The organism is Bacillus sp. Hm123, from assembly GCF_051842975.2.
Lineage (GTDB): Bacteria > Bacillota > Bacilli > Bacillales > Domibacillaceae > Bacillus_CE.
On record NZ_CM200277.1, the window covers coordinates 415172 to 471300 of the forward strand.

Sequence of the window (56129 nt, forward strand, 5' to 3'; positions counted from 1 at the left end):
CGCGAATCGGGCGTGAAAAGTGTCGAATTGAGCGAGGAAAGCGTCGAACCGGGCACGAACGCCCCATAATCGGTCATCCATTCAAAAAGTTAACAAAGCCCCCTTGTAAAAGCACAATCTAGCTTTTACAAGAGGGCCCTCTAATGATTAAGCGGTAAAACGTAGTCCAGTAACACCTAGTACGATAAAGAGTAATGAAAATACTTGCAGTTTGTTTAATTTTTCTTTAAACCAAAACAGACTGACGAGCGTGATTCCAATCGTACCAATTGCTGTCCACACTGCATAGGCGACACCTGCTGGTAGTTCGATCATAGCTTTGGATAAGCAGTAGAATGAGAAGAAAAAACCAACTACCATCACAATAATCGGCCATTTCTTTTTCTTACCGTCAATGTATTTCATAGCGATTGTCGCAATGACTTCTTCAATTCCGGATAATATTAAAAAGGCCCAACTCATGCTGATTCTCCTCCTGGTTGTTCTTCTTTCGTTTTAGTGCCCATTTTCATTCCGATAACTCCTAGTAGTAGCATCGATAAAAAGATTAGTTGCGTGATGGAGAACGGTTCTCCTAAATAAATACCGACAAAATACGTGCCGACCGTTCCGATTCCGACGAAAACGGTGTAAGCTGCTGCGAGCGGAATCGTTTTGTACGAGTGGATCAGCATAATAAAGCTAATGGCAATAAGCGCTCCGACGATGATCCAATCAAGCGTAGAATCTGCATACTTCAGACCTGAAGCCCAAACAACCTCCAAAATACCTGCAGCAACAACAATTAACCAATTCAATGTTAACACTCCTATTATTTAATGAATGAATATCATTCATATTTGTTTAAAAAAGATAGAGCCGCTTATTTGCTGCTCTTTCACTAAGTCAATGATCGTTTTAAAAAGAAGTAAGTTTCTTCTTTAAAAGCGTCTAACTTACTTTCATCTTCTGAACTATAAAATCTCTCAGCGGCGCTCTCAATTAAGTTAATAATGATTTTCGCTGTCCAATCAATGTTGATTTGTCCGAAAATCTCTTCGGATGCAATTGCTTTTTCTAAAATCGCTTCAAGCCAGCGGTAATAAGGCTGATAAATTGCCTCCCATTTTTCCATCGAATGCTCGATTGCTAAGCCCGAATAACAAAGAACGATCACTTCTTTATGTGACTTTGTTAGCTTAAAAGTTTCATCGATCATAATCCGAATAATTTCCCAAAAGTCTTGCTTATTTTCCGTCACCGTTTTAATTTCGTTCAAAGTAATCGTTAATAGGTTTTCAGCAATAGCTGGTATTAACGCTTTTTTGGACGGAAAATATAAATAAAAGGTTCCTTGGGCAACGCCTGCAACTTTAACAATATCGGATATTGAGGTTTTATCAAGTCCTTTTTGGGAAATGGTGCTAATTGCGGCTTGAAGAATTTTATTATACTTACCGTCTTTTACTTCTGACATCCTCATTTCCCTCCTTATTTTCATGACTGACTGTCATTCATTTTAGCACAAGATACTTTTGTTCGCAAGTTAGTCAAATTTTACATAGAAAATATAAAAATATGGTTGAAGTTCCCTGTTAAATCATTATAATAGGATGCTGTGGGTAAACTTTAAGTAACTTAATAGTAAACTTTATTAACTGTAAGTTTACTAATTATAAACAGAGCAAGAGGTTATGAAATGGATATTGGGAAAAAAATAAAAAATTTACGCTTAAAAAAGGGGTTAACGCAAGAAGAACTTGGGGAGCGGACGGATTTAAGCAAAGGATATATTTCTCAGCTTGAGCGGGATTTAAGCTCGCCGTCCATTGAAACATTTTTTCACATTCTTGAAGTGCTTGGTTGTTCACCGAAGGAGTTTTTTGATGAGCAAGCAAGAGAACAAAAAGTGGTGTATACCGAAGAAGATCAAACGGATTATCACGATGAAGAAAAAGGCTATAAAATTCAGTGGTTAGTCCCTGAATCGAATGAGAAAGAAATGGAGCCTGTGAAACTAGTTCTAGAAAAAGGCGGGGAATTCAAAGAGTTTGAACCGTCTTTAGCCGAAACATTTGGTTATGTGCTTAGAGGAAGTGTTGCGATCCAATTAGGAAAGAGAACGTATTTTGCCAAAGCAGGTGAGGCGATTTATTTTCATTCTTCGGAGACGCATCAAATTATTAATGATTCCGATGGGCCATCGGAGTTGATTTTAACTGTAACAGAATCTTATTTGTAAACAATAGGGAGGTACACTATGAATGAAAATGTAATTATTCGCTTTGATCAAGTGACAAAGCAGTATGACAACGATACAGTTGTTCTGGATAATGTTAGCTTTGAAATTGAGAGAGGAAAGTTCTATACGCTTCTCGGCCCTTCTGGATGTGGAAAGACAACGATTTTACGCTTAATTGCTGGCTTTACTGAGGCGTCCGAAGGAGATATTTTCTTTAACGGAAATCGGATTAACCATGTTCCAGCGAATAAACGCCAAGTGAATACCGTGTTTCAAGATTATGCGCTGTTCCCTCATTTAAATGTGTATGAAAACGTGGCCTTTGGCTTACGCATTAAAAAAATGAGTAAGGCTAATATTGATCAAAAAGTAAAAGAAGCATTGCGTTTTGTGAACTTAGCAGGCTACGAGAACCGTGAAATTACGGAAATGTCCGGGGGGCAACGTCAGCGTGTAGCGATTGCCCGAGCGATTGTGAATGAGCCGGAAGTGATTTTATTAGATGAACCGTTATCCGCTCTCGATTTAAAATTGCGTACGGAAATGCAATATGAGCTTCGTGATTTACAGCAGCGACTAGGCATCACATTTATTTTTGTGACGCATGATCAAGAGGAAGCGTTGGCGATGTCGGATGAGATCTTCGTATTAAATGAAGGGAAAATTCAGCAGAGTGGGACACCAACAGATATTTACGATGAACCGATTAATCGATTTGTAGCTGATTTTATCGGGGAGTCTAACATTGTGTCAGGTAAAATGATTAGAGATTTTGAAGTGGAATTTGCGGGAAAGACGTTTGAATGTGTCGATCAGGGGTTAAATGCCAATGAACCTATCGAAATTGTGATTCGACCAGAGGATTTAGAAATTACGACTTGGGAGCGAGGGAAGATTCAAGCGAGAGTCGTATCGCAGCTTTTCCGTGGTGTTCATTATGAAATGCTTTGCTATGATGATGAACAAAATGAATGGTTAGTTCATTCAACGAAGAAAGCAACGGTCGGTGATGAGATCGGCTTAGATTTTGACTCGGAAGCGATTCATGTTATGCGCCTTGGAGAAACAGAAGAAGAATTTGATAAACGACTAGAGTCTTATGACGAGGTTAGCTATGAGAAATAAGACACGTAGTTTATATCTGTTTCCATATATGCTTTGGATTATCTTGTTTGTCGTGGCTCCGATTCTGTTAGTTGTGTACTATTCTTTCTTTGATATAGATGGAAACCTCACTTTAGGAAACTATGAGAAGTTTTTCACTCCAGTTTATTTGAAAATGGTCGCGAGTTCTTTCTGGTACGCCTTTTTAATTACGGCCTTTTGTTTGCTCGTTGCTTACCCAACTGCTTACATTATTACGAAGTCAAAGCATAAGCAATTGCTATTATTGTTAATTATTTTACCTTCGTGGATTAATTTGCTGTTAAAGGCGTATGCTTTTCTTGGTATTTTCGGTACGTATGGGGCAGCTAATAATTTCTTAGAATTGATTGGGATTGGTACACAACAAATTTTATTTACAGATTTTAGCTTTATTTTTGTGTCTGTTTATATTTTTATTCCATTTATGATTTTACCGATTTTTAATGCGTTAGATAAAATGAATCCCACGTTAATAGCTGCTTCACGTGATCTTGGGGCTTCTGCTTGGACAACATTTCGTAAAGTCGTGTTTCCGTTGACGCTCGACGGAGTGAAGTCGGGAGTACAAGCTGTGTTTATTCCGGCTTTATCACTCTTTATGATCACTCGTTTGATCGCTGGGAACCGTGTGATTACACTTGGAACGGCGATCGAGCAGCATTTTCTTGTCACGCAAGATTGGGGAATGGGCTCAGCCATTGCAGTATTCTTAATTATTACGATGGTGGTTATCATGCTGATGACTAGCACGAGAAAGCGGGGGACTCTGTAAGATGAAAAAAAATACCGCTTGGTCAAAAGCTTATTTAATCTTTATGTTTGTCGTTCTTTACGCGCCGATTTTCTATTTAATGTTCTACTCGTTCAATAGTGGTGGGACGATGAATGATTTTGAAAGCTTTACATTAGATTGGTATAAGGAATTGTTTCAAGATACTCGTTTGTTGATTATCGTGTTAAATACGATGATTATTGCTCTTTTATCGGCAGCTATTTCGACAATTATTGGAGTGCTCGGTGCGATCGCAATTGTCTATATGAGAAAGCGGATCATTCAAAATACGTTACTTTCATTTAATAATGTGTTAATCGTTAGTCCTGACGTCATTATCGGTGCTTCGTTTTTAATTTTATTTACGATGCTCGGTATTAAGCTTGGCTTTATGTCGGTGTTATTATCGCATATTGCCTTTTCGATTCCGATTGTCGTCATCATGGTATTGCCAAAGCTACAAGAGATGAGCACATCGTTAATTGATGCAGCTCGTGACTTAGGGGCTAGCCAATGGGATGTATTTTCAAAGGTCATCTTGCCGTACATCTCACCAGGAATTTTCGCAGGATTCTTTTTGGCGTTAACGTATTCGTTAGATGATTTTGCGGTAACATTTTTCGTAACAGGCAATGGATTTAGTACTTTGTCGGTTGAAATTTATTCACTTGCTCGTCAAGGAATTTCTTTAAATATTAATGCGTTATCGACATTATTATTCTTGTTTACGGTAATTCTTGTCATTGGTTATTACTTTATTACGAAAAAGAACAACCGATCAACTGGATGGGAGGCACGAAAATGAATAAATTGTTTCGGGGGCTAATTGCTGTTTTTGCGCTTGCCTTTCTCCTAATGTATATCGTTTCTCAACTGAATGCTTCTACTGGGCAAACAGCAGGTAATGTGTTGACCGTCTACAATTGGGGAGATTATATTGACCCCGATTTAATCACGCAATTTGAAAAAGAAACTGGTATTAAAGTGGTCTATGAAACGTTTGATTCGAACGAAGCGATGATGACGAAAATTGAACAAGGTGGAACAGCTTACGACATCGCCGTTCCATCCGAGTATGCCATTGATAAAATGAAAAAAAATGATTTGCTCATCCCAGTAGACCACAATCAATTGCCCAATTTGAAAAATATTGATCCTCGCTTTATGGATTTAGCATTTGATGAAGGAAATAAATATTCTATTCCCTATTTTTGGGGGACAGTCGGGATTATTTATAATAAAGAGTTAATGAATGGAAAGAAAATTACTGTTTGGAATGATTTATGGGATGATAGCTATAAAAATGATGTGTTTTTAGTAGACGGCGCTCGTGAGGTCATCGGTATGGGCTTAAATACATTAGGCTATTCGCTAAATGACACGAATGAAGAGCATTTAATGGAAGCAAAGGAAAAGCTAGAGGAGCTGACTCCTAATGTAAAAGCGATTGTTGGAGATGAAATTCAGTTGCTGATGATCAATAATGAAGCAAAAATCGGGGTCGTTTGGTCTGGTACAGCTGCCGATATTATGTCTGAAAAGGACAATTTGGAATACGTCGTACCAGAAGAAGGATCGAATCTTTGGTTTGATAATATGGTCATTCCAAAAACATCGAAAAATGTCGAAGCGGCTCATCAATTTATTAATTTCATGCTCGATCCGAAAGTGGCTGCACAAAATGCCGATTATGTCGGCTACTCCACACCAAATAAAAAGGCGCTTGAGCATATGCCTGAAGACGTTGTCAATGATCAACGCTTTTATCCTTCAACTGAATTAACTGAAAGACTTGAAGTATACGAAAACCTTGGTCCACATATGCTTGCCTATTATAATGAACTGTTTTTAGAATTTAAAATGCATAGGAAATAGTAGAAAGTGTCCCGCTTTGGGGCACTTTTTTTGTGGAGATCGCATCGTGATGCAGACTGTCCCTGATATCCACTCAGTCTTAAGTCTGAGTGGAAATTACATCTATGGATTGTTATGGTAATGGCTTTGTCGGAGTAACGTAATAAATAGATTATGATCAAAAGAGGAGAGAGAAAGCAATGAATAACGCAATGTTTTTTCATGTTGTCGGAGTCGCATTATTAATGGTCATCTCGAATCTTGGAACATTACTCGGCTTAATCATGTCAGCCATTATCATTTATATTGCTTGGGAACAATTTCAGGAGCCATCTTCTAATGGAAAGAAAATATTTTGGATCGTCATTGCTTTTTGGGGAGCGATAGGTATTTAAGGTTAACCTCAAAAATGGAATGAGTCGAGCAAGGATGAATCCTCTACATTGATAGGGGGTTTTTATTTATAGCTGCGGATCATTCCAGTCCATACGCCGCTAAACGGGTCCTTCCGCTTTTCTCTTGTCCAGCTCCGCTTCCTAGACACTCGAGTCAAATGCTAGCCTGACTGCATGGCTGAAAAACGCCATTTCGTCATTCTGTCATTTGCTTGTCGTGTCTGAACAGTCGGCTCCGCTTTTCTTGTCCAGCTCCAGTCCCCAGCGGCTAGTGGACTTCCATGCTCCTCCTTGCGATAAGTCAACATCGATTCACTACGTTCATCGTGTTTCCTTTATCTCGTGCGTATCATTCCAGTCCATACACCGCTAAACGGGTCCTTCCGCTTTTCTCTTGTCCAGCTCCGCCTCCTAGACACTCGAGTCAAATGCTAGCCTGACTGCATGGCTGAAGTACGCCATTTCGTCATTCTATCATTTGCTTGTCGTGTCTGAACAGTCGGCTCCGCTTTTCTTGTCCAGCTCCAGTCCCCAGCGGCTAGTGGACTTCCATGCTCCTCCTTGCGATAAGTCAACATCGATTCACTACGTTCATCGTGTTTCCTTTATCTCGTGCGTATCATTCCAGTCCATACACCGCTAAACGGGTCCTTCCGCTTTTCTCGGTCTCAAGTCTGAGTGGAAGTTCCATCCCTGGCTCGTTATGAAAAGGGTGAATCGACGGTAAGATATAAATAAGATCACGAAAGGAGAGGAAATAGTAAATGAAAAAGGTGATGTTGTTTTGTGTAGGTGGACTAGCTGCCATCATCGCAGCTGCCAGTCTAGGACCTGTCATTGCCCTAGCGATCTGTGCGGGGATTATGTATGTTGCATGGACACAGCTTCAAAAGCCGTCTTCCAAATTGATAAAAGGATTCTGGGGACTGGCTGGAATCACAGCATTTTTTGTAGCTGTTGGGAATGTTCCTGCTCTTCTAGGTATCGGTGCCCTAGCTGTTCTGTACTTAGTTTATAAAAAATGGAACGAAGATGGTGAAGAGGTAGTAGCGGTACAGGAAGAGAATGATCCATTTGTTAACTTTGAAAGAGAATGGAAGCAGCTAACAAAATAATTGATATAGAAGGAGAGAATGAAATGACAAATATTTTTACTAAATTAAGAAGAACGGTAGAAGCGACATTGTTTGAATTTGTGGATGAGAAAGAGAAGAAGAATCCAATTGTTATGCTTAATCAATACTTACGTGAGGCACAAAAAGAAACAGAGAAAGTCGTTAAGCTGTTAGAACGCCAACAATTATTGAAGCAGGAGCTTGAACGTGAACTGCGAAATGCTCGCCATTTAGAAGAAAGAAGAAGCAAACAAGCGACTGTTGCTGGACAAGCTGGTGAAGTAGAGTTAGAGGCATTTGCCAAACGCGAAGCGGAAGTGTACAAGGAACGTGTAGCGCATTTAGAGGAATCGCTTGATCTTGTACAACAACAGCTAATTACTCTTGAGAGCAAGGCGGAAGAGATGAAGCATAAGTTGAAAGATATGAATGTTCGTCGCTTAGAATTGATGGGTCGCGAAAATGTAGCTAGAGCTCATCATAGTATGAACAAGCTACTAGATGAGACGAATGATGTGAATCGCCCATTTGGCCGCTTTGAAGAGCTTGAGATTTATATAGATAACTTAGAACATAAGGTGAATCGCCGCTATGAAACGTCTATGATGGATGTTCGCTTAGCAGAACTTGAACGCCAAGCGCGTCAAGTAGAAAAGAACGCACAGTTAGATCAAAATGTGCTATGATTTATTACTGAAGAAGGTAAAACAAACTCGCATTGGCGGGTTTGTTTTACTTAATAAACTCTCGGGTTTCGAGAAAGGAGGAAAAGTATGTCGTCACTCAAACGGACAGATATGCTGACGGTATTTTTACTTTCAGCTTTACTAATGATTTTAATTGAGGCAACCTTTTTTAATATAGAAATTGTCTTTTCCCTCTTTTTCGGAATAGCGATGCTTTACTTCGGTAGAAGGTGGAGAAAAAACTGGTTTGGCCGATTGTTGTTTTGGTTTGGAATCTTCTTAATGTTTATGTTGATCATAAATATGAGTAGTTTACGAATGTTGGTGATTGCGGCAGTCGTTTATATGCTGTACCGTGTCATTCAATCGAAAAAACATCCGGCAGAAATCACGCTTACTTCTGAAAGCATTCCGTCTATAGAGATGGAATCCGGCCAATCGGTGAATCATCCATTTATGAAAAGCCGCTTATTTTCTGTTCAATCTACACCAGAACAACCTTATGAATGGAAAGATATTCATATTCAAGGTGGGCTTGGTGACATTCATATTGATGTAAGTAATACGGTATTACCTAAAGGAACAGCTGTTATCTCAATTAGACAGGCTATGGGTAAAGTGAAAATTGATGTGCCTTATGAAACACCAATTCGCATTCGTTATGCAGCTTTAGCTGGAAAGGCTTGCTTGTTTCAGCGTTTTCCAACCTCAGTTTGGAATGATACTTTTTACTATGAAGATCAACGCCAAGTAGAGCAAGAAGGAGCAGAGAATGTCGTTGTAATTCTTGTATCTACGCTGTTTGGGGACCTGGAGGTGAACCGGGTATGAATATATTTGCCAAGCAATTTAGGCAAGTTTTTTTCGTCACCTTGGTCATCTCGGCCATCCTTCTTTTCACTTTTGGTGTTAGCTTTCCGCAGCCAAATTGGGAAGTGTATATTGAGAAAAAAATATTTGACTTGCCTTTTGCTATTTTTCTTGTTGTGGCTATGGTTAGTAGCGCTTTTTTCTTCAGTTTGCTGTATGGATGGTTACAGTGGTCAGCTGTTAAAAAGCTAGAGGAGCGGATTGATCTGCTAGTAACAGGTAAGGATGCCGGGAGTGAGGAAACAAAGCTAACAGCTGAATTTATGAGTATCGAACAAAAATTTCAGCAATTAGAGCAGACGATAGCAGAGCAAAAGCTGGCCGCTCGGCGACTCGTATTAGAGAAAACGGAAAGTCAAGAAAGCCTTATCGAAGAAATGGTTTCTCAAGAAAGACAGCGCCTCGCGCGTGAACTGCATGATTCCGTTTCTCAACAGTTGTTCGCCGCTTCAATGATGATGTCGGCGGTGAACGAGAACAGGCAAGAAGATAATCCGATAGAGACGAAGCAGTTGGCGATGGTAGAAGAAATGATTCAGCAATCCCAATTAGAAATGAGAGCATTACTTCTACATTTACGGCCTGTTCCTCTAAATGGAAAATCGCTCAAGGAAGGTATTGATGAGCTGTTAGTGGAGCTCTCTCAAAAAGTGCCTCTTTCTATTCATTGGACGGTAGAAGAAATTGACATGGATCGAGGGATGGAAGACCACTTATTTCGCGTTATTCAAGAATCTATATCGAACACATTGCGTCATGCGAAAGCGAGTCGTTTAGATGTATTGAACGTTTGGCGCGATGGTTTTGTTATTTTACGCATCAGTGATGACGGTGTTGGTTTTGACGTTAAAACAGATAAAGCAGGCTCTTACGGTTTGCAAAACATGCATGAACGAGCAGTTGAAATTGGTGGAACATTGAAAATTATTTCACTGCCGTCAAAGGGGACAAAACTAGAAGTAAAAGTCCCGCTTAAGCAAATAGAGGATGAGGAGGGGAGTCATGGATGATCAAAGTGCTTCTCGTAGATGATCATGAAATGGTTCGTATCGGTGTATCAGCGTATTTAATGGCTCAGCCTGATATAGAAGTAGTGGCGGAAGCGGAAAATGGAGAGGTTGCTGTAGAAAAAGCGCTACAGTTCAAGCCGGATATTATTTTAATGGATCTTGTCATGCCAAAGGTAGATGGGATTGAAGCAACGAAACAAATCACCAAACAATGGCCAGAAGCAAGGATCATTATTGTTACGAGCTTTTTGGACGATGAAAAAGTATATCCAGCGTTAGAAGCAGGTGCGATCAGCTATCTGTTAAAGACATCGAAAGCAAACGTTATTGCTGAGGCCATTCGTAAAACATATGAGGGAGAGCCTGTGCTTGAGCCAGAAGTGACAGGGAAGATGATGAAGCGGATGCGCCAAGGGCAAAAAGTACCCCTCCATGAAGAACTGACAGAACGAGAGCGGGAAGTGCTTCTACTCGTTGCTCAAGGAAAAGCCAATCAGGACATTGCAGATGAGCTCTTTATTTCATTGAAAACCGTAAAGACGCACGTCAGCAACATTTTATCGAAGCTTGAGGTTCAAGATAGAACGCAAGCGGTCATCTACGCCTTTCAAAATGGACTTGTAAAATAATTATTTTTAATCATAGTAAAAAGGGATCGTCTCATAAGTGATTGAGACGGTCCCCTTTTTCGTTTAGCTAAAAAATTTTAATCTTTTTTGATTCTTCCTGCATCGGATAGTGCTTTTTTTAGAAGCAATTCGATTTGCGAATTGACGCTACGAAATTCATCAGCTGACCATTTTTCTAATGCATCATATAGTTTGGGATCGATGCGGAGTAAAAAACGTTTTTTTTCAGCCACTCTATCACAACCTTAATAAATGGTGCCCGTATTGACGATTGGTTGATTTCCCTTTTCGGATACTAAAGCAACCATCAAATTATTTACCATTTGGGCTTTCTTTTCCTCATCAAGCTCGACAACATTTTCCTCATTTAATTGATCAATTGCTGATTTTACCATTAAAACGGCTCCATCGACAATGATTTTACGAGCAGCTAATACGGCTTTTGCTTGTTGACGTTGTAGCATGGAAGAAGCGATTTCACTGGAGTAAGCAAGGTGCATAATTCTCGCCTCTATCACTTCCACACCGGCAAGCATTAATCTTTCTTGAAGGTCGTTAGTTAATTCATTTCCGATTTCATCAGAATGCTGTCTAAGTGAGACCTCAAAATCATTATTAAAGTTGTCGTACGGGTATTGGCTAGCAATATGTCTCAGGCCGGCTTCACTTTGAGTATGGACAAATTGATGATACTTTTCTACATCAAACACAGCCTTTGCAGAGTTAACCACTTTATAGACGACAACTGCCGCAATCTCAATCGGATTTCCTTCTAAATCATTAACTTTTAACCGATCACTATTGAAATTAATTACGCGAAGGGACACTTTCTTTTTTAAAGTTAACGGGACAGTGAGCCAAAATCCTTCTTGTTTTATGACCCCTAAATAAGTTCCAAACAGCGTGCATACCTTGGCTTGATTTGGTTGAACGACTGTAAAGCCAGTGGCAGTCACACCAACGAGTAGCAATAATATAGCAGCGATCATTAACATTATTATATTATCAGAAATAACAAACTCTCTAAAGGAAAAAATCGCTATAGCAGCTACAATCACGGCAATGATTACTCCCACAAACCCATTCAATTTGAGAATATTTTTTTCTTGCATAGTTCAGCCTCCTAATAATATTTATTTGTTATCATTATGATATCACTTTAGTATCACAATAACAAATTTTTCTAAAAATTATTTCGTATAGATGTTTTGTGGAAAATAAACAGATTTACTACGATTAATAGACAGAATTTTTGTGCAATAAATCCATGGTTTATGAGAAGAAAAGCCGATAAAGTTAAAGTATGAAAACGGTGACCCTAATCTTGAATGGATGATTTCCAATAACGGAAGGGAGATTTTTTATATGAAAAACGAAATGATGACTGAAAATATTGAAAGTGGAATGAAAGTGAAGCAGTATGTCAATTTTATCGCTGGTGAGTGGGTGGCATCAGAATCAGGACAGTTTAAACAAAATACGAATCCAGTGAATGGAGAAGTGCTTGGTGAAGTGGCTCAATCTACGAAAGCGGATGTGAATCAAGCGGTAGCGGCAGCGAAACGGGCACAAAAGGAATGGCGGAATGTGCCGGCTCCTGAACGTGCAGATGTATTGTATAAAGTCGCTTTTTTATTGAAAGAACGGAAAGAAGAGCTCGCACAGATCTTGACGAAAGAAATGGGTAAAGTGATTGCTGAGGCGCGCGGCGAGGTTCAGGAAGCGATTGACATGGCTTATTATATGGCGGGAGAAGGTCGTCGTTTATTTGGTGATACGGTTCCATCAGAGCTTCGTAATAAGTTTGCGATGAGTATTCGCGTGCCTGTCGGTGTGGCTGGCCTGATTACGCCGTGGAATTTCCCAATTGCGATTGCGGCATGGAAGTCACTCCCAGCACTCGTATCTGGAAATGCTGTCGTTTGGAAACCAGCATCAGAAACGCCGATATTAGCCGGCGAGTTTGTCAAAATCTATGAAGAAGCGGGTCTCCCGAAAGGACTGGTGAATCTCGTTCATGGGTCTGGTAGTGTCGTAGGGAATGCGATGGTTGATCATCCTGAGATTGATCTTATCTCTTTCACCGGTTCAAATGAAGTAGGGAAGACGATTAATGCCCGTGCTGGTGGGATGTTAAAGCGGACTTCTCTTGAAATGGGCGGGAAAAATGCCGTCACCGTTCTTGAAGATGCCGATTTAGATTTAGCGGTTGACGGGATTGTTTGGAGTGCATTTGGAACGAGTGGACAGCGCTGCACAGCTTGTAGCCGGATTATCGTTCATGAAGCGGTGAAAGAAGAATTAGAAAAGAAATTGCTAGAGAAGATCGCAACATTACAGCTTGGTGATGGCCTTGATGAATCCGTTGATGTTGGTCCAGTCATTAATCGTTCTTCTCTTGAAAAAATTGATGAATATGTCCAAATTGGCAAGAAAGAAGGAGCGAAATTACTTTGTGGTGGGGAAGTGGTTACAAAGGATGGCCTTGATAAAGGAAACTTCTACGCTCCTACATTGTTTACCGATGTCCAATCGGATATGAGAATTGCTCAAGAAGAAATTTTTGGGCCAGTCGCCTCCATTATTGCAGTGAAAAGCTTAGAGGAAGCGATTGAAGTGAATAACAGTGTCGAATTTGGTTTATCTAGTTCGATCTTTACGGCTAATGTCAATCGAGCTTTTCAAGCGATGAGAGATTTAGATACAGGAATTGTGTATATTAATGCTGGCACGACTGGAGCAGAAATTCATTTGCCGTTCGGAGGAACGAAAGGAACAGGAAATGGACATCGGGATTCAGGTGTTGCCTCCTTAGATGTATACACAGAATGGAAGTCTGTCTATGTAGATTACAGTGGCAAAATTCAAAGAGCTCAAATTGATAACTATTAACGATAGAAAACAGCCCTCGCCAAAACAGAGCAAGGGCTGTTCTATATAACTTCATTTTTTGTATGCTCATAGCAAGAAATGGCAAGGTGAAGCAGCATACAATCATTAAAATGACTCGTATTCAATTGGGTTAGTTCTGTAATTTTTTCTAATCTGTAAATAATGGTGTTGCGATGAACATAGAGCTTCCTCGCTGTTTCGCTTAAATTCAAATTGTATTGGCAATATTTAATGAAAGTAGAGGACAGCGTATCGTAGTGATCATGTTCGCTTAAAGGCTGTATTAACGCAAGCAAAGTTTGTTGAAGTTCAGGTGTGATTTCTTTAGGCAGCAACTCAAATGTGGTGTTTTTTTCATTATAAATATAAATCCCAGATTGCAGCGCTTTATTTCGACCTAACTCCATCGCTTTTTCCGCTTGACGGAAGGAGTGAGAAATACCACTCATTCCTTGGTGGGTATCTCCAACGGCTAGAGAGGCGGATAAATCATATTTAGTCGATAAGAAATTTGTTAACTTATCAAGCTTTTGTTGTAAAGAAGAAATCAAGGTAGAGTAAGCTTCTTGTGTCCCTACTGGTTTCACAACGATTAATTTCTCCATGTTGATAAAGGAGATAATATCCTCCTTAGATTCGTGAAAAATTAATTGAATATAATCGAGTACATCTCGCTGAAAGTAAGGGAAGGAGTAGGGTGTGTTTCGTATCGGCTGTTTGGAAACGGGGTGATGAATATCAATTAATATGCAGCAACGGTTGATATCTGGATGATAGCCAAGAGTTTTGGCGTATTGAATGACACGCTCTTGCTGTTCATCTGTATCATAATGAATCAATTGCTGGATGAAGACTTCAATCATTTTTGATTCTAATTCTTTCATTTCTTTTCTGAAGGCTTCTTGACACATCATTTCGACTTGATTTTTGACGAGATGAACGTATTTCTCCACTTCTTGTGGATCTCCTACGATGCCGAGGACACCAATCGTTTTATTGTTAAAAACAATCGGAACGGATACGCCGGGAAGAATTTGTTTAACGATCTCGTTTTTGCAATTAATCAACCCTTTTTTGCGAATCACTTCTAGTGAAGGTTGATGAAAGATTCCTAATCTATTTCTGTCAGTGGAGCCGATAATATAGCCTTCATTATCTGTGATGCTAATCGGATAGTTTAAAATAGCGCTCGTTTTTTCAGCTATATCTTGAGCAATATGTTCTAAGATCTTCATATATTTCAATCACTCCTTCTGTTTTAGAACATAGAAAAGCTTAGACAAAGAAGAAAAATAGTTAGCCAAATTATAACATAAGTTTAAAAATAATTAACTAATTATTAGCAATATTTTCATAATCGTTTTTTTAGAAAGAGGGGAATAGGAGATGGGTATTTTATCAGGGGGGCAAGCAATTGTTGAAGTGCTAGAAAAGGAAGGGGTTACGAAAGCCTTTTGTGTGCCAGGGGAAAGTTATTTAGGAGTCATTGATGCTCTTTATGAGCATAAGGAGATTCAATTGATTTCTACACGTCATGAAAGCGGGGCCTCATTTATGGCTGAAGCGTATGCGAAAGCATCTGGTAAGGTGGGGGTTTGTATGGCAACGAGAGGACCAGGAGCGACCAACCTTTCCATCGGTTTGCACACCGCGATGCAGGATTCCACACCAGTGGTGGCATTAATTGGCCAAGTGGAGCGACCATTTAAAGGGCGTGAAGCCTTTCAAGAGGTTGAGTTCACTTCTTTTTTCAGCCATTTATGTAAGTGGACCGTCGAAATCGAGACGGTGGAGCGGATTCCAGAACTGCTTCATCGCGCTTTTTATATGGCGAGATCAGGAAGGCCGGGGCCGGTTGTTGTTTCTTTGCCACATGATATGCTAGAAGATACTGCCGAATACATGGAGCGTTCTATCTATAAAGAAAGTGTACCTCTCCCAGATGAAAGAGTAGTTGCGGAAGCATTATCAAAAATCAAAGCAGCCAAACGGCCAGTGCTCATTGCTGGAGGGGGAGTAACGAGGACGAAATCGGCTCAATTACTGACGGAGTTTGCGGAAGCGTTACACCTTCCTGTTGTAACAGCCTTTCGACGCTTTGATGCGTTTCCGAATAGTCATCCGTGCTATGCTGGCTGGCTTGGCTTTGGCTCTTCACCGGATTTGCTACAATATATTAAACAAGCAGATGTCGTTATAGCATTAGGAACACGCTTTTCACAGGTGACGACTCAAGATTATTCATTGCTTGGAGATCATACAGAACTGGTTCACATTGATATTTCAGCTGATGAGATCGGAAAGGTATACGCTCCAAGTATTGGCATAGTAGCTGATGCTAAACAGTTTTTGTTGTCGGCATTTAATCAATTAGAGCGAATCGTTCATCCTGAGCGAGAACAAATGGTCAAAGAGTTGCACGCGAAGTACATTGAATTTTCTGCTGTTGCTAAAGAATACGCGACAGAGTATGTCGATATGGATGGCATGATGTATGATGTCATTCAGCGGTTACTGAAAGACACGGTCATTACGAGTGATGCAGGCAACTTTTTTGGATGGTTATCGCGATACTATCGCTTTGAGCGAGAAACGACGTATATCGGACCGACTTCTGGAGCAATGGGATATGGGCTTCCGGCGGCGATTGGTTCAAAGGTAGCTTTGCCTCAGCAAACGGTCGTTTCTTTCTCAGGAGATGGTGGATTTATGATGACGATGCAGGAGCTTGAGACGGCCGTGCGTTATAATATCGCAATCATTGCGATTGTCGTCAATAACAATATGTATGGAACGATTCGGATGCATCAAGAAAAAAATTTTCCTGACCGAGTCATTGCGACTGAATTGTCCAATGCCAATTTTGCTGAGATGGCGAAATTGTTTGGTTGTTACGGTGAACAAGTGGCGAAAAATGAAGACTTTTTACCAGCCTTAGACAGGGCTATGGCTAGTGGTCGGCCGGCTGTCATTGAAGTGTTAACGAATCCAGAAATTTTGTCTGTGAGTCAATCAAAGACTGTTAACAGACATCTGTTAACGAGCGAACCAACGCACGAATAACTTTAACAAACATTCGGAGCGGCCAAATGAGTAATTCCCAAAGACCAAAATCTAATATCGTGGCACCGACTTCGGTTGCCACTTCTTGACGTTCTTTTTTCTTGTTTGCCTTTTTCTTGTCCACGTTTTATCACTCCTTCAAAAGGGGTTATCTTCTTATACGGATAGAATAGGTAAAAAGTTTCTTAAAGTGTATTGGAATTTTCCTATTTCACTCTATAATTATGACAAAATGTTACACGTGAAACATGTCGAATATTCGCTTTTTGAAAGTTTATCCCGCATTAACGGGCTGTAAGACCCTACTGATATGTAGAATAAATAAAAGAAGCGCCTTCCATAGAGGAAGAACGCTTTCTTGCTGTTTAGATGATATTTAACAATTCTTGCAGTCGATTAATTGTATAAGTAGGTTTAGCACCATCTACTTGTTTGCCATCTCCATGGTCAATCCAAACGGAATCCATTTCGACTCGTGTTGCTCCTAAAATATCAGTGCTTAAATTATCGCCGACCATTAATGCTTCTTGTGGTGACAGCTCCATTAATCTTAACGCATGTTCAAAAATCACAGGGTCAGGCTTACCGAAGCCGACATTTCCAGAGATAACAATGTGTTCAAAATAAGGAACAAGTTCAGGAGTCATCGTTAACTTTTCTAATTGTAAAGATGGGGCACCGTTTGTTAACAGTAAGAGACGGTAGCCTTTCTCCTTTAATTCATCAAGTACTTGAAAGGTCTCGTCATACACAAAAGGGGACTCGCGACGAACTTCACGGAAGCGTTCTTTTGCCCAAGCCGCAGCCGTTTCAATGCCTACTTTCTTTAAGCCATTTTCCCATGATTTCAGTTGGTAATCGCTAATTTGTTCTCCCATACGGCGAAATTGATAATGATGGACATCACCGAAATCTCCCCATAGACCTTCAAATGGATTGATACCAATGTGAACAGTGATTGGGAAAAAAGAATACGTTTCGTATTGTTCGCGGGCCGCTGCTCTTACATGCTCTTCAATCGTTTTCGCTTCGATCCCGTATTTTTCCGCTAACTCTTGGCAAGTAACATCAAAAGCGGTTTGAATACTTTTGCGATCGTTTAATAATGTGTCGTCTAAATCAAAAAAAATGGCTTTCTTCATTCGATAAACTCCCTCATTTAATAGTGATGAGGAATGTATTCGACAAAACTAAACAAAATCCTTCTGAAAATAGATTGGAAAGTAATGAGAGACCATTAATTAAAAGAAGCTGCGTTCTTTTTTCGCTTAAACAAGGAGAAGAAAGATGAAAGGTGGTAAACGGGTATGTCTCGTTTCACTTGCTTATTTTGCATACTAGCTAACAATAAACGATCTCGAATTTCGATATTTTTATGTTCCATGCTTTCGATTTTTTCCTGCATCCATCGTTGATATTGAGCTAGCTCTTTGACTAATTGTTTGTTGACATCAATTAACGTTTGCTGCTGTTCTTCAAGGTGAGCAATTTTTGCAGACAACGGTTCACTATGTGCGGTCGGTTCTTCGTTCACTTGTGTAGGAAAGGCTTCTTGTTGCTGCTTGACAGCTAGTTCCACTGCTACATCAATAGACATATTTTGCTCTTGCACAGCATTAAACACTCGTTGCATCGTAATAATATCCTTTTGATAAAACACGCGGGAGTTATTGATGCCCCTATCAAAATGGTAACCTGCGGCTTCTAAAGCTAGTGAATACTTTCGTAAAGTGCTGGCTCCGACTCCTAGGCTTTTGGCGACCTCTGAACTGAAATAAGCCTGTTCCATCCTTCATCCCTCCGCATAAAGATAATTATTTACCAACCAGACTGCCTCCGTATTTTTTCCGTTTGTAACAAATTCCATACGAAATAACAAACTCCTTTCACTAGTTTTGTTGACTAGTTAGTAGTTTTGTCGAGGAGCTTGGGCTAATAAAGAAGACTAACGCGATGGTTAGTCTTCTCCTCTTCATTAAAAATTTTTGGAAATGTTGCTTAGGGCAGAACCGGCGTTTTCGTTCGCTTGCTCTCTAACTGATAAATCACCGAGAGATACGATTCCAGCTATTTGTCCGTTCTCTACGACCGGCAGTCTTCGAATTTGATGCTGAGCCATGAGAGCAGCCGCTTCTTCTAAAGATGCATCTGGAGAAACTGAGACGACATTGTTAGACATTACGTCTGAAGCTGTGCTACCTTGATGGTTTGCTAATCCACGTATCACTAAATCACGGTCGGTCACCATCCCAACTATTTGTCCATTATTGACGACTGGAATGGCTCCAACATTTAAAGATTCCATTTTGCCTGCAACGGCTTCCATTGAATCTTGACTAGTACAGCAAGCTACATTTCTAGACATAATTTCGCGTACTTTCATTTTGCACCTCCAAAAAGAATTCAAGCTTAGTTTGTTCTAAAAGATGATTGTTATACTTTTAGGCATTAAAAGATTTGCAAACAGCCACTAACAGGTGCAAGTCTTCACCAATTAGGTAAGGCTTACACCTGTTAGTGGAATCTTAAATGACTTCTGTTGGAGCACTGTCGTCTTTTATAGAGCTCTCTTGTTGGATGGATTTTTTCTCTGGGAACAAAAGGCTAAATACTATGCCAAAAAAGGCAGCGATTAAAAAAGTGGTAACTCGTGATGTCGCGATCTCTTCAAGAGGGGTAGAGATCCAAATAGCCGTACTGACAAATCCGGCAATGATCGTAGCGATCACACCGATGCCAGAATAGCGTTTCCAAAAGAAGGTTAAGATTATTGCTGGGGATAATGTACAGCCGACACCTGCCCATGCCCAGCCTACTACGATATATACTAATGATTTTGAAGTTAAGGCAATAACTAAGCCTAATATTCCTGCGGTAATAATAGTTATTCGAGAAATAGTCACTAGCTGCTTTTCCGTTAATTTTTTGCCGAGTGCATGGTGGACAATATCTTCGCTAACAGAGCTAGTAATAACTAAAAGTTGGGAGTCTGCAGTGGAGATAATAGCTGCTAAAATGCCAGCAAGTAGAAGACCTCCTATCCAAGGTGGCAGCAAATCTAAAATCATAAAGGGTAAAATAGTTTCTACATCCGCAAAGTTTTGCCCTTGATATAAAGTGAGAGCTGTAATCCCTATTAAAAATGCTCCACCATAAGCTAAAAATGTCCAGACAATAGCTACAATACTAGCAGTCTTTGCTTCTTTATCATTTTTTAATGCCATGAATCGAGCACTAAGTTGTGGCTGCCCGCCTAAAAAACCAAAGAACCAGGAGAAGTTATTGAAAAGCAACAAACCAAGAGCAAATCCAACTGTTCCTCCTGTCCAAGAATCCATAGAGGTTCCTGATGTAGCTAAGGCGTGGCTGATTGAAAGGTCTGCTGCATTAATGTGAAAAAGGGCTACAATGGGAAGAACGACTAATGTGATGAGCATCATAATACTTTGAATCATGTCTGTCCAGACAACGGCTACGAAACCGCCAAGGTATGAAAGGGTTATTACGATAATAATACTTAAAATAGCACCGACTGTAGTATTAATATTAAAAACAGCAAATAATGTTTTTCCCGCACCGGCAATTTGAGCTCCAAAATAAAACATCATAAAACTGACAATGAGGATCGTAGCCATCCAAAGAATAATTTTTGAATGGCTTTCAAATCGTTTAGCTAAGTAGCCAGGCAATGTGATTGCTTTGTACTCTTCGGCTTCTTTCATAAAACGTTTGGCTAAAAATAGCCATGAACAGATAATACCAGAAGAAATTCCGATAGCTACCCATACTCCTGACAATCCTGTAGCAAAAACGAATCCTGTATAACCTAGTAGTAGCCAGGCAGACTCACCCGTGGCTCTTTCAGAAAAAGCTAATGCCCAGCCTGGTAGTTTTTTTCCGCCTAGTAGGAAATCTGAGTGCTTTAAATCCTTACGGCTAAATATATAGCCTACAACAAGCATAAGCACGCAATAAATAATGAATTCAATCATGACGATGCTAGTCACTGTTCATCATCCCCTTTAGGATTTTAGATTGGTTTATTTAAAGAGCGATCTTTTGTCCAATACCTTTTTGGATGGCTTTATAATAGATAGTTTCAGCTGTGACGACATCAAATAACGCACTACCTGTGGATTTGAAAATAGTTGGCTTCTCTGGATCAATCATTGGTTTGATCTTATTAGTTATAACTTGAGAGAATGGCATCACTTGCGATTCATTAATCCATTCGTTTTGAATGGGGTCAATAATATCTCCAGATTCGAAGCTGGCATCTTGCGTGTCAATGAAGATAGAAGAAGCTTCTTTAAATAATTCGTCAGGAAGTTCTCGCATATGAGGTTGAAAAGATCCAATACCGATAATCAACTTACCGTTATAGATCGTCGAACGATTGGGTAAGACAGGGGTTTCTGATGTGGTGGCAGTAATGATTATATCTGATTGTTCCACAACTTTATCTAGTTTGTTCTCGGTGTGAATTCGAATATGAGGGGCTATTCTTTGTTTTAAATCTTTCGAAAATACAGCTGTTTTCTTAGGAGTCCGATTATACAAGTAAATATCTTGAATATCTCGTTCATGGCAGGTAGCTAACAATTGATAAAGTCCTTGGACGCCGGTGCCTATCAGTCCGACACTATGGGCATATGGAGCAGCTAAATGGCGAATAGCCGCTCCTCCGATGGCCCCAGTTCTTAAATTAGTTAAAAGTGTCCCGTTGAGCATGGCTTTTGTTTCGCCTGTTTCTCTGTCGGCAAGTAACATTACCCCTTGAGTCACAGGGAGATTCTGATTATTGGGGAAAACGCTTACAATTTTAGTCCCTAAAAAGTGGTTAGCTACACAAGGCATAAGTAGAAAAGTATTGCTATTTAATGATATGTGAGTTCTTGTATTCATTTGAAAAGCTTGTTGTTCATAGAGGTGATAGGCATGTTCAATGGAGTCTATCATTTCTCCAATACATATGGTGTCACTCATATCCTTCTCACTAATGATTAACAATAGAATAGACCTCCTTTGACGTGTAGGCTTTTATACGATAGCTTGTTCTAAGATTAGATCGTTTTCAGCGAATCTCTCAATTCGCAATGGAGTTAAGTCGATGTTTTCGTATTGGCCTTTATATATTAATTCAGCTAAACCTAGACCAACGCCAGGAGCTTGCTGCATACCATGTCCGCTAAATCCAAGTGCTAAGTAATAGCCATTCATCAAGGGGTGTTCTCCAATAATGGCGTTTTGATCAACTGTATTAAAATCGTATAATCCAGCCCAGCCCGATTTCAGCTTAATGCTCTCAAAGTTAGGAATACGATGAGCTAGCACAGGCCATAGCTCTTCAAAGTAAGATCGCTTCCACGTAAAATCGATTCCAGGTTTTATGTCTTCTGAAAATCCAGCAATGACTTTTTCACCTTCATGTCGAAAGTAAACTCCTGTAGGGTCAACCGTTAATGGAAGAGGTTTAGCTAAAGGGGTTGCCACATCGAATTGAAAAATTTGTCTTTTTAATGGTACAACAGGTAGTGGAAGGCCAATTTTTTCGCTTAAAGAGGCTCCCCATGCTCCAGCACAATTAATCACAGTATTTGCTCTGTACTCGTTTCCATCTGTCAAACGAACTCCTATGACCTGATCATTTTCAGTTAAAATCAAATCGACCTCTTTTGAAATATACTCCGCTCCTAGCTGTTGTGCTTTTTTTCGATAGCCTTGCATAACAGAGTATGGATCTAAATAGCCGTCTTCTCCACAATAAAGTCCTCCAGCAAGGTCTTCAATCTCTATTTCAGGAATGATTCGATGTAACTCCGAAGCGGATAGTAACTGAGATGGAACTCCCAATTGATGTTGTAATTCTTTTTGTTGTTCAATTGCTGGGAGCATTTCTTTAGTTGCTAGAAATAAATACCCTCTTTGTTGGAAATTAATTTCGGCTCTTTCATTGTCTATTGCCATTTCATCTGGGAATTTTTTGTATTGTTGTAGACTGAAGCGGCTTAATTTGATATTAATAGCTGTCGTAAATAATTGTCGGATACCTCCAGCACTCCGAGGAGTGGAAGCGTATTCATAAACGGGGTCTTTTTCAAAAACAATAATTTTTCCTTCAAATCCATTTTTCCTTAAGAAGTAAGCTGTACTTGATCCCATGACTCCTCCGCCAACAATAATAATATCCGCTTGTTGCAAATGAATCCCTCCTAAAGGTAATTGATAGGTGTGACTCTTTCAAGGTAATTACAATTATAGTGAGAATTGAGGATGAGACAATGGGCGATCTGCACAAAATTCTGATATGATTAAATCTACAGAATATTCAATAAAATTAAAACCGAGAAAAAATAATTGTAGATCGAGGTGGAGATATGAAGTTTTTTGAACAAATTGCCCAATCGATTGTAGAACGGACTTCTTCGGTGCTAGAAGTTCCTATGAGTATTACGGATAAGAAAGGAACTATCATTGGTTGTAATGATATCAAGCGTATTGGTTCTCATCATATTGTCACAACAGAAGTAATTCAAGCTGGCAAGTCTATTGTTTTCACTCCAGAAAAAGTAGTTCATAGAAAGAATGTACTACCAGGTATTGCGACACCTATTTGTTTTCAACAACAGATTATTGGAGTTTTAGGGATTATTGGCGATCCAGAAAAAATTGAGAGATATGTGCAATTTGTACGAAATCATGTAGAAATGTTACTGCAGGAAGCTTTTCGTACGGAATCATTTTTTCTAGAAATGAAAACAACAGAAGTGTTTGTTCAACATTTAATTCATTACAAAGAATGGGATCAACAAAGGGAGACAGTTTTAGCTAATTATAGTGAAATGTTAGGGTTTCATTTTGATCTTTCTCGTCTTTGTATATTGATAGATATTCCTTTTTTTGAAGTACAGAAAAGTAAGCAAACCGTTACTTTTTCTCAGTATGATTTATTTCAAATGATTAGTCACTTGTTCAAAGATCATGCGGAAGATATTATTTGTCCAATTAACCAAAATCAATGGATGATTATTAAATTTATGAGTACATTTGATTCTCGAAAAATTCAAGAAAAATGTGAACGTGCGGTCAAAAAATTAAATCACTTTAATAAGAATAATAATATTGCGAGCAAAGTATCAATTGCTTATGGGAACACTTATAAAGGTTTCGCGGGAGTCAGTCAATCTTATCAACAAGCATTAAATGCTTTAGTAATGGGAAAAGAAAAGGAGGGTGAAGAATCTGTATATGCTTTTAATGATTGGAAAATATTATTAGACACGCTTGTGAAAGAAATTAATCCATTATTTGCTGATACTTTACATGAATATATAAAAAGATTATTAGCTCATTCGAATGCTCAGGTCCTTATCAAAACGTTTTTTTCGTACTGTGAGCAAGATTTAAATATAAGCAAAGCAGCTAGGAAGTTATATATTCATCGCAATACATTAATGTATCGACTCAATCAATTGAGTGAAATTTTATGTATAAACGTTCAATCATTTGAACAATGTATGTTGTTATATTTAGCATTAAAGCAATGTGTTCACGTGAAAAAAACAGCAGGAAAGGCTACAGCAATGGGCTCCTTTTTATAATCTATATGAATTTTCCGAAATATGAAACCTTCTTTTAGGATCTTCCGTATATCAAAGGTGAGTTGATTAAGGAAAGGCGAGGTGATCGATCTGGGGTTATTTGACCGGTTATTTAACAGAGGAAAAGTGGAAGCTGAGGTTGAAAAGCGGACTGTGTTGAACTTGCAAGTTGGTGACATTGTTACGTATAATTTGCAGGATTTTCAGGTGATTGGCAAATTGCATTACGATGATCACGGGTATACATGGGATGCTTATCAGTTACAAGGGGACGGAAAAGTAGTTTGGTTAAGTGTGGAGCTAGACGATGAATTAGAGATTGGCATATATGAAACAGTGAAGCTACCGTTAGAAGTACCGATCCCGAAAAAAGTGTCCTATGATGGTCGGCAGTATAGGTTAGAAGAGAATGGGCAGGCTTACGTGAAAGGTGAAGGTCGCAGTCAAAATGTTCACGGCAAAGAAGTGAAATATTATGACTTTGAAGATGTTTCTGAGGAACATTTCTTGTCTGTTGAGATATGGGGCAGTGAAGTTGAAGTGAGCTATGGTTATGCTATTGAAGAATATGAAATCAAAATTTTAGCAGGAAGTTGAGGGGGAAGCAAAAATGTTTCAATTTTTTAAACGAGTGAAAACGTATGTAGGTTCTGAATTAAATGCTGCACTTGATAAAGCAGAAGATCCGGTAAAGATGCTTGATCAGTTTATGCGTGAAATGGAAGCGGATATTCGTGAAGCAGAAACAGCTGTCGCTAAGCAAATTGCTAATGAGAAGATGTTAAAGAAGAAATTTGATGATGCTTCACAAATGGCTGAAAAGCGTCAGCAACAAGCGATTGAGGCATTAGAAGCAGGCAATGAAGATCTTGCGCGCCGAGCTCTAGAAGATAAAAAAGTTCATGAAGGTCAAGCAGAATCAATGCGTGCGGCCTATGAGCAAGCGGCTAGTGATGCCAATGTGTTAAGAGAGAAACTAGATGAGATGAAGCAGGAATATCAAGAAATGAAAGTGAAGAAGGATACGCTAAAAGCACGGGCAGAATCAGCGAAAACAAGAACAAAAATGAATCGGACGATGTCTTCTGTCGGCAGTGATGAATCGCGCCGGGGATTTGAGCGTATGGAAGAAAAAGTGCTGCAATATGAAGCGGAAGCGGAGACGTCCGAAGATTTGCGTTCTTCTTCAAGAAGTCTAGATGATGAGCTAAAGGCGTTAAAATCTAATAGTGCCGTTGACGATGAATTAGCTGCTTTAAAGAAAAAATTAGGGAAAGAATAATTTCTTTCCCGTTTTTATTGGAGTGTTTCTCATGAAGAAGCGAATGTTTTTACTCACTGTTTTATTTGCAGCTTTGATCGGTGTACTTTCTGGTTGCGGGAGTGGCGATGTGAAAGAGTATATTTCTGAGCAGTATCCACTAATTGATGTCGTTCAAAGTCCGTCTTCTGAAAATGATAACTCTTATATTTATCAAGCTGAGAATCAGTCCGTGCCAGAAGTGGCGGACGAGCTGATTGGAGTAGAACAGCCAGAGGAGATAGGAGAATACGTAAATGATAAACAAGTTCTTATTTATGGAAATCATTTAATCATTTTAACGAAAGACCCTAATAATGAGGCCAATAGTTTGATCGAAGTTGCTACAGAAGGGTTTGTTAGAGATTATTACCGACCAGGATTTTTTCAAGGAATGCTCATCGGTCATGTGCTGACGGATATGTTCGGGAAGAATTGGGATAACAAGCAACGCAATCGCTGTGGTCCGAATAGAAATGAAGACTGTTATGAGAGTTATGGCTCATCGGGTGCTGGTTATTATGGAAGCTGGGGTTCTGGCTCATCTGGACGTGGCGCAACGTTTCGAGGTGGCGGTCCTGGAGAAGGGAAATAATGATACTATTTAGTAAAGGGGAAGAACAATGAATCCGTTTTTATTAACATTTCTTTACTTTGCCATCGCCATTGCTGTGGTCGTTGTCGGCTTAGTTCTGTTTGAAATGCTGACGAGAAAATATAAAGATTGGGAAGAGATTCGAGAAGGAAATGCCGCTGTCGCTCTGTCGATTGGTGGAAAGATTGTGGGGATTTGTATCGTGTTAATGTTCTCCATTTTTCATAATGACACGATTATGGAAACCGTTATTTGGGGAGCGTATGGAGTGGTGTTGCAAATGGTCGCGTATATACTATTTGATTTGTTCACGCGAGGCTTTTCTGTAGAAGAACAGTTGAAGGAACGTAATGTTGCTGTAGGATTGATTTCCTTTAGTGTGTCAATTGGCGTAGCTTGCGTCGTCGGTGCTTCGATTAGTTAATGACAACAAGAGGCAATGAAAAGGTGAAAGAAATGGTTGATGAACAAAGATTGAACCAGAGCAACAGTATTTATTGGGCTTCTGGAATTGTATCGATTTGCGGCATTATTTTTGAAGTGTTGTTCGGAGCTCTCGGCTCGTACATTTTAGGAGATGGGGTTAAACAGTATACGCTGACGATCTCGCTTTTTTTAACCGGCATGGGAATAGGTGCTTTTATTAGTGAGCGGATTACGAAAAAGCTCGTATTATCCTTCATTTGGATTGAATATAGCATTGGATTGATCGGCGGTTTTTCTGCTTTTTTGTTGTTTGGCGTAACGGCTTATTTACCGGAGGGGACGGATGCGCTCTTTCTTTATGGAGTGACCCTCATTGTCGGGACATTGACAGGAGTAGAGTTGCCCGTCTTAATTCGTAAGGCGAATGAGATTGGCGTGGCTTTACATAAAAGTACGGCAAAGGTATTATTTTCTGATTATGCTGGCGGATTGATTGGTGGACTATTGTTTTTATTCCTTCTTCGTCCTTACTTTGGATTGGTGAAAACAGCTTTTATTGTAGCCGCTATTAATATTATGATGGCGCTTTGGATCGCTGTTAAGTTTCGCCATGAATTGACGAGGTATCGCTTGCATGTTGGAGCAGGTATCGTATTTCTCGTTGTGATTGTCGCGGGGATATTAGTTGGAGAAGAAGCGGCGTTTCGTTTTGAACAGAAGTTATATAAAGATCCTATTATTTATTCAGAGCAAACGACTTATCAGCAAATTGTGTTAACGAGAGAGGAAGGAGACACGAGGCTATATTTAGATGGGCAGCTCCAGTTTAGTTCGGCGGATGAGCATCGCTATCATGAAACGCTGATTCACCCTACCATGGCAGCTTCTCAACAAAAGAAACGAATTTTAGTGCTTGGCGGTGGGGATGGTCTAGCGGTTAGGGAGCTACTAAAGTATAAAGAAGTGTCAGAGATTACGCTCGTTGACCTCGATCCACAAGTCGTGAAGTTAGCTACGACGAATCACTTTTTAGTCGATTTGAATGAAGCTTCACTTGAAAATGAAAAAGTGACCGTCGTCCACGAAGATGCGTTTCGATTTATGGAGCAAGCAAACGGTTTTTATGATGTGATGATTGTTGATTTACCAGACCCAAATAACGAATCGTTAAATAAGCTGTATACGATGGAGTTTTATTCTTTGTTGCGTAATCACTTGTCACCTGATGGCGCGATGATGGTGCAGGCTACTAGCCCGGTATTTGCTCCAGAAGTGTACTGGACCATTGATCGAACGATAGCTTCTACCGGATTACAAACGGAAAATCTACATGTAGATATCCCAAGCTTTGGTGGCTGGGGATTTGTGCTTGCTTCTCGCCAATCGATTGATGTAAACAAGCTGGAGATTCAAAGTAATACTCGTTATTTAACAACGGATTTACTACCAGCATTGAGCCAGTTTGGAAAAGATGAAGATGCACAAATAGAAGGCAAGGATGGAGAGGTTAGGCGAATAGAACCTAATACATTAATTCGTCCGAACTTAATAGAAGTATACGAAAAATCTTGGAGATATTATTAATTTGAAGGGGCTAGCTTTAGAGGAAGCAGCCCCTTTCAAATTAATTGCTTGTTTCCATAGGAAGTAGCTTTCCTGGATTTAAGATATGATTCGGGTCGAGCATATTTTTGATGCCAGCCATAATCGATAAGGCTTCACCATGTTCTTGCTGCTGATACTTCATTTTTCCGATGCCGACGCCATGCTCACCGGTACAGCTTCCGCCGAGGGAAAGAGCAAATTCAACAATTTCCTCATTTAATAAATGAGTTTTCGTGACTTGTTCCTCTATTTCTGGGTTAAATAACGTAAGTGTATGGAAATTACCATCGCCGATATGTCCAAGAACTGCTCCATCCAATCCGTGATCGTTAATGCGCGTTCGAGCGTATTCCACCATTTCTGGCAGTTTGGAAATCGGTACGCATACATCTGTTCCGATCGTTTTCATTTTCGGATCACTATGTCGGAATGCGTAAGAAAGATCATGTCTCGCTTTCCACAGCTGTGCTCTTTTTAAACTGTCTTTTTCAAAAATAAATTCTTCGCAATTTTGCTCCTCACATAGTGCTTGCACAAATTCAGCATCTGCGTGATTGCCAGCTTCATTGCCATGAAATTCAAGGAACAAGGAAGGTGTTTCTCGAAAATTGGTGTCGCTATAATGATTCACTTGAGCGATAGAGCGAGCATCAACAAGTTCCATCCTCGCAATTGGAATCCCTGCTCTTAAAACTGACACAGCTGCTTCTACACATTGCTTCACAGAAGAAAAGCAAGCACGAGCCGCCATAATTGATTCTGGAATTCCATGTAGCTTTAATGTGACTTCAGTGAAAAGTCCAAGTGTACCCTCAGAACCAGCAAACAAACTATTTAAATGGTAGCCGGATGATGATTTTTTCGCGAGACTACCTGTATGTAAAATACGTCCATCCGCTAGAACGACTTCTAAGTCTAAAATTTGATCCTTCATAACCCCGTAGCGGACAGCTTGCGTTCCGCTCGCATTCGTCGCTATCATCCCACCGATAGTGGCATCAGCCCCGGGATCAACCGGGAAAAATAGCCCGTGCTTCTTTAATTCTTGATTTAATTGCAATCGGGTAATGCCAGGCTGTACTTTTACAATTAAATCTTCTGCTCGTAGCTCGATGATACGGTTCATTTGAGAGAAGTCGATGGAAATCCCTTTATGAATCGGGATGGCATGTCCTTCAAGACTGGATCCAACACCAAACGGAACGACTGGTATTTTCTGTTCATTAGCATAAATAAGCAAGCTTTGCACGTCTTCTTTTGAAGTCGGGAAAAAGACAATATCGGGAAGAACAGGGTTGAAATAAGATTCATCCTTACTGTGGTGTTCTAAAATCGTTTCATTGATCGAAACCTTTTCTTTACCAAATTGATTTAATAGCTCTTCATAAATATCCATGAAAATTCCACAATTCCTTTCTGTTTATATACAGAATATTGTATACAATATTTCGCTTGGATTCCATGGATGTTGGATAATTCACCCTTATTTATTTCAAAAAAATCAAAATTGTTTTAAACTAATTTGGACAGCTTGTCATTTAGTTCTTTTAGTTGTTGTTCCATGTGAACGAGCTGTTCCTCAGCTTTAGAAATTCCTTGTCCGGTTGACTCCAATTTTTCAATATCACCTTGGACTCGGATGTAATCCATTTTTAATTCAGCAATTTTATATTCAAGTTCTGATTTAGTCATGATCTTTGCTCCTTTTAGTTTTCTTTTATTCTAGTAGATTAGTTAGGTGTTTGGCAATATTAGTGAAAAGGGAGGCTTTTCAATGTTTGATTTAACTATTGATCGATTCGTATGGCAAGCACCGATGGCAGGTGTCACGACCCCAGAGTTAGTAGCAGCCGTTTCAAATGCAGGTGGTCTTGGAAATATCGGGGCTGGTTATTTGTCAGGAGAGCAGACCAAGCAATTTATTCATCAAGTAAAAAAGCTAACGGATGCTCCTTTTGGTATTAATCTTTTCGTGCCGGAAGCAGTGGAGGATGCTTCTGAAAAAGTAACATATGCTCAACAGGTGCTCGCATCGTATCGACAAGAGCTAGAGATGGAGCCGGATATATCAGAAATGGTTACGGCGCAATCGGCTTATTTAGAACAGCTTGAAGTCGTATTAACAGAAAAAGTACCGATTTGTTCTTTTACCTTTGGCTTGCCGGAAGAAGAGGTCATTCAGCAATTGAAGGCTAATGGAACGATTGTTATCGGAACGGCGACTACGGTTGATGAAGCAATCGCTGTTGAGCAGGCAGGGATGGATGCTGTCGTTGTTCAAGGAAGTGAGGCGGGTGGACATCGGGGAAGCTTTCAGCAACCGGAACGTTTAATCGGTTTGATGTCATTGTTGCCACAAGCTGTTCAAGAGGTACAAATTCCAGTCATTGCAGCAGGCGGAATGATGAACGGTCAAGGGGTAGCAGCCGCTCTTTGTCTCGGTGCCTCAGCTGTACAGATGGGGACGGCTTTTTTAGTAACAGAGGAGAGTGGCGCTCATCCACTTCATAAAGAAGCGATTTTAGCAGCGAATGAAAAAGATGCTGTACTGACAAAAGCCTTTTCTGGGAAGTCGGCAAGAGGAATCGCCAATCGCTTTTTGACCGAGATGCAAGAGCATGAAGCTGACTTGCCTCCTTATCCATTGCAAAACGCTCTTACGGCTGGAATCCGAAAGCAAGCAGCGAAGCTCAATAAAGGGGATTATTTGTCACTGTGGTCGGGACAAAGTCCACGTTTAAGTAAACGTCAGACAGCGGGAGATTTAGTAAGATTAATAGAAAAAGAAGTGGGAGAGGCATTTCAATCTGGTGTACAGAAGATAAGAAGGTGAACATGAAAAGGATCAACCGATTTTTGTAGGTTGATCCTTCTATATTGTTTAATAAAATTGAATAAATTCAAAGGCTAAGTTTAAAAAGAAAATAGTGTGAATAGCGGCGAAGATTACTCCTTGTTTATTTAGTTTTTTCATTAGTGCGCGATCCATAACCATCACCTCATTAGTAATTTATAAATTCATTATATAATATTGTCACAGAAAATTCAAAATATTTTTAAAGGATTGTCACATTTTTTTGCTCGTTGCGTAGCTCGACTTGAAATGATCAGTCACCACTCTTCGCGAGTGTTTGAGAAATATAAAAAAGAAGGCATCCTCAATGGACACCTTCTTTTTACAAGATCGGCGAAAGCAATCTAGAGACTGATTCTTTGAATTTAATGACAGTTGAACGATTCTGATACTTTTCTTCGGTTAATTCGAAAGATAATTCCATGTCGTCTTCAAAAATCTGAGCTAATTTTTTACCCGTTTCATGATTATAAATGAATGCATTGACTTCAAAATTAAGCTTGAAGCTTCGGACGTCAATATTAGCTGTACCAACAGAGCTTAGCTTTTCGTCAACGACAATCGTTTTGGCGTGAATAAAGCCATTATCATAAATGTAAATTTTGGCGCCTGCTTTAATGAGTTCACCTACGTTGGAATAGGTCGCCCAATAAACGAACATATGGTCAGGCTTGTTTGGGATCATAATTCGAACATCGACTCCGCAAAGAGCAGCGATTCTTAAGGCATCAAGCAAGCTTGCATCCGGGATAAAATAAGGTGATTGAATATAAATCGATTTTTTAGCTGAAGAAATCATTTTAATATAGCCGCTTTTAATTTGTTCCCACTCAGAATCAGGACCGCTTGTCACAATTTGCATAGAAATATCATTGTCGCTAGGTTGATGTGGAAACAGATGATCTGAATAGTCAATGTCATGATTAGCAGAGGCTTGATTCCAATCTAAAATAAAGCGCGTTTGAATCGAATGCACAGCTGTCCCTTCAATTCGTAGATGGGTGTCGCGCCAATAGCCGAATTTAGGGTCTAAGCCCAAATATTCATCGCCGACATTAAAGCCACCCACGTAGCCAACTTTTCCATCAATGATGACGAGCTTTCGGTGATTTCGATAATTTAGGCGTAAGTTAATTAACGGAAGGCGAGAAGGGAAGAAGACCTCAACTAATCCACCAGCATCCATTAATTCTTTGAAATGCTGTTTGCGGACGCCGCGTGAGCCCATTTCATCATAAAGAATTCTCACTTCGACACCTTGTTTCGCTTTTTCTGTTAATAAATTAATAATTTCAGAACCGAGATTGTCGAGTCGCAAAATATAATATTGCAAATGAATATGGTCGGTTGCTTGCCGCATATCATTCAAGAGAGCATTAAATTTTTCTCTACCATCTGTATAGATTGTTAAGTCATTATCTTCTGTTAAAACAGAATCATTATTCCGTAAAAACATTGATACTAAATCTTCATTTTCTGCGGTGTGTGGGTTGCGAAAATCAAATTGCCCAAGATGAATATCTTCCATCTGTTTCTTAATCGTGGCATCAATACCGATTTTCTTTTTATCATCCCAATCAAACAGCCGCTGTCTGCTTAAATTTTGTCCGAAAATTAAATACAGAATAAATCCGAGTATAGGGATGAAAAATAATACCATCAGCCATGCCCATGTAGCAGATGCGTCTTTTCTTTCTAAAAAAATAACGACAGAAGACAAGACAATATTTAATAATAACAGAGCGGTCGCGAGCCAACCCCATACATCCATGTCCATAATTGTAGCCACCTTTTTGTATTAAATTTTCACATGAGGTCATGCTCGTAATAATATATATTATTTTACCAATTTGCAATGCATTTTACTATCGACAAAAAACATCTCTAATCTAAATGAACCTCCCCCACCTATTGCTTCGCACTTGAGGTGGAGGTTTCTTGTCGATCCCCTCGATATCAGAAACTGGACAATGTCCATAGGTGTACACGACACCCTCGTCTTTCTTGGGGACTGACGCTCCCATATGGAAGCAGTGGTCTTGACGCAAGATATCTCTCGACAGCATGCTGCCACCGTAAGCAACAGAGAGAGTCGAACTCCCTCTGGGGTGGTTCTGCCCATCTACTACGCCTGTACAGGACGTAGATACGTGATGTCAGTTAGCATCACTTCTCGAAACTTCCCGTGCAAGTACTGAGATAAAATATTCCCTGCACCATGGACATCCCGATGCCGTTCATAGCCGCAAGAACATCGGTAGTTTCGCGAACGGACTTTATTTCGTTTTCCACAAGCAGGGCATGCTTGCGTCGTGTAGGCTTCGCTTTCTTTCGATAACGAGATGCCAGCCGCTTCTAATTTATAAACCAACTGTTTCGTGAGTTTTCCAAAGTTCCAGTTGCTGAGTTTTTGGTTCACTTGTTTGGAGCGGATGCGTTTTCGTTTTTTGTTTCGTTTACTTGTGTGTCGCTGGACGCCTTCCACATCTCCAAGAGCGACATGCCCGACTTTTTGTTCTATGCACCAGTTCACAAAGGAACGAGTCGTCTTATGCAGGAGATCCCCTAGCTGTCGTTCACTTTTGGAGAGAATGTACTTCTTCGCTCGATTGTATTGGCGCCATTTTCTCGATCCTTTTTGACACCGACTCATGAGAATTTGTAGTTCCCTCACTTTTTTGTTTCGCAACCGGTGAATGCTGCGCATCTTTCTGCCCGAAATCACTAGCGCTTGTCCACTGGTATTGACGGCGGCAATCGTATGAATCTCACCTGGATCAATCGCGGCTGTATGACCGTCTGAAATTGGTACGGGGTTAATGCCGTCTTCATACGATAAACAGGCATGCCACCGACCATCGTAGACGAGTTCTACTTCTTTGATCACGCCAGTCGGAATCGAAGCAAGCGTCAACACGAGAGGTGTTTGCTGCTTTCCCTGCCACCTTCCTAAGCTAAGTATCAGTTTCCGTCCTTCTAACACGAAGGATTTGTGGACCCATTTAGGATGAAACACGAATTTTTCTTTGTATGGATACCGGATAGACTTGTTCGTTTTTCGCGCTTGACGAACTCCTTCTCGGGCATGCAAAAACTTATGGCATACCGCTTGGATCGTCTGACTGTGAAGAGGATATAAGCCTTTGAGTTCAGCTTGAAGGTTGCTTTTGTTAATCCACTTGCCGTGAATCCGGTAATAATACCGAGCCAGCTGCACGCAGTCATTCCAAATCGTTCCGCAAATTCGACGTAGATGAAACAACTGTTGCAGCGTGGACTGTGGCGCTCTAAAGCCCGTTTTCAACGTTCGATACATGAGATCCCCCTCCTTTGTCATCATTATAAAGCGAATGTACGTTCCTATCAAGAAAAACTGGAAACTCTCATCCTTTTTTCTTTCGACAAAGTTCGGGAACCCATCAACAAAATGCTTTTCGGCTGTGCCGAACCGAGATTCATCCCCTCCCTACTCGCTGGGCTGTGCCCTTCATGCTCCTTGAGGAAGAGGACTTCTCTCGGATTATGTTAAATTTTAAAATAAAAGTTTTTTGAATCTTTTTAATAAAACCTACTTGACTTATAGGGATTAGTGGTATAATCTTTTCGATAGATAGAAGGAGGAAGAGAATAATGGATTCAACCTTGATTATTTTAAATGTGTCCGCCTTACTTGTATTAGTAGGTGCTTTATATGTTATGCAAAAGAAGCATATCTCGTTTTCTAAACGAGTGTTCACTGCTCTAGGGCTTGGAATTGCTTTTGGCTTCGTTTTACAGCTCTTATACGGACTAGAGTCGAAGGCGTTACTTCAATCGACAGAGTGGTTTAGCGTTATTGGAACTGGATATGTGAAGCTGCTTCAAATGGTTGTCATGCCACTTGTGTTTATCTCGATTGTTTCCGCTTTTACAAAGCTGACGATCACGAACAATTTGGGCAAGATTGCCACACTTATTATCGGTCTTTTAATTGGAACAACGGCTGTGTCAGCCGCGGTTGGAATTGCGACTTCCTTCGGCTTCGGCTTAGAAGCTGTGCAAATTGAAGGTGGCGAGGCGGAACAAGCTCGCGGTCAAGAAATTGAACAGAAGTATACAGAAATTGAAGGGCAGACATTCCCGCAAAAGATTGTGGCGTTAATACCTGCCAATCCATTCCTTGATTTCACGGGTCAGCGTGGAACATCGACGATCGCTGTAGTAATTTTTGCTGCTTTTGTTGGTATGGCTTACTTAGGAATAAAAAGAAAAGAGCCAGAGCAAGCTGAGTTCTTTAAGAAAATTGTCGACGCTCTGTATAGCATTGTTATGCGTATTGTGACGCTTGTTCTTCGCTTGACACCTTATGGGATTTTGGCGATTATGGCTAAAACGGTTGCGACGAGTAATTTCTCGGAAATTGCCAAGCTTGGTGAATTTGTGATCGCCTCGTATGTTGCACTAGCCATTGTATTTGTTATTCACTTAATGATTTTAGCTGTTGTCGGTTTAAATCCAATCACTTACGTAAGGAAAGTATTTCCTGTGTTGACGTTCGCCTTTACGTCTCGCTCTAGTGCCGGTACTTTGCCGCTAAATATTCAAGCGCAGAAGAAGGCGTTAGGTGTTCCTGAAGGGATTGCCAACTTTGCTGGATCATTCGGCTTGTCGATCGGTCAAAATGGTTGTGCTGGAGTATATCCAGCGATGCTTGCGGTGATGATTGCACCGACTGTTGGCATTGATCCACTTTCTCCATCGTTTATCGCTACGTTGATTGTTGTAGTAGCTATTAGTTCATTTGGTGTAGCCGGTGTAGGTGGAGGAGCGACATTTGCGGCTATTCTTGTTCTATCGACGATGAATCTTCCTGTTGCTTTAGCTGGACTATTGATTTCCGTAGAACCACTCATCGACATGGCACGTACAGCTGTTAATGTTAGCGGAAGTATGACAGCGGGTGTCGTGACGAGCCGCGTAACGAAAGAGCTAGATGCAGATGTATATAACAAACAACAAGATGAAGCTATTTATAACTAACAAAAAAGCCGGCTCGCCGGCTTTTTTTCTATTAAAAAATTGAAACTATTCTTTCATATAAAACGTAAAAAAGGGAACAATACGTTTGAAGGAGTGTGGAAAAATGAAAAATAATCAACGAGTGTTAAAAATAATGGATCGTCTAGCTTTATTAGGAGTGAAGGTCTCTAAAACAAAATCTCGTATTGAAGTGTATAATTCTTTGAAAGAAGCCATTTGTGTGAAGCCATAAATGCTGAAGTGTGACCGCTTAAAACAAAAAAAGCTCACCCTTGAAGGCAAGGATGAGATGATCGCTTACTGTTTCTTTTTTTGAATCAATCGGTAAATGAAATAACCCACGATAATGAGAAGCCCTCCAGTACCTGTTATAAGGGCGAAGTTTTCTTCAATAAATGGCTTCGCTTGATCTCCAAGCCAAAAAATAATCATTCCTTCAAGGAAGAAACGGAGACCACGACCTACAAACGACCAGATAACGAGAACGTTTAATGGAATTCTAGCAGCGCCCGAAAAGATCGTGAATACTTTAAATGGAATAGGTGTAAAGCCCGCAATTAAAATAGCAAGTGCTCCATATTTTTCGAAATAGTTTTCTACTTTAACGATTGTTTCTTCAGAAATAAATGCTTTTAAAATAGGTCGTCCAAGCTTACGGCCAATGGCCCAGCCGAGAATCGCTCCAAGAACGGAAGCGATAGTAGTATATAAAGCGAATAATAGAGCGCGGTTAGGGTCCGCCATAGCTAATGGTAATAAGATGACATCTGGTGGGATTGGAAAGAAGGATGACTCTGTAAAGGCCACAACAATTAGTCCCCAGACACCATACTCTAATAGCCACATTTCAAACTGATGAATCAAATCAGACATATTGAGAGAAATCTCCTTTAAATTTTAACATTCATAAGTGAAATTATAGCATTATTTGTATAAGCAAACTAGCGATGAGCATTGAAATAGAGAATCAGCCCTACATGGGGGCTGATTTTTTATAGGAGTGAACAAATGGCTGATTTTGCTTCTCTATAATATTTATGAGACAGTTGCTAATGCTGTCTTCTTTCTCTTGGTGATATTGAAGCAAGCGCTTCACCCACTTGCTTTGTTCTACTTTATTATCAAGCACCTGACTCAATTGCTGCTCAATCGTTTGATGTACGTTTAATTCATAAATCAAATGTTTACTCTTCAAATATTGAATATTGATCTCCTCTTGTCCAGGCAAGGCGCTTAAAATAAATACTGGTAATGCCTTTTCAAGTACTTCTGTGATGGTGATGCCTCCAGGCTTTGTAATAATCGCCGTAGCTTCGTCATAATAACGATTCATTTGTTGACGACAACTTGTATAGGCGATTGGTTCAATTTGATCAAGATCTAATGATAAGATCCAATCATATAGCTTATTATTATTTCCGCATAAAACTTTATAATGATACTGATCATGCTCTCTGACGAGTTGATTTAATAATGTTTTCAAGTTCCCGAGACCACTGTTTCCTCCAGCGATGAGAATATATTGTTTTTCGCGTTGTTCCTTATGTTGATAAAAAGAAGGGTGTACGGGAATGCCCGTGACGAATACTTGCTCTGCCTTCAAACAACATTGCTCAACAAGTTGTTTTTTTGCTTCTTGATGGGGAACAAAGTGATAGTCAATAAATGTTTTCCCCCACACGTCATTGATGAAAAAATCAGTGTATACATTGACAACAGGGATGCTGATTTTTCCTTGTTGCTTTAAATTATTTAATAGCTTAGAAGGATAACAATGTGTACAAATGATCAAATCTGGGTTCTCTTCTTTAATAAAATGCTCTAGTCTCCATTCGAGATATTTATTCCATAAGACAATAGGAGACCAATGTGATGATTTCTGCTTATTACTATACATAAACAAGTGATAAAATCGACTATAGGAAGTCGGTTGCTTGCTAATCCATTTCAAATAGGTGTTTGAAATGATTAATTCAAGTCCACTATGAAAGTGACTTAACAGATCGACAGTTTTCACTTCCATTTTTCCTGTAATCGCTCTAGAGTGATCAATAATGGCTTCAGCCGCTTTATGGTGCCCAGAAGGCATACGAAATAAGGGAAGCAATAAAATCTTCATAAAGTAGAACTCCTTTAGCGCTGAGTATAGTTCGAATTTCTTTTCGATTTGAATGATTTGATCATTAGTTGAATTACAAATCCAATAAAGAAAACAGCTCCTGCTATCGTTAAATATACAGGGTGAATATCGATATAAGAACTAATAACAAAACCGATAAGCATATAAATCAATACCCAAATCAACGAACCGAAAACAGAAATGATGGTGAAAAATAAAAATGGGAATTTTGAGATTCCTGCAAAATATGGATTGAACTGACGAATGCCAGGGATGAAAAATCCAACAACTAGCGAGTTTCTCATGTCCCAATGGAGGGCGAATTTCTTCATTCTTTCATCGCTCACTCCTAAATATTTTCCGTAGCGATTAAGGAGAGGCTTTCCGATTTTTCGGCCGAGAAGATAGCTGGTGATCATGCCGACGAACGCCCCACATGCAATAGCTAACCAGGCAGGAATAAAGGCAATCCCACTTTGTTTGGCTAATAGACCGATATAGACAAATAAACTTTCTTCAGGAACGGGGATTCCGACAATTCCGAAAAAACCGATCATAAATAGCAAGATATAGCCATACTGAGATAAATAATCAAGTATATGTGTTTCCATTTTACCCCTCGCTTGTATCTGTCGTTTGAAGAAGGACAGGAATAGTCACAAACTGATAATCTTTAGATGCAGAATCTGACAGAAAAAGCTCTAGTGCTTCGATCGTATTCGCTGGTGCATGTAAATCGGCACCTAATGTCGTACCGCTGTCATGGAGAGTAATAATCGCTCCACTTGAACAAGCGGACTGAATACGTTTAGCTAGCGTTTGGGGTAGCACCTTTTCCTTCCAATCTCCTGGGATCGACGTCCACATAATCGTTTGTAGTGGCTTTGAAGCAGGTAGAGACAGTAAATTAAAGTGCCCCCACGGTGGGCGATAATAGCGAGGAGGTTCTCCTGTAATCGCCTCGATCGTCTTGGTTGCTTTCCTTAACTGCTTGTGAAATAAAAAAGGCGGAAATAACCAATTAGACAGATGAATATCGTTATGTACACCAACAGCATGTCCTCGCTCATGCATATTCTGCACGATTTCTGGATAAGCACGAGCTTTGGCTCCGACTACGAAGAAGGTAGCTTTCGCTTCATACTTATCTAGCAGATCTAAAAGCATAGGGGTATATATAGGATCTGGTCCATCATCAAAGGTTAAGGCAATCATCTGATGCCCCTTGCCACGTTGATGAATACCTGTACCTGTTAGACGAATAAATAAAGTCGGTCCAACTGCATAGATGAGTATAAGGACAACAAGATAAGCTACTACAATCATTTAATTACTCCATTTCTTTCATGATGAAAGTTAAAGAAAATTTTTTATTTCCTGCTTATTAAATCATAGAGAAAAAAGAATCACAAGAAAAAGAAGTGATTTTTTGGAAGGAGTTTGAAAAAAATAGGTATCTAGTTTTTTGGGGGAGGATCAAACAAAAAGAAAGCATGTGATCGAAATGTCACATGCTTTCTTTATTGTTTAAGATAGTGCTTTAGATTCCGCCAACGGAAGAGAAGGTTGTTTCGTAAGCGAGTCTTCACTCACTTGTGGTTTTTTTCGTATTTCTACGTATTTAATTTGACGATCTTCCATTTCTTTAATAAGGAATAAATAGCCGTTGTATTCAATGATATCGCCTTGAGCGGCTTCGTAGTTTTCAGTTAGAATCCACCCGCCAATTGTATCGATATCTTCATCCTTCATATCGAGGCTGAGAAGGTTATTTATTTCAGAAATGAGCACTTTCCCATCCATGATGAAATGAGATTCATTAACCTTTTGGACGAGAGGAATTTCATCAAGGTCGAATTCATCTTGAATTTCTCCAACAATTTCTTCAAGAATGTCTTCGATCGTCACTAAACCAGATGTTCCTCCATACTCATCCATTAAGATGGCCATATGGATTCTTTCTTTTTGAAGTTTAACGAGTAGTTCATGAATAGGGATGGAGTCAATTACTCGAATGGTCGGTCGCACATATTGTTCTAGTTGAAGCTGTCCGGTCTCTTTGTTTTTTACATAATCCGTTAGCACTTCTTTAAAGTTAATTAGACCAATAATATGATCCTTATCTCCATCTATGATCGGATAACGAGTAAATCGTTCTTCGCAAACGACATTAATTAAAGAATCGATCGTTTCATCCTTTGAAAGAGTGACCATTTCTGTGCGTGGAACCATAATTTCTTTTGCGATTCGCTCGTCGAATTCAAAAATTTTATTCACGTATTTAAATTCAGAGGGATTAATTTCTCCACTTTTTAAACTTTCTGATAAAATGATGCGCAATTCCTCTTCAGAGTGAGCGAGGTCGTTTTCTGAAACAGGTTTTAAGCCGAATAAGCCAATGACGACACGAGCGGAACTGTTAAGCATCCAAATAAAAGGATACATCGCTTTATAAAAAAAGATTAAAGGCTTTGAGACAATTAATGTCATGGCCTCCGCTTTTTGAATGGCTAATGTTTTTGGGGCTAGCTCGCCAACGACGACGTGAAGAAAAGTAATGATCGTAAAGGCGGCGCCAACAGCAATTACGTGAGAGAGTGAAGTTGGAATATTTAGCAGTTCCATAAATGGATAGAGGAGACCAGCAACAGCAGGTTCTCCAATCCAGCCAAGGGCTAAAGCGGTGATCGTAATACCGAGCTGACAAGCGGATAAGTATTCATCAAGCCCCATGATCACTTTTTTAGCGGTCATGGCTCGTGGGTGTCCTTCTTCGATTAGCTGGTTAATACGGGAGCTGCGAACTTTGACAATAGCGAACTCAGAAACAACAAAAAACGCAGTTAAAGCAATAAGGATGACGACGAGCACCAGGTCAAATATGTCCAAAAAAATTCCTCATCCCATTAAATAATGGGAAAGGAGTCACCTCCTGTGAAATAAAGTTACCTGATTGCGAAATCAATCTTCATTTACTTGCCTTCTGTTCCTTGTTAAGAAGAGAAGGCATATGGGAGAAGTTATGTTGAACGATCACTGTCCCATCGAATCACCCCTTATCACTCATCAGTTTGATTCTCTTTATTATATTAAAGACAGATTATTCAGTCAAATGGTCGACATTATATTATATGATCGCTTTTATGTTGGTATGTGGGGAGAAAGCTTGTCACATTAACTGTTGCAAAAACCATGAAGCGATCGTGAAATAAATAATTAACGATAAAATATCATTAATCGTTGTAATCAGCGGACCTGATGCTACTGCAGGGTCAATATTTAATTTATATAGGATCAAAGGAATTACTGTCCCTGCAAGTGTTCCAATAATTAACGTAAGCAGTAAGGAAGAGCCGACAACGATTCCTAGAACGGCACTACCTTGCCAAAGAAAAGCAATAAAGAAAATAAGCACACTACAAATCGTTCCAATAATTAAACCAACACCAAACTCCCTAGCAACGAGACTTAATACCGTTTTCATATCAATGTCACGTGAAGCAAGGCCACGTACGACAACCGCAAGTGATTGGGTCCCAGTGTTTCCTGTCATTCCGGCAATCATCGGCATGAAGAAAGTGAGAGCGACGACTTTTTGTAACGTTTCTTCGTATCCGGAAATAATACTGCCTGATACAAGACCGATAAATAAAAGTAAGATCAGCCATGGAAGACGACGAAAAGCAGCTACTCCAGCTTTTGTATCGAAGTCAATCGCTTTACCTGAGGCGGATAGCTTTTCGATGTCCTCGTTCGCTTCTTGAATGACAACGTCGAGAATATCATCAAAGGTCACGATTCCGACTAAAACGCCTTCTTCATCAACGACTGGGATGGCGAGAAAGTCGTAGCGCTCAATCAGTCGAGCAATTTCCTCTTGGTCTGTGTAGACGGAAACTGAAATGACACGAGCATACATAATGTCTTGAACTTTTTCATCAATATCAGCGATTAATAAGTCGCGATAAGAGACAACGCCAACCAGTTTATTTTGATTGTTAGTTACATATAGATAGTTGATCGTTTCAGCATATTCAGCAAAAGATTTCAACTTGTCCACCGCTTCACGAACGGTGAAAGAATCCTTAATCCACACAAAGCGGTTCGTCATTAATCGACCAGCTGTTTCAGGTGGATAAGTCATCATGTTTTCAATGATCGTTGACTCTTCTTTTTTCATCCCTGCAAGAAATGTTTTAATGTTTTCTGGGGACATATCATCTAGTAAGGAGGCGAGATCATCATTATCCATATCGTCTAAAACTTTTCGAGATCGCTCTTTCCCTACTTTTTTCAATACAGCCATTTGATCGTCGTTGTCTAGCTCCTGAATCATATCAGTCAACACTGGGATGCTCAGCTGTAATAAGAAACGAGTCTGATGCTTTTCAGGTAAATTTGTATATATCGTCGCCATATCATACGGGTGCAATTCATCTAACAACTTTTGTAACTCGATTTTTTTTCCATCTTTCAAGGCTTTAATGATCAGTAAAGTCATTTGATCTTCAGTTAAGTTGTGCATCATATGTATCCCCTCCTTGGTGAAAACAGCAAATCAGTATCTATTATAAAACGAAAATGTAAAAAAAGTGAAAAATAATATGAAAATAATCTGATTTTTGGATACGTGTTTTCAATTTAATTTGCTAAAATAGGTAGTATAACAAAATGATGCGAGGAACGTCATGTAATTTGGGATGATGCGGAGGTAATGATAGATATGAAAAGCCACGGGAATATGAATGAATTGATCTATGTTCACTTAAATACATCGCATCAGTACACAATTTCTTATGGGATTGATTTTATTGAGTTTGCGCGCAGTCTTCCGAGAGAGCTGAATCACCTTCTCCTATTAAAACATCGCTTTGATAGAGCGGATTTTAATATGCACTCGAGATTTGATTTTGTAGAGGCGGAAGATGTGAACAAGCTGTTAAAAGAACCAATTGCGGAATATGGTGATTTTTGCTGGATGGATTTTGAAGAGATGGATGGATTGAATGTATTAGAAGGGCAAGAAATTGCTGAATTGCTTTATTTAAGCCATTGCAAACATCATTTGCGAGTGCCATTTTACAATAAGTTAGACAATCGCTACGTGTATCTTTCTCATGATGATGAGTGGTTTAATAAAACCTATTATCGCAATATGTCTGATTTTTATTTCATGCTAGGTCGAGCTATTTCTTTAAAATTAGGTCATTTTAGAAGTGAACGCTCTTTCTTTACATTAAGAAAAGGCACTCCATTTCCTCCCATTCCGAAAGAAATGATTGCTTCCTTTGGAGATAAAATGAAAGAAGGAATGGTCATCTCTTTAGCAAAGACGATTCAAAGTCGAACGAGAATAGATATTCCGGTGTGGGTTGTTGGAGATTATATTAATATGGATGAGATGTTTGATGATTATAAGGTGAATTTTCGAAACGAGCCGGATGGTCATTTTGAATTTGATAAGAAGGCGCATGAGTGGAGCGTTTTTTTCTAATAAAACTCCCCGGATCAATCCGGGGAGTTTTATATATTGCTATTCGTTTTTATTGAATTTGTCAACGACTGCCGCGATCGCACCATCTCCAGTGACGTTACAAGCTGTGCCGAAGCTATCTTGAGCAAGATAAAGGGCAATCATTAAAGAAATCATCGTTGCATCAAAGCCGAGCATTGTGCCCATTAATCCAGTTGCTGCCATGACAGCTCCACCAGGGACGCCAGGAGCTGCGACCATTGTAATACCAAGCATTAAAATATACGGAAGCATATTTCCAAGCGTGTACACTTGGTCGTGAATAAGCATAACAGCCATTGTACAGCTCACTAATGTAATCGTACTTCCAGACAAGTGAATAGTCGCTAACAATGGGACGGAAAAATCAGCGATCCGATCTTTAACTCCCAACTTTTTAGAGCGTTCAAGTGTTACAGGGATAGCGGCTGCGGAAGACTGAGTTCCTAGTGCTGTAAAATAAGCAGGAGCCATTGTTTTGATCATCTTGAATGGATTTTGCTTTCTTAATGAACCAGCGATCGAATATTGAACGAATAAATAAATAATGTGCAGAATAATGATCATCATAAATACTTTGGCAAAGACGCTCATAATCGCACCCACTTGCCCGCCTTGAGTCATATTAGCAAAGATACCAAAAATATGAATAGGTAATAGTGGAATGATGACTTTTGCAATGACTAATTCAATAATAGAACGAAATTCATTTAATGCATTTTCTAACGTATGACCTTTGACTGCAGCTATACCAATTCCAAGTAAAAAGGCAATGACAAGAGCCGTCATAATGTCCATAATCGGTGGCATTTCTACGATGAAATAAGTGTCCAATAATGCTTTTGAAGGATCATCAAATGCCTTTGAAGCTTGATTAGCTAAAATAATTGGATAAATCGTTTTAGCAGTGAAAAAAGCGAGCAATCCAGCACCAACAGCAGAAAGATAAGCAATGGCTGTTGTCATACCTAATAATTTTCCAGCCCCTTTACCGAGTGCGCCAATTCCAGGTGCGATGAATCCAATAATGATTAGGGGAATGACAAACCCTAAGAAATTCCCAAATAAACTATTAAATGTAGCAAACACTCTTATTAACCACTCAGGAGCTAAGGTGCCTGTAACAATACCTACCGCAATTGCTAAAATAATTTTAGGTAGTAGACCGAAGCGTTTCATGTTGTGTCCTCCCGAAGAATACATTTGTTTTTCATAAGTGGATTATACATGTATTCGTGAAAAAAGTTAATAGGTAAAATATATAAAAGATAATTCAGAAAAATATTGCTCATCCTTGTGAATTTGGAGGTTTTTACATGAATGCAAGGGTGATGGCAAGAGGATAGATCGAGTAGCAGTAGGGAATTATTGTTTTTCTTTAATGAAAGCATGGTAAAATAGAAAACAAGGAAGTTCTTTTCTATATTGATCAGGAGGTTATTATGAGAACAAAATTATGTTTATTATATGGTGGCAAATCTGCTGAGCATCAAGTGTCATTGCATACGGCAAAGGCAGTTATCGGTGCGCTAGATTTAAATAAATTTGATATTCATCCAATATATATTACGATCGACGGTACGTGGGTTGAGGGAGGAAAGCTAACAGCTCCGGTTGAGGACATCTCCGCTTTGCAATTTTCTACAGGAGACACATCTGCTGTTGTATTAGATAGTCTGTCATCTGGAAAGTATGACGTGATCTTCCCGCTGTTACACGGACCGAATGGAGAAGATGGAACGATCCAAGGCTTGTTAGAAACGATGAACCTTCCTTACGTTGGAAATGGTGTATTGTCATCTTCAGCAGGAATGGATAAAGTCATTATGAAAAACATCTTTGCACAAGCGGGGCTTCCACAAGTTCATTATGTATGGTTTATTCGTAAAGTATGGCAGGACAATAAAGAAGCTGCTTATGAGCAAATAGAGAAGGAGCTTGGTTATCCGTGTTTCGTGAAGCCAGCTAACTTAGGGTCGAGCGTTGGAATTAGCAAATGCACCAATCGTCAGGAGCTTGATCAAGCATTTGAAGAAGCATTTCAATTTGACCGCAAAATTATTGTCGAAGAAGGTGTCATTGCTCGTGAAGTGGAAGTCGGCGTGCTCGGCAATGACGATCCTGGGTGTTCAGTTATTGGAGAAATTGTACCGAAAAAAGATTTCTATGATTATAAGGCAAAATATGAAGATGGGAATACTGCGTTAATCATTCCTGCTGAAATGCCAGAAGATACTCAAAAGCAAATGAAGGAGATGGCGATTACTTCCTTCCGTTCTTTGGATGGTTCTGGTCTTGTTAGGGCAGACTTTTTCTTAAAGGAGAATGGGGAATTGCTCATCAATGAGGTGAACACGATGCCAGGTTTCACTCCGTTTAGTATGTTCCCACTTCTATGGAAACATACAGGAGTTGAGTATCCTCAGCTTATTGAAAAATTAATTGAACTTGCTATGGAACGACATGCGGAGAAACAACAAATTAAATATACTTTTTAAAGGTGGATATTCATTTCATGATTCGGAAGACCATAGAACAACTATTAAATATGATGAAGGTGGAAAATGCCCTAGAACTTTTTAAAGACCGGGTAATTGAAGGGGTGGCAATTGACTCACGAAAAGCAGTCAATGGTCAATTATTTGTACCGTTTAAGGGAGAGCATACAGACGGACATAAATATGTTAGGCAAGCAATTGAACAAGGAGCGGGTGCAGCCTTGTGGCAAAAGGATGTGCCTAATCCACCAGAGGATTTACCCATTCTTATTGTTGAGGATACGTTAACAGCACTGCAACAGTTAGCGAAAGCTTACCGTAATGAACTAGAGCTTAAAGTAGTCGGCATTACAGGGAGCAATGGAAAGACAACAACAAAAGATATGATCACAAGCCTTTTATCATTAAAATATAAAGTGCAAAAAACAGAAGGTAATTACAATAATCATATTGGCCTACCGTTAACGATTTTGTCTTTAAGTCACGAAACCGAAGTCGCTGTGTTAGAGATGGGGATGAGCAGTAAAGGTGAAATCGAATTATTAACGAAGCTCGCTTCCCCAGATATCGCTGTGATTACAAATATCGGTGAATCTCATTTACAAGATCTTGGTTCAAGAGAAGCCATCGCTGAGGCGAAGTTAGAAATTATCAGTGGCTTATCGGAAAAAGGATGTCTCATTTATCATGGTGATGAGCCGTTACTAAAAGATGCTATAGACAATATGGAGACTGTTCAGACGAAAACATTTGGATTTGAAGAAAGCAATGATTTATATCCATTAACAGTCGAAGCGTTACAAACAGGGAACCGCTTTACAGTCAATGTAGCCCCAGAGGTTGAGTTTGTTTTGCCGGTTCTTGGTCGTCATAACGTATCCAATGCGATGGCGGCAATGCTCGTTGCTCATGAAATGGGAATCGATTGTAAGAATATGAAAGCAGGTTTGCAGTCTGTAGAATTAACAAAGATGCGGATGGAGTGGGTTGAAGGAGTTCGTGGAGTGAAACTCATCAATGATACGTATAATGCTAGTCCGACCTCTATGAAAGCCGCTATTGAACTAACCGCACAAATGCCAGGATTTGATAAGAGAATCTTAGTTCTTGGGGATATGCTAGAGCTTGGTTTAGATGAGGAGCTTTTCCACTATCAAGTTGGTCAAACGGTAGATAGTGAGGCAATTGATTACCTCTTTACATTTGGACGATTAGGTCAATTCATCGCTGCTGGTGCGAAAAATTCACTCGGTGAAGACCGAATTTTCGCCTTTACCGATAAACAAGAGTTAATTGCGAAATTATCATCGATTGTTACAGGTGGAGAGTTAATTACAGTGAAGGCATCAAGAGGAATGAAGCTAGAGGAAGTTGTTCAAGCTTTAGCTAGTGAGTGAGCTGAAAAAACATCGAGGTAAGAAAAGTCCCTCGATGTTTTTCGTTCATTTAGTCATTCTAATGACGAATCAATAAAAAACGGGTGAAAATATGATTGGGTGTCTATGTATTCATGGCTTTACTGGTTCCCCTTATGAAGTAGAACCACTCGCTAATTATTTAAAAGAGAAGACCAATTGGAAAATTGTTGTACCTACTTTGCCAGGGCATGGAGAAACGCTCAGTTTAAAAGGTGTGAATTATGGGCAATGGCTTGAGCATGCAGAGAAAGAATTGCAGACGCTTTTGTCGCAGTGCGAAGAAGTATATGTTGTTGGTTTTTCTATGGGCGGACTGATTTCGGTATACTTGGCAGAAAAATATCCGGTAGAAAAACTTATATTATTGAGCGCAGCTGCTAAATATATTAATGCAGGTCAATTGCTTGTGGATATACGTGAAATGTTGAAGGATGCCAAAAATGGGCGATTAGTCGAAAATGAGCTATTTTCACGTTATAAAAATAAGCTATTGTCTACACCGTTGTCAGCCACGCAGCAATTTAGAAAAATGGTGAAGCAAATTACACCGCTTATTGAAAAAATACATGTGCCTACTTTCATCGCACAAGGCCTTGCGGATGGAATCGTTCCTCCGAAAAGTGCTGATTTTATTTATCGAAAGATTTCTTCCGAAGATAAAGAAATTTATTACTCCAAAACAGCTAAGCATCATATTTGTCACACAGGTGATAAGGAAGAATTGTTTAATAAGATCTTTACTTTTTTAAATAGAAGTAGTAAAGTTAGTTAAATATCCATTGAAATTGATTGATGCAGATGGTATGATAACAATAACTTTTACTCTTCTCATGTCATGAAGAGTATTTTTTGTGTGATACGGTAGCTGAAATAGAAGGAGAAGAAAACTATTGACGAAATTTAAAGATTTAAATTTAAGTGAAGCCACTTTAAAAGCTATTGATAAAATGGGGTTTGAAGAAGCAACACCGATCCAAGCGGCGACAATTCCAGTTGGACTTGAAGGTAGAGATATTATCGGTCAAGCCCAAACAGGTACAGGTAAAACGACGGCTTTCGGTATTCCGATGATTGAAAAGATTGATATGCATGACCATTCAATTCAAGGGTTAATTATTGCTCCTACGCGAGAATTAGCGATTCAAGTTTCTGAAGAGCTATATAAGATCGGCGGAGGCAAGCGTGTAGGTATTCTAGCTGTATATGGTGGGCAAGATATTCAGCGTCAAATTCGTGCGTTGAAAAAACGTCCACATATCATTGTAGGTACACCTGGGCGAATTTTAGACCATATTAACCGCAAAACGTTAAAATTAGATCATTTGCAAACTCTTGTATTAGACGAAGCAGATGAAATGTTAAACATGGGCTTCATTCAAGATATTGAAGCTATTCTTTCCCACGTGCCGACTGAACGTCAAACCTTGTTGTTCTCGGCAACAATGCCTAAGCAAATCCGTGCGATAGCTGAAAGATTTATGAATGAGCCTGAAACAATTCGTGTGAAAATGAAAGAAATGACGGTTTCAAACATTGATCAATACTTTGTGAAAGTACAGCAACGTGATAAATTCGACGTGTTATCTCGTTTGATCGATGTTCACTCTCCAGAACTTGCGATCATTTTCGGCAGAACGAAACGTCGTGTAGATGAGTTAGCGAATGCTTTAAGTCTTCGTGGTTACCAAGCAGAAGGTATCCATGGTGATTTAAGCCAAGCGAAGCGTTTAACTGTGTTAAAACGTTTTAAAGAAGGAAAAATTGATGTTCTTGTAGCTACAGACGTAGCAGCTCGTGGCTTAGATATTTCCGGTGTTACGCATGTATACAACTATGATATCCCTCAAGATCCAGAAAGTTATGTACACCGCATTGGTCGTACGGGACGTGCTGGAAAAGAAGGAATGGCTGTTACTTTCGTTGAGCCGAGAGAAATGAGCTATTTGAAAGAAGTAGAAAGAACAACGAAGAAACGTATGACACCAATGTCTGCTCCTACTTGGGACGACGCAATGATCGGTCAACAACGTGCTGCTGTAAATGAATTAGAAGAAAGTGTAGCTAAAAATGATCTTTCTCAATATAAATCATTTGCAAAAGAGCTTCTTGATCAATATGATGCGGATCAATTAGTAGCCGCAGCTCTTAAATTGATTACGAAAGAGCCAGATCGTACACCTGTACGTATTACAAGTGAAGCGTCTCTTCCTCAAAAAAGAGATAACTTCCGTTCGAAAAATTCGAACTCTAGAAAATCTGGCGGTAATCGTCAAGGGAACCGTTCATCTAGCAACAACCGTTCTTACAATAGAGACCGCAAAAATACAAGAAGAAAATTTTCTTCTCAATAATAATTGATAAAAAAGCACAGGCTATTCCTGTGCTTTTTTTTACCATAAATGAAACTTTTTTCGAATACATACGTTAATGAATATAAAGTGAAGCTTCAATCCATGGGGCGTTACAACCCGTTCATGCGGGATAAATAAAAAAGGTCGTGAGTGATAGATGGTAGAGCCTAGAAAGAGAATATCCAAAAAAGCTCTGACAGTATGGAGAATATCAGGGATGATCAGTACAGTAATTGTTTGGTTGTTGTTGATAGGAGGAGGCGTGTTTGCTTTTATGAACGACGGGCCGTTATGGGTGATCGGCGTATTAATTTTAGCGGGAGTGTTAATGTTCTTCCTTTTCGTTTATCTCCTGCCGAAGTTGCGTTGGAATCGTTGGCGATATGAGGTGAGGGAGCAAGAAATTGAATTGCAACATGGCGTGATCATCACGCGTCGAACACTAATTCCGATGATTCGTGTGCAACATGTTGATACAGAACAAGGGCCTGTTTTAAGGAAGTATGGCTTAGCGGGTATTAAAGTTTCAACGGCAGCGACCGTTCATGAAATTCCTGCTGTTGAGATGGAGGAAGCCGAAGAGATGCGAAAGATGATTTCTAATTTGGCAAGGGTGGCGACAGAAGATGTCTGAGCCGAAACGACTTCATCCGATTGCTGCAGTCTCGAATGTTTTCAAGGAATTAAAAAATCTCATTTTGCCACTTGTTCTCGTTTTCTTTGTGAATAATAAACCGAAAGTTGAATTTTGGGATTATCTTCCGATGATCGGGATGGGCGTATTAATTTTATTTTTATTAGTAAGTGGAATAGTGAAATGGCTACGTTTTGCTTATTGGGTAGAAGAAGGGGAATTAAGAATTGAATACGGTCTTTTCGTCAAAAAGAAGCGTTACATACCAATTGAGCGTATTCAAAGTTTAGATAGCTCAGAAGGAATTTTGCAGCAGATGTTTGGTCTAGAGAAATTGACGATTGAAACGGCAGGCTCTAGTGACCCGACAAAGTCTGAAGCTGAGTTAACAGCTATTACGAAAGAAGAGGCCACAGCCTTAAAAGAGATGATTAGCCGTGAGAAGCATAGAGTAAGTGCGGAAGTAGAACAACAAGAAGAGACGGAAGAAGTGCAAGAAACAACTAAAGTGGTATATAAAGCGAAGCTATCGGAGTTGTTACTGTTAGCGGCTACTTCAGGCGGTGTAGGAGTGGTGATTTCCGCTGTCGTTGCTTTTTTATCTCAATTTGATGAACTGATTCCTTATGAGAAAGTATTTGAAGAGGCGTCTCGCTTTATTGAGTATGGTGTGTTGTTCATTTCTATCGTTGTATTTGTTGTGTTGTTTATCGCCTGGGTCATTTCCGTTATTTTAACGTTGCTGAAGTACCAAGATTTTACGTTAAAAATGAATGATGAACATATCGTTATTCAAAGAGGATTGCTTGAAAAACGACAAATCACGATTCCTTTTACTCGGATTCAAGGGATCACAATTGTGGAGAATCCGCTTCGTCAGCTTGCTGGCTATTGTTCGGTTCAACTTGAAAGTGCTGGAGGGGCAGCACCTGCTGAAGAAGGCGCTAGTATCATTTTACTTCCGATGATTAAAAAAGAAGCTGCTCTTCATTTGTTGAAGGATATTTTTCCAGACTATTCTTTCCCTGATCAGTTTTGTCCAGCTCCGAAAAAAGCTAGAGGGAGATATGTTTTAAGAAAAAGCTATTATGTCATCTTGCCAATTATAGGAGTGAGCTGGTATTTTTGGCCGAATGGTTTATGGTCTAGTGCGCTATTGTTGCTTGCTATCGTTTATGGGGTGAGCTGTTATCGAACCGCAGGATGGCTATTAACGGAAGATCAGTTAACGATCCGGTATCGACGTTTGAGCAGATGTACGGTTATGATGAAGAAAGCGTACATCCAGTCAGTAAGTTTTACGCAAACACCTTGGCAAAAAAGGAAGGAGTTAGCCTCCTTTTCTGCGGTGATCAAAAGTGGAGCGGTAGGTAAGAAATCAAAAATGATCGATGCCTCCATAAATGATGCACATAGTGTGTATCGATGGTATAAGAGAGACGAAGAAAATAGATGTGGGTGAAGAAATGATACGAGGAATCGGTATGGATATTGTGGAAATATCGCGAATTCAACAACTTATAGAAAGGCAGCCGAAGTTTCTTGAACGAATATTAACGATAGCTGAACGAGAAGTATTTCACAGTCGAAGCGGCCAACGTAAATTTGAATATGCCGCTGGTCGTTTTGCGGCTAAAGAAGCTTTTTCTAAAGCGTACGGGACAGGAATAGGTAAAGAATTGTCCTTTCAAAATATTGAAACAGCTGTTGATGAGCGAGGTAAGCCGTACATAAAAGCGCCAATTTTTGAAGGGGTTCATTTATCGATTACGCATAGTAAAGAATTTGCCGCGGCGCAAGTCGTTATTGAACAGCTTTGATGTGAGCGTCAATCTTCCTTTCGCAACAATCATAATCTGAATGGTTGTCTCATATATTTTTAGTGCGAAAGGGGTTGTGAAATCATGAGGAATAGAAGGCTAGTGTGGCTTATATGTTTGTTCGCTTTAGTCATTCTTTCAGCTTGTGGGGCAAAATCAAAAGAGGAGGTAATGGGGGATTTAAACGAGAAAGCGGAGGAAGTGGTTGGTTATAAAGCGAAAGCGAAAATGACGTTGCAGGCTGGGGAGGAAAAACAAATATACGATGTGGATATTTGGAATCGGGAACACCAGTTTTATCGAGTGGCATTATCGACTGATAAGAAAGATCAAAGCCAAATGATTTTAAAAAATGAAACTGGTGTTTATGTATTAACTCCTGCATTGAATAAAAGTTTCAAGTTTCAAAGCGATTGGCCGCGAAATAGTAGTCAAGCTTATTTGTACGAATCGTTAGTGAAAGATATTCTAGCAGATAAAGAGGCAAACTTTAAAGAAACAGATGAGCATTTTGTATTTGAAACAAAAACACGATATCCAAACAGTCATATGCTACCATCTCAAGAAATACGGTTTAAAAAGAAGGATTTAACCCCTGTCTCCGTCAAAGTTATGGACCCTGATCGCAAAGCGCTCGTTGTTGTAGAATTTTCCACAATGGAATTTGACGCGAAAATTGATAAAGAATCTTTTGATGTGAAGAAAAATATGACAGGTGCACAATTAGAAATGCCGGTGATGGCTCAACCAGAAAATAAAGAATTAGCTGTTCATTATCCAGATGGAAATATTACTGGAAGTAGCTTGTTGGAAGAAAATGAAATTGTAACAACTAATGGTACAAGAGTTGTTCTTACGTACGGAGGCGACAAATCTTTTACCGTTGTTCAGGAAAGAGCGGAAGTACTGCCAGCTGCTTCTATGCAAATGAATGAAGTTAATGGAGAAGTAGCGGACCTTGGCCACTCGTTTGGTGTGGTATCTGATAAGTCTATTTCTTGGTCGTATCAAGGAGTAGACTTTATGTTAGCCTCTAAAGATCTATCCAAAGGCGAAATGATTGAAGTAGCACGCTCGATGAAAATGTCGATGGAGAAATAATAAGACGAAACTTAAGGATGTTGTGGGAAGGAACGGAGTCAGCGTTCCTTTTTTCTTTGCCTAAAAGTCGTCTCTGTATTTCGGTGTCTAGCTCCACCAACTAGCCGCTCGAGGTCAAAAGTCAATCCGTCTAAAAGGTTAAAAAGCAACCTTTCAGCCGGCTCGCCTTTTGCTTTTCGCGGCTGATCAAGTTGGCTCCGCATTTCGTTGTTGTCTAGCTCCAGGCGCTAGCGACTAGTGGATTTCCATGATCCTCCTTGCGATAAGTCAACATCGGTTCACTAACGCTCACCGTGTTTCCTTTATCTCGATCGGATCACTACAATCCATACGTCGCTAAACAGCGCCTTCCGCATTTCGTTGTTGTCTAGCTCCGCCTCCTAGACACTCGAGTCAAATAACCTGCCACTTCCAAGGCTTGTCGCCTTTCCAGTGTCAGAACATTTGCTTGTCGTGTCTAAACAGTCGTCTCCGCATTTCGGTGTCTAGCTCCAGGCGCTAGCGGCTAGTGGACTTCTACCCTCCTCCTTGCGATAAGTCAACATCGATTCACTACGTTCATCGTGTTTCCTTTATCTCGATCGGATGGCTCCAGCCCATACGCCGCTGGACAGCGCCTTCCGCATTTCGGTGTTGACATGATGTGGTTTAGGTTTAGAATTAAGAATTGTATGAAATCGTGAACAAACATCGGAAAGAAGAAGATGGCGAGTGGGGGTTGCTATGGATTTTTATCGTGATACTTGGGCAGAAATAAATTTGGATGATATTGACTATAATGTGAAAGAGGCGTTGAAGTTACTCCCTGCAGATGAGAAGTTATTTGCGGTTGTGAAAGCAAATGCATATGGCCATGGGGATGTACCGATAGCTGAGGCTGCTGTTCGAGCAGGGGCTCATGGTTTAGCTGTTGCCTTTTTAGATGAAGCGTTATCTTTAACTAAGTCAAAGTTGGAAGTGCCGATTTTAGTGCTTGGAGCTAGTCGATCAACTGATGCCGCTTTAGCAGCTGAACATAATATTTCACTGACTGTTTATCAACTAGAGTGGCTTCAAGAAGCAGAAAAACATTTATCTAGTGATCAAGTATTAAATGTTCATATTAAATGTGATACAGGCATGGGGAGATTAGGAGTGAGAACGACGGAAGACCTGCAAGAGATGGTTGCTTTCATTAACCAATCACCTAAATTCGCATTTGAAGGTCTCTTTACACACTTCGCGACGGCGGATGAGCTCGATACAACGTATTTTGATCAACAATTAGCTCGTTTCAATGCTATGGTTGAATCGTTAGAGGAAAAGCCACCTTATATTCATTGTGCCAACAGTGCCACTACTTTGCGGCATGAAAAAGCTTATTTTAACACCGTTCGTTTGGGGATTTCGATGTACGGGTTAACGCCTTCGCAGGAAATGAAAGCGGTTCTCCCATTTTCTTTAAAGCAAGCTTTTTCTCTTCATACGAAAATCGTTCACATCAAAAAAATCCAAAAAGGTGAAAAAGTAAGCTATGGTGCTACGTATGAAGCGGAAGGTGAAGAGTGGATTGCGACTTTACCAATCGGTTATGCGGACGGCTGGATTAGAAAGCTTCAAAGTCAGCATGTGCTTGTAGAAGGGAAACGAGTACCAATTGTAGGGCGGGTTTGCATGGATCAATGCATGATTCGATTGTCTAGCGAAAAGCCTTTAGGTGCGACAGTTACTCTCATTGGTAAACAAGACAATGAAGAAATTTCCATGGATGAAATTGCTGATCGATTGGAGACAATTAACTATGAAGTGCCTTGTGTGATTACGGCGCGTGTACCAAGAGTATATAGACAACAGGGGAAAGTTGTTCAAGTGATTAATCCGCTACTAGGATAACAATTTTTGTGTATTTTCTAGGAGAATGGAGGCTTTTCGAGGGATTTCTGCAATTGTTTTATGAAATTAGCAGGAATTTGGATTTCGTCTTCCATCAGGGATGAAAAGATGGTATTATGAAGTTGACAGTTAAGGAGACGGGTGTAGTGATTGGTGGAGGTGTAGTTCGTGTCTGAATCTAGCGCAACAACAGAGGTATTTATTCGCTTACCGCAGCAATTTGTGAAAGAGTTAGACAGTTTTGCAGATCAAGAAAATATTAACCGCAGTGAGTTTATCTACAGGGCAACGAAAATGTATCTTCGTGAGAGAAAGAAGCGTCAAATTACAGAATCGATGAGACGCGGTTATATGGAAATGGCGAAGATCAATTTAGCTATTGCCTCTGAAGCGATGCAAGCGGAGTATGAAGCAGGTAATACTGTAGAACGTTTAGTAAGTGGAGGATAATCCGTGTGATAGTTAAACGTGGTGACGTATATTTCGCAGACCTGTCCCCTGTTGTCGGTTCAGAGCAAGGCGGAATGCGGCCTGTGCTAGTGGTTCAAAACGACATTGGGAATCGGTTCAGTCCCACTATTATTGTTGCTGCTATAACAGCGCAAATTCAAAAAGCTAAGTTGCCTACACATGTTGAAATTGATGCAAAGCGTTATGGCTTTGAGCGAGATTCCGTTATTCTTCTCGAACAAATTCGAACGATTGATAAACAAAGATTAACGGACAAAATCACTCAGCTTGATGAGGAAAT

Annotated in this window: 61 protein-coding genes (1 of these 61 cut by a window edge); 35 read left to right on the forward strand and 26 right to left on the reverse strand. The window is 39.8% G+C overall.

Features of this window, described 5'->3' with window-relative positions:
- Window positions 1-147: 147 nt before the first annotated feature.
- The 3 genes from ACSVDJ_RS02295 to ACSVDJ_RS02305 form a co-directional block, all read right to left on the reverse strand.
- On the reverse strand, window positions 148-462 hold the full coding sequence (locus ACSVDJ_RS02295; protein ID WP_439170300.1) for a DMT family transporter: 315 nt from the start codon (window positions 460-462) through the stop codon (window positions 148-150).
- Complete coding sequence (locus ACSVDJ_RS02300) at window positions 459-797, reverse strand: DMT family transporter (RefSeq protein ID WP_439170301.1); 339 nt, start codon at window positions 795-797, stop codon at window positions 459-461. Before ACSVDJ_RS02300 ends, ACSVDJ_RS02295 begins: the two co-directional genes overlap by 4 nt.
- Before the next feature lie 83 nt (window positions 798-880).
- Window positions 881-1456 carry a TetR/AcrR family transcriptional regulator gene (locus tag ACSVDJ_RS02305; RefSeq protein WP_439170302.1) on the reverse strand — a complete coding sequence of 192 codons (576 nt, stop codon included), beginning with the start codon at window positions 1454-1456 and terminating at the stop codon, window positions 881-883.
- A 222-nt stretch (window positions 1457-1678) separates the two neighbouring features.
- On the opposite strand from ACSVDJ_RS02305, the gene relB reads away from it, so the two are divergent.
- From relB to ACSVDJ_RS02335, 6 genes are all read left to right on the forward strand, one after another.
- Window positions 1679-2221, forward strand: coding sequence for a type II toxin-antitoxin system RelB family anti-toxin (gene relB / locus ACSVDJ_RS02310; RefSeq protein ID WP_439170303.1), 543 nt, complete (start codon window positions 1679-1681; stop codon window positions 2219-2221).
- 18 nt (window positions 2222-2239) lie between these two features.
- Entirely contained in the window at window positions 2240-3346 is a 1107-nt protein-coding gene (locus tag ACSVDJ_RS02315; RefSeq protein ID WP_439170304.1) for an ABC transporter ATP-binding protein, read from the forward strand.
- Window positions 3336-4139, forward strand: coding sequence for an ABC transporter permease (locus ACSVDJ_RS02320; RefSeq protein WP_439170305.1), 804 nt, complete (start codon window positions 3336-3338; stop codon window positions 4137-4139). The genes ACSVDJ_RS02315 and ACSVDJ_RS02320 overlap by 11 nt, the downstream gene beginning before the upstream one ends.
- A 1-nt stretch (window position 4140) precedes the next feature.
- Window positions 4141-4944, forward strand: coding sequence for an ABC transporter permease (locus tag ACSVDJ_RS02325; protein WP_439170306.1), 804 nt, complete (start codon window positions 4141-4143; stop codon window positions 4942-4944).
- On the forward strand, window positions 4941-6014 hold the full coding sequence (locus ACSVDJ_RS02330; protein WP_439170307.1) for an ABC transporter substrate-binding protein: 1074 nt from the start codon (window positions 4941-4943) through the stop codon (window positions 6012-6014). The genes ACSVDJ_RS02325 and ACSVDJ_RS02330 overlap by 4 nt, the downstream gene beginning before the upstream one ends.
- A gap of 179 nt (window positions 6015-6193) precedes the next feature.
- Window positions 6194-6388, forward strand: coding sequence for a lmo0954 family membrane protein (locus ACSVDJ_RS02335; RefSeq protein ID WP_439170308.1), 195 nt, complete (start codon window positions 6194-6196; stop codon window positions 6386-6388).
- 161 nt (window positions 6389-6549) lie between these two features.
- On the opposite strand, the gene ACSVDJ_RS02340 is transcribed toward ACSVDJ_RS02335, so the two are convergent.
- On the reverse strand, window positions 6550-6696 hold the full coding sequence (locus ACSVDJ_RS02340; RefSeq protein WP_439170309.1) for a hypothetical protein: 147 nt from the start codon (window positions 6694-6696) through the stop codon (window positions 6550-6552).
- A gap of 123 nt (window positions 6697-6819) precedes the next feature.
- Entirely contained in the window at window positions 6820-6966 is a 147-nt protein-coding gene (locus tag ACSVDJ_RS02345; protein WP_439170310.1) for a hypothetical protein, read from the reverse strand.
- A 186-nt stretch (window positions 6967-7152) separates the two neighbouring features.
- Here ACSVDJ_RS02345 and ACSVDJ_RS02350 point away from each other — a divergent pair, with 186 nt between their 5' ends.
- From ACSVDJ_RS02350 to ACSVDJ_RS02370, 5 genes are all read left to right on the forward strand, one after another.
- On the forward strand, window positions 7153-7503 hold the full coding sequence (locus ACSVDJ_RS02350; RefSeq protein ID WP_439170311.1) for a lmo0954 family membrane protein: 351 nt from the start codon (window positions 7153-7155) through the stop codon (window positions 7501-7503).
- A complete protein-coding gene (locus ACSVDJ_RS02355; RefSeq protein WP_518619909.1) occupies window positions 7482-8189 on the forward strand; it encodes a PspA/IM30 family protein in 708 nt (235 codons plus the stop codon). The genes ACSVDJ_RS02350 and ACSVDJ_RS02355 overlap by 22 nt, the downstream gene beginning before the upstream one ends.
- A gap of 87 nt (window positions 8190-8276) precedes the next feature.
- Window positions 8277-9020: a cell wall-active antibiotics response protein LiaF gene (gene liaF / locus ACSVDJ_RS02360; protein ID WP_439170313.1), complete on the forward strand. Its 744-nt coding sequence runs from the start codon at window positions 8277-8279 to the stop codon at window positions 9018-9020.
- A complete protein-coding gene (locus ACSVDJ_RS02365; protein ID WP_439170314.1) occupies window positions 9017-10069 on the forward strand; it encodes a sensor histidine kinase in 1053 nt (350 codons plus the stop codon). Before liaF ends, ACSVDJ_RS02365 begins: the two co-directional genes overlap by 4 nt.
- A complete protein-coding gene (locus ACSVDJ_RS02370) occupies window positions 10066-10698 on the forward strand; it encodes a response regulator transcription factor (RefSeq protein WP_094835778.1) in 633 nt (210 codons plus the stop codon). Before ACSVDJ_RS02365 ends, ACSVDJ_RS02370 begins: the two co-directional genes overlap by 4 nt.
- A 77-nt stretch (window positions 10699-10775) precedes the next feature.
- Here the strand turns inward: ACSVDJ_RS02370 and ACSVDJ_RS02375 are convergent, their stop codons facing one another.
- The gene (locus tag ACSVDJ_RS02375) at window positions 10776-10931 is read right to left on the reverse strand and encodes a type II toxin-antitoxin system antitoxin (RefSeq protein ID WP_439170315.1); all 156 of its coding nucleotides are present in this window, start codon (window positions 10929-10931) and stop codon (window positions 10776-10778) included.
- Window positions 10932-10943: 12 nt separating this feature from the next.
- Window positions 10944-11810, reverse strand: a complete 867-nt coding sequence (locus ACSVDJ_RS02380) for an SPFH domain-containing protein (RefSeq protein ID WP_439170316.1) — start codon at window positions 11808-11810, stop codon at window positions 10944-10946.
- A 253-nt stretch (window positions 11811-12063) separates the two neighbouring features.
- Between ACSVDJ_RS02380 and ACSVDJ_RS02385 the strand changes: the two genes are divergently transcribed.
- On the forward strand, window positions 12064-13590 hold the full coding sequence (locus ACSVDJ_RS02385) for an aldehyde dehydrogenase family protein (protein ID WP_439170317.1): 1527 nt from the start codon (window positions 12064-12066) through the stop codon (window positions 13588-13590).
- Window positions 13591-13631: 41 nt separating this feature from the next.
- Here the strand turns inward: ACSVDJ_RS02385 and ACSVDJ_RS02390 are convergent, their stop codons facing one another.
- Complete coding sequence (locus ACSVDJ_RS02390) at window positions 13632-14825, reverse strand: CdaR family transcriptional regulator (RefSeq protein ID WP_439170318.1); 1194 nt, start codon at window positions 14823-14825, stop codon at window positions 13632-13634.
- A 151-nt stretch (window positions 14826-14976) separates the two neighbouring features.
- Between ACSVDJ_RS02390 and ACSVDJ_RS02395 the strand changes: the two genes are divergently transcribed.
- Complete coding sequence (locus ACSVDJ_RS02395) at window positions 14977-16653, forward strand: thiamine pyrophosphate-dependent enzyme (RefSeq protein ID WP_439170319.1); 1677 nt, start codon at window positions 14977-14979, stop codon at window positions 16651-16653.
- Here ACSVDJ_RS02395 and ACSVDJ_RS02400 read toward each other — a convergent pair.
- The 7 genes from ACSVDJ_RS02400 to ACSVDJ_RS02430 form a co-directional block, all read right to left on the reverse strand.
- Entirely contained in the window at window positions 16613-16777 is a 165-nt protein-coding gene (locus tag ACSVDJ_RS02400; protein ID WP_439170320.1) for a hypothetical protein, read from the reverse strand. The two genes, ACSVDJ_RS02395 and ACSVDJ_RS02400, sit on opposite strands and share 41 nt — an antisense overlap.
- Window positions 16778-17018: 241 nt before the next feature.
- The gene (locus ACSVDJ_RS02405; RefSeq protein ID WP_439170321.1) at window positions 17019-17795 is read right to left on the reverse strand and encodes an HAD family hydrolase; all 777 of its coding nucleotides are present in this window, start codon (window positions 17793-17795) and stop codon (window positions 17019-17021) included.
- A gap of 95 nt (window positions 17796-17890) precedes the next feature.
- Window positions 17891-18442 carry a DUF3967 domain-containing protein gene (locus ACSVDJ_RS02410; protein WP_439170322.1) on the reverse strand — a complete coding sequence of 184 codons (552 nt, stop codon included), beginning with the start codon at window positions 18440-18442 and terminating at the stop codon, window positions 17891-17893.
- A 186-nt stretch (window positions 18443-18628) separates the two neighbouring features.
- Window positions 18629-19036 carry a CBS domain-containing protein gene (locus ACSVDJ_RS02415; RefSeq protein ID WP_439170323.1) on the reverse strand — a complete coding sequence of 136 codons (408 nt, stop codon included), beginning with the start codon at window positions 19034-19036 and terminating at the stop codon, window positions 18629-18631.
- Between the two features lie 142 nt (window positions 19037-19178).
- Window positions 19179-20660 carry a sodium/proline symporter gene (locus ACSVDJ_RS02420; protein ID WP_439170324.1) on the reverse strand — a complete coding sequence of 494 codons (1482 nt, stop codon included), beginning with the start codon at window positions 20658-20660 and terminating at the stop codon, window positions 19179-19181.
- 37 nt (window positions 20661-20697) lie between these two features.
- Window positions 20698-21663 carry an ornithine cyclodeaminase family protein gene (locus ACSVDJ_RS02425; RefSeq protein ID WP_439170325.1) on the reverse strand — a complete coding sequence of 322 codons (966 nt, stop codon included), beginning with the start codon at window positions 21661-21663 and terminating at the stop codon, window positions 20698-20700.
- 30 nt (window positions 21664-21693) lie between these two features.
- Window positions 21694-22854, reverse strand: a complete 1161-nt coding sequence (locus ACSVDJ_RS02430; protein ID WP_439170326.1) for an NAD(P)/FAD-dependent oxidoreductase — start codon at window positions 22852-22854, stop codon at window positions 21694-21696.
- A 176-nt stretch (window positions 22855-23030) separates the two neighbouring features.
- Here ACSVDJ_RS02430 and ACSVDJ_RS02435 point away from each other — a divergent pair, with 176 nt between their 5' ends.
- The 6 genes from ACSVDJ_RS02435 (at window position 23031) to ACSVDJ_RS02460 (ending at window position 28159) form a co-directional block, all read left to right on the forward strand.
- Window positions 23031-24254: a CdaR family transcriptional regulator gene (locus tag ACSVDJ_RS02435; RefSeq protein WP_439170327.1), complete on the forward strand. Its 1224-nt coding sequence runs from the start codon at window positions 23031-23033 to the stop codon at window positions 24252-24254.
- Between the two features lie 81 nt (window positions 24255-24335).
- The gene (locus tag ACSVDJ_RS02440; RefSeq protein WP_439170328.1) at window positions 24336-24851 is read left to right on the forward strand and encodes a DUF4178 domain-containing protein; all 516 of its coding nucleotides are present in this window, start codon (window positions 24336-24338) and stop codon (window positions 24849-24851) included.
- 13 nt (window positions 24852-24864) lie between these two features.
- The gene (locus tag ACSVDJ_RS02445) at window positions 24865-25536 is read left to right on the forward strand and encodes a PspA/IM30 family protein (protein WP_439170329.1); all 672 of its coding nucleotides are present in this window, start codon (window positions 24865-24867) and stop codon (window positions 25534-25536) included.
- 31 nt (window positions 25537-25567) lie between these two features.
- The gene (locus tag ACSVDJ_RS02450; protein WP_439170330.1) at window positions 25568-26149 is read left to right on the forward strand and encodes a DUF4247 domain-containing protein; all 582 of its coding nucleotides are present in this window, start codon (window positions 25568-25570) and stop codon (window positions 26147-26149) included.
- Between the two features lie 28 nt (window positions 26150-26177).
- A complete protein-coding gene (locus ACSVDJ_RS02455) occupies window positions 26178-26573 on the forward strand; it encodes a DUF350 domain-containing protein (RefSeq protein ID WP_439170331.1) in 396 nt (131 codons plus the stop codon).
- Window positions 26574-26605: 32 nt separating this feature from the next.
- Window positions 26606-28159 (forward strand): polyamine aminopropyltransferase, encoded by a 1554-nt coding sequence (locus ACSVDJ_RS02460; protein WP_439170368.1) that lies wholly within the window; start codon window positions 26606-26608, stop codon window positions 28157-28159.
- 40 nt (window positions 28160-28199) lie between these two features.
- On the opposite strand, the gene ACSVDJ_RS02465 is transcribed toward ACSVDJ_RS02460, so the two are convergent.
- Together ACSVDJ_RS02465 and ACSVDJ_RS02470 are read right to left on the reverse strand one after the other, a co-directional pair.
- Window positions 28200-29576 carry an FAD-binding oxidoreductase gene (locus ACSVDJ_RS02465; RefSeq protein WP_439170332.1) on the reverse strand — a complete coding sequence of 459 codons (1377 nt, stop codon included), beginning with the start codon at window positions 29574-29576 and terminating at the stop codon, window positions 28200-28202.
- A gap of 116 nt (window positions 29577-29692) precedes the next feature.
- Window positions 29693-29872 carry an SE1832 family protein gene (locus ACSVDJ_RS02470; RefSeq protein WP_439170333.1) on the reverse strand — a complete coding sequence of 60 codons (180 nt, stop codon included), beginning with the start codon at window positions 29870-29872 and terminating at the stop codon, window positions 29693-29695.
- 82 nt (window positions 29873-29954) lie between these two features.
- Here ACSVDJ_RS02470 and ACSVDJ_RS02475 point away from each other — a divergent pair, with 82 nt between their 5' ends.
- A complete protein-coding gene (locus tag ACSVDJ_RS02475) occupies window positions 29955-31013 on the forward strand; it encodes an NAD(P)H-dependent flavin oxidoreductase (RefSeq protein WP_439170334.1) in 1059 nt (352 codons plus the stop codon).
- A gap of 343 nt (window positions 31014-31356) precedes the next feature.
- Here the strand turns inward: ACSVDJ_RS02475 and cls are convergent, their stop codons facing one another.
- Window positions 31357-32805, reverse strand: coding sequence for a cardiolipin synthase (gene cls, locus ACSVDJ_RS02480; RefSeq protein ID WP_439170369.1), 1449 nt, complete (start codon window positions 32803-32805; stop codon window positions 31357-31359).
- 354 nt (window positions 32806-33159) lie between these two features.
- Complete coding sequence (locus ACSVDJ_RS02485) at window positions 33160-34350, reverse strand: RNA-guided endonuclease InsQ/TnpB family protein (protein WP_439170335.1); 1191 nt, start codon at window positions 34348-34350, stop codon at window positions 33160-33162.
- A gap of 314 nt (window positions 34351-34664) precedes the next feature.
- On the opposite strand from ACSVDJ_RS02485, the gene ACSVDJ_RS02490 reads away from it, so the two are divergent.
- Together ACSVDJ_RS02490 and ACSVDJ_RS02495 are read left to right on the forward strand one after the other, a co-directional pair.
- On the forward strand, window positions 34665-36053 hold the full coding sequence (locus ACSVDJ_RS02490; RefSeq protein ID WP_439170336.1) for an L-cystine transporter: 1389 nt from the start codon (window positions 34665-34667) through the stop codon (window positions 36051-36053).
- A 103-nt stretch (window positions 36054-36156) separates the two neighbouring features.
- A complete protein-coding gene (locus ACSVDJ_RS02495) occupies window positions 36157-36285 on the forward strand; it encodes an Lmo0850 family protein (protein WP_439170337.1) in 129 nt (42 codons plus the stop codon).
- A gap of 65 nt (window positions 36286-36350) precedes the next feature.
- Here ACSVDJ_RS02495 and ACSVDJ_RS02500 read toward each other — a convergent pair whose 3' ends face one another.
- The 5 genes from ACSVDJ_RS02500 to ACSVDJ_RS02520 all read right to left on the reverse strand — a co-directional run bounded on the left by ACSVDJ_RS02500 (window position 36351) and on the right by ACSVDJ_RS02520 (window position 41061).
- Window positions 36351-36926 (reverse strand): YqaA family protein, encoded by a 576-nt coding sequence (locus ACSVDJ_RS02500; protein WP_439170338.1) that lies wholly within the window; start codon window positions 36924-36926, stop codon window positions 36351-36353.
- Window positions 36927-37026: 100 nt separating this feature from the next.
- The gene (locus ACSVDJ_RS02505) at window positions 37027-38172 is read right to left on the reverse strand and encodes an MGDG synthase family glycosyltransferase (RefSeq protein WP_439170339.1); all 1146 of its coding nucleotides are present in this window, start codon (window positions 38170-38172) and stop codon (window positions 37027-37029) included.
- Window positions 38173-38186: 14 nt separating this feature from the next.
- Window positions 38187-38783 (reverse strand): DedA family protein, encoded by a 597-nt coding sequence (locus ACSVDJ_RS02510; RefSeq protein ID WP_439170340.1) that lies wholly within the window; start codon window positions 38781-38783, stop codon window positions 38187-38189.
- Between the two features lies 1 nt (window position 38784).
- Entirely contained in the window at window positions 38785-39498 is a 714-nt protein-coding gene (locus ACSVDJ_RS02515) for a polysaccharide deacetylase family protein (RefSeq protein WP_439170341.1), read from the reverse strand.
- A 201-nt stretch (window positions 39499-39699) separates the two neighbouring features.
- Window positions 39700-41061 carry a hemolysin family protein gene (locus tag ACSVDJ_RS02520; RefSeq protein ID WP_439170342.1) on the reverse strand — a complete coding sequence of 454 codons (1362 nt, stop codon included), beginning with the start codon at window positions 41059-41061 and terminating at the stop codon, window positions 39700-39702.
- 121 nt (window positions 41062-41182) lie between these two features.
- Between ACSVDJ_RS02520 and ACSVDJ_RS02525 the strand changes: the two genes are divergently transcribed.
- Entirely contained in the window at window positions 41183-41350 is a 168-nt protein-coding gene (locus tag ACSVDJ_RS02525; RefSeq protein ID WP_518619922.1) for a hypothetical protein, read from the forward strand.
- On the opposite strand, the gene mgtE is transcribed toward ACSVDJ_RS02525, so the two are convergent.
- Window positions 41342-42700 carry a magnesium transporter gene (mgtE, locus tag ACSVDJ_RS02530; protein WP_439170343.1) on the reverse strand — a complete coding sequence of 453 codons (1359 nt, stop codon included), beginning with the start codon at window positions 42698-42700 and terminating at the stop codon, window positions 41342-41344. The genes ACSVDJ_RS02525 and mgtE overlap by 9 nt on opposite strands.
- Window positions 42701-42886: 186 nt before the next feature.
- Between mgtE and ACSVDJ_RS02535 the strand changes: the two genes are divergently transcribed.
- Window positions 42887-43666 (forward strand): hypothetical protein, encoded by a 780-nt coding sequence (locus ACSVDJ_RS02535; RefSeq protein ID WP_518619924.1) that lies wholly within the window; start codon window positions 42887-42889, stop codon window positions 43664-43666.
- 39 nt (window positions 43667-43705) lie between these two features.
- Here the strand turns inward: ACSVDJ_RS02535 and ACSVDJ_RS02540 are convergent, their stop codons facing one another.
- The gene (locus tag ACSVDJ_RS02540; protein ID WP_439170345.1) at window positions 43706-44863 is read right to left on the reverse strand and encodes a dicarboxylate/amino acid:cation symporter; all 1158 of its coding nucleotides are present in this window, start codon (window positions 44861-44863) and stop codon (window positions 43706-43708) included.
- A 263-nt stretch (window positions 44864-45126) separates the two neighbouring features.
- Here ACSVDJ_RS02540 and ACSVDJ_RS02545 point away from each other — a divergent pair, with 263 nt between their 5' ends.
- The 11 genes from ACSVDJ_RS02545 to ACSVDJ_RS02595 form a co-directional block, all read left to right on the forward strand.
- Complete coding sequence (locus tag ACSVDJ_RS02545; protein WP_439170346.1) at window positions 45127-46182, forward strand: D-alanine--D-alanine ligase; 1056 nt, start codon at window positions 45127-45129, stop codon at window positions 46180-46182.
- A gap of 17 nt (window positions 46183-46199) precedes the next feature.
- Window positions 46200-47579: a UDP-N-acetylmuramoyl-tripeptide--D-alanyl-D-alanine ligase gene (locus ACSVDJ_RS02550; RefSeq protein WP_439170347.1), complete on the forward strand. Its 1380-nt coding sequence runs from the start codon at window positions 46200-46202 to the stop codon at window positions 47577-47579.
- A 91-nt stretch (window positions 47580-47670) separates the two neighbouring features.
- On the forward strand, window positions 47671-48372 hold the full coding sequence (locus ACSVDJ_RS02555) for an alpha/beta hydrolase (RefSeq protein ID WP_439170348.1): 702 nt from the start codon (window positions 47671-47673) through the stop codon (window positions 48370-48372).
- 118 nt (window positions 48373-48490) lie between these two features.
- Window positions 48491-49951, forward strand: coding sequence for a degradosome RNA helicase CshA (gene cshA, locus ACSVDJ_RS02560; RefSeq protein WP_439170349.1), 1461 nt, complete (start codon window positions 48491-48493; stop codon window positions 49949-49951).
- A gap of 217 nt (window positions 49952-50168) precedes the next feature.
- The gene (locus ACSVDJ_RS02565; RefSeq protein ID WP_439170350.1) at window positions 50169-50585 is read left to right on the forward strand and encodes a PH domain-containing protein; all 417 of its coding nucleotides are present in this window, start codon (window positions 50169-50171) and stop codon (window positions 50583-50585) included.
- Complete coding sequence (locus tag ACSVDJ_RS02570; protein ID WP_439170351.1) at window positions 50578-52047, forward strand: PH domain-containing protein; 1470 nt, start codon at window positions 50578-50580, stop codon at window positions 52045-52047. Before ACSVDJ_RS02565 ends, ACSVDJ_RS02570 begins: the two co-directional genes overlap by 8 nt.
- Window positions 52048-52051: 4 nt before the next feature.
- Window positions 52052-52405: a holo-ACP synthase gene (acpS, locus tag ACSVDJ_RS02575; RefSeq protein WP_439170352.1), complete on the forward strand. Its 354-nt coding sequence runs from the start codon at window positions 52052-52054 to the stop codon at window positions 52403-52405.
- A gap of 84 nt (window positions 52406-52489) precedes the next feature.
- A complete protein-coding gene (locus tag ACSVDJ_RS02580) occupies window positions 52490-53506 on the forward strand; it encodes a LolA family protein (RefSeq protein ID WP_439170353.1) in 1017 nt (338 codons plus the stop codon).
- A 723-nt stretch (window positions 53507-54229) separates the two neighbouring features.
- On the forward strand, window positions 54230-55378 hold the full coding sequence (gene alr / locus ACSVDJ_RS02585; RefSeq protein WP_439170354.1) for an alanine racemase: 1149 nt from the start codon (window positions 54230-54232) through the stop codon (window positions 55376-55378).
- A 168-nt stretch (window positions 55379-55546) separates the two neighbouring features.
- Window positions 55547-55828: a CopG family ribbon-helix-helix protein gene (locus tag ACSVDJ_RS02590; RefSeq protein ID WP_439170355.1), complete on the forward strand. Its 282-nt coding sequence runs from the start codon at window positions 55547-55549 to the stop codon at window positions 55826-55828.
- Between the two features lie 5 nt (window positions 55829-55833).
- On the forward strand, window positions 55834-56129 hold the 5' portion of the coding sequence (locus ACSVDJ_RS02595; RefSeq protein WP_094835974.1) for a type II toxin-antitoxin system PemK/MazF family toxin. It continues 55 nt past the right edge of the window; only the first 296 of its 351 coding nucleotides appear in the window; it begins with the start codon at window positions 55834-55836; the stop codon falls past the right edge of the window.

What these genes read in the sequence shown, in the direction of transcription:
- ACSVDJ_RS02490 (WP_439170336.1), top strand. Translation starts at nt 34,665, where the DNA reads ATGGATTCAACCTTGATTATTTTAAATGTGTCCGCCTTACTTGTATTA.
- ACSVDJ_RS02415 (WP_439170323.1), bottom strand. Translation starts at nt 19,036, where the DNA reads ATGAAAGTACGCGAAATTATGTCTAGAAATGTAGCTTGCTGTACTAGT.
- ACSVDJ_RS02510 (WP_439170340.1), bottom strand. Translation starts at nt 38,783, where the DNA reads ATGGAAACACATATACTTGATTATTTATCTCAGTATGGCTATATCTTG.
- ACSVDJ_RS02365 (WP_439170314.1), top strand. Translation starts at nt 9,017, where the DNA reads ATGAATATATTTGCCAAGCAATTTAGGCAAGTTTTTTTCGTCACCTTG.
- ACSVDJ_RS02410 (WP_439170322.1), bottom strand. Translation starts at nt 18,442, where the DNA reads ATGGAACAGGCTTATTTCAGTTCAGAGGTCGCCAAAAGCCTAGGAGTC.
- ACSVDJ_RS02485 (WP_439170335.1), bottom strand. Translation starts at nt 34,350, where the DNA reads ATGTATCGAACGTTGAAAACGGGCTTTAGAGCGCCACAGTCCACGCTG.
- ACSVDJ_RS02385 (WP_439170317.1), top strand. Translation starts at nt 12,064, where the DNA reads ATGAAAAACGAAATGATGACTGAAAATATTGAAAGTGGAATGAAAGTG.
- ACSVDJ_RS02495 (WP_439170337.1), top strand. Translation starts at nt 36,157, where the DNA reads ATGAAAAATAATCAACGAGTGTTAAAAATAATGGATCGTCTAGCTTTA.
- ACSVDJ_RS02500 (WP_439170338.1), bottom strand. Translation starts at nt 36,926, where the DNA reads ATGTCTGATTTGATTCATCAGTTTGAAATGTGGCTATTAGAGTATGGT.
- ACSVDJ_RS02525 (WP_518619922.1), top strand. Translation starts at nt 41,183, where the DNA reads ATGGGAGAAGTTATGTTGAACGATCACTGTCCCATCGAATCACCCCTT.
- ACSVDJ_RS02535 (WP_518619924.1), top strand. Translation starts at nt 42,887, where the DNA reads ATGATAGATATGAAAAGCCACGGGAATATGAATGAATTGATCTATGTT.
- ACSVDJ_RS02380 (WP_439170316.1), bottom strand. Translation starts at nt 11,810, where the DNA reads ATGCAAGAAAAAAATATTCTCAAATTGAATGGGTTTGTGGGAGTAATC.
- liaF (WP_439170313.1), top strand. Translation starts at nt 8,277, where the DNA reads ATGTCGTCACTCAAACGGACAGATATGCTGACGGTATTTTTACTTTCA.
- ACSVDJ_RS02565 (WP_439170350.1), top strand. Translation starts at nt 50,169, where the DNA reads ATGATCAGTACAGTAATTGTTTGGTTGTTGTTGATAGGAGGAGGCGTG.
- ACSVDJ_RS02405 (WP_439170321.1), bottom strand. Translation starts at nt 17,795, where the DNA reads ATGAAGAAAGCCATTTTTTTTGATTTAGACGACACATTATTAAACGAT.
- ACSVDJ_RS02330 (WP_439170307.1), top strand. Translation starts at nt 4,941, where the DNA reads ATGAATAAATTGTTTCGGGGGCTAATTGCTGTTTTTGCGCTTGCCTTT.
- cls (WP_439170369.1), bottom strand. Translation starts at nt 32,805, where the DNA reads ATGGATGTATGGGGTTGGCTCGCGACCGCTCTGTTATTATTAAATATT.
- ACSVDJ_RS02345 (WP_439170310.1), bottom strand. Translation starts at nt 6,966, where the DNA reads ATGTTGACTTATCGCAAGGAGGAGCATGGAAGTCCACTAGCCGCTGGG.
- ACSVDJ_RS02355 (WP_518619909.1), top strand. Translation starts at nt 7,482, where the DNA reads ATGGAAGCAGCTAACAAAATAATTGATATAGAAGGAGAGAATGAAATG.
- ACSVDJ_RS02450 (WP_439170330.1), top strand. Translation starts at nt 25,568, where the DNA reads ATGAAGAAGCGAATGTTTTTACTCACTGTTTTATTTGCAGCTTTGATC.
- ACSVDJ_RS02325 (WP_439170306.1), top strand. Translation starts at nt 4,141, where the DNA reads ATGAAAAAAAATACCGCTTGGTCAAAAGCTTATTTAATCTTTATGTTT.
- ACSVDJ_RS02460 (WP_439170368.1), top strand. Translation starts at nt 26,606, where the DNA reads ATGGTTGATGAACAAAGATTGAACCAGAGCAACAGTATTTATTGGGCT.
- acpS (WP_439170352.1), top strand. Translation starts at nt 52,052, where the DNA reads ATGATACGAGGAATCGGTATGGATATTGTGGAAATATCGCGAATTCAA.
- ACSVDJ_RS02475 (WP_439170334.1), top strand. Translation starts at nt 29,955, where the DNA reads ATGTTTGATTTAACTATTGATCGATTCGTATGGCAAGCACCGATGGCA.
- ACSVDJ_RS02395 (WP_439170319.1), top strand. Translation starts at nt 14,977, where the DNA reads ATGGGTATTTTATCAGGGGGGCAAGCAATTGTTGAAGTGCTAGAAAAG.
- ACSVDJ_RS02505 (WP_439170339.1), bottom strand. Translation starts at nt 38,172, where the DNA reads ATGAAGATTTTATTGCTTCCCTTATTTCGTATGCCTTCTGGGCACCAT.
- ACSVDJ_RS02545 (WP_439170346.1), top strand. Translation starts at nt 45,127, where the DNA reads ATGAGAACAAAATTATGTTTATTATATGGTGGCAAATCTGCTGAGCAT.
- ACSVDJ_RS02350 (WP_439170311.1), top strand. Translation starts at nt 7,153, where the DNA reads ATGAAAAAGGTGATGTTGTTTTGTGTAGGTGGACTAGCTGCCATCATC.
- ACSVDJ_RS02320 (WP_439170305.1), top strand. Translation starts at nt 3,336, where the DNA reads ATGAGAAATAAGACACGTAGTTTATATCTGTTTCCATATATGCTTTGG.
- ACSVDJ_RS02305 (WP_439170302.1), bottom strand. Translation starts at nt 1,456, where the DNA reads ATGTCAGAAGTAAAAGACGGTAAGTATAATAAAATTCTTCAAGCCGCA.
- ACSVDJ_RS02315 (WP_439170304.1), top strand. Translation starts at nt 2,240, where the DNA reads ATGAATGAAAATGTAATTATTCGCTTTGATCAAGTGACAAAGCAGTAT.
- ACSVDJ_RS02465 (WP_439170332.1), bottom strand. Translation starts at nt 29,576, where the DNA reads ATGGATATTTATGAAGAGCTATTAAATCAATTTGGTAAAGAAAAGGTT.
- mgtE (WP_439170343.1), bottom strand. Translation starts at nt 42,700, where the DNA reads ATGATGCACAACTTAACTGAAGATCAAATGACTTTACTGATCATTAAA.
- ACSVDJ_RS02540 (WP_439170345.1), bottom strand. Translation starts at nt 44,863, where the DNA reads ATGAAACGCTTCGGTCTACTACCTAAAATTATTTTAGCAATTGCGGTA.
- ACSVDJ_RS02340 (WP_439170309.1), bottom strand. Translation starts at nt 6,696, where the DNA reads ATGTTGACTTATCGCAAGGAGGAGCATGGAAGTCCACTAGCCGCTGGG.
- ACSVDJ_RS02515 (WP_439170341.1), bottom strand. Translation starts at nt 39,498, where the DNA reads ATGATTGTAGTAGCTTATCTTGTTGTCCTTATACTCATCTATGCAGTT.
- ACSVDJ_RS02435 (WP_439170327.1), top strand. Translation starts at nt 23,031, where the DNA reads ATGAAGTTTTTTGAACAAATTGCCCAATCGATTGTAGAACGGACTTCT.
- ACSVDJ_RS02370 (WP_094835778.1), top strand. Translation starts at nt 10,066, where the DNA reads ATGATCAAAGTGCTTCTCGTAGATGATCATGAAATGGTTCGTATCGGT.
- ACSVDJ_RS02390 (WP_439170318.1), bottom strand. Translation starts at nt 14,825, where the DNA reads ATGAAGATCTTAGAACATATTGCTCAAGATATAGCTGAAAAAACGAGC.
- relB (WP_439170303.1), top strand. Translation starts at nt 1,679, where the DNA reads ATGGATATTGGGAAAAAAATAAAAAATTTACGCTTAAAAAAGGGGTTA.
- ACSVDJ_RS02335 (WP_439170308.1), top strand. Translation starts at nt 6,194, where the DNA reads ATGAATAACGCAATGTTTTTTCATGTTGTCGGAGTCGCATTATTAATG.
- ACSVDJ_RS02580 (WP_439170353.1), top strand. Translation starts at nt 52,490, where the DNA reads ATGAGGAATAGAAGGCTAGTGTGGCTTATATGTTTGTTCGCTTTAGTC.
- alr (WP_439170354.1), top strand. Translation starts at nt 54,230, where the DNA reads ATGGATTTTTATCGTGATACTTGGGCAGAAATAAATTTGGATGATATT.
- ACSVDJ_RS02455 (WP_439170331.1), top strand. Translation starts at nt 26,178, where the DNA reads ATGAATCCGTTTTTATTAACATTTCTTTACTTTGCCATCGCCATTGCT.
- ACSVDJ_RS02555 (WP_439170348.1), top strand. Translation starts at nt 47,671, where the DNA reads ATGATTGGGTGTCTATGTATTCATGGCTTTACTGGTTCCCCTTATGAA.
- ACSVDJ_RS02550 (WP_439170347.1), top strand. Translation starts at nt 46,200, where the DNA reads ATGATTCGGAAGACCATAGAACAACTATTAAATATGATGAAGGTGGAA.
- ACSVDJ_RS02470 (WP_439170333.1), bottom strand. Translation starts at nt 29,872, where the DNA reads ATGACTAAATCAGAACTTGAATATAAAATTGCTGAATTAAAAATGGAT.
- ACSVDJ_RS02570 (WP_439170351.1), top strand. Translation starts at nt 50,578, where the DNA reads ATGTCTGAGCCGAAACGACTTCATCCGATTGCTGCAGTCTCGAATGTT.
- ACSVDJ_RS02295 (WP_439170300.1), bottom strand. Translation starts at nt 462, where the DNA reads ATGAGTTGGGCCTTTTTAATATTATCCGGAATTGAAGAAGTCATTGCG.
- ACSVDJ_RS02445 (WP_439170329.1), top strand. Translation starts at nt 24,865, where the DNA reads ATGTTTCAATTTTTTAAACGAGTGAAAACGTATGTAGGTTCTGAATTA.